At 67.3% G+C, this 57,671-nt stretch carries 48 protein-coding genes, 1 tRNA gene and 1 pseudogene (1 of these 50 running past the window's edge); 37 read left to right on the top strand and 13 right to left on the bottom strand.

Annotated elements, in window-relative coordinates; all coding sequences use genetic code 11:
• The 8 genes from H9634_RS04405 to pyk form a co-directional block, all read left to right on the top strand.
• Positions 1-1,040, top strand: the 3' portion of a protein-coding gene (locus H9634_RS04405) for an anthranilate synthase component I (protein ID WP_191725560.1). The gene continues 493 nt to the left of window position 1, outside the view; 1,040 of the gene's 1,533 nt are visible here — the last part of the coding sequence; its start codon lies beyond the left edge, outside the window; it ends in the stop codon at positions 1,038-1,040.
• The gene (locus tag H9634_RS04400) at positions 1,037-1,540 is read left to right on the top strand and encodes a Trp biosynthesis-associated membrane protein (protein WP_175294803.1); all 504 of its coding nucleotides are present in this window, start codon (positions 1,037-1,039) and stop codon (positions 1,538-1,540) included. The genes H9634_RS04405 and H9634_RS04400 overlap by 4 nt, the downstream gene beginning before the upstream one ends.
• Positions 1,541-1,649: 109 nt before the next feature.
• Complete coding sequence (locus H9634_RS04395) at positions 1,650-1,925, top strand: HGxxPAAW family protein (RefSeq protein ID WP_175294802.1); 276 nt, start codon at positions 1,650-1,652, stop codon at positions 1,923-1,925.
• Complete coding sequence (gene trpC, locus H9634_RS04390) at positions 1,922-2,728, top strand: indole-3-glycerol phosphate synthase TrpC (RefSeq protein ID WP_191725559.1); 807 nt, start codon at positions 1,922-1,924, stop codon at positions 2,726-2,728. The genes H9634_RS04395 and trpC overlap by 4 nt, the downstream gene beginning before the upstream one ends.
• A gap of 38 nt (positions 2,729-2,766) precedes the next feature.
• Positions 2,767-4,089 carry a tryptophan synthase subunit beta gene (gene trpB / locus H9634_RS04385; protein ID WP_175294800.1) on the top strand — a complete coding sequence of 441 codons (1,323 nt, stop codon included), beginning with the start codon at positions 2,767-2,769 and terminating at the stop codon, positions 4,087-4,089.
• On the top strand, positions 4,086-4,868 hold the full coding sequence (gene trpA / locus H9634_RS04380) for a tryptophan synthase subunit alpha (protein ID WP_175294799.1): 783 nt from the start codon (positions 4,086-4,088) through the stop codon (positions 4,866-4,868). The genes trpB and trpA overlap by 4 nt, the downstream gene beginning before the upstream one ends.
• A complete protein-coding gene (gene lgt, locus H9634_RS04375; protein ID WP_191725558.1) occupies positions 4,861-6,048 on the top strand; it encodes a prolipoprotein diacylglyceryl transferase in 1,188 nt (395 codons plus the stop codon). The genes trpA and lgt overlap by 8 nt, the downstream gene beginning before the upstream one ends.
• Positions 6,049-6,135: 87 nt before the next feature.
• Positions 6,136-7,656 carry a pyruvate kinase gene (pyk, locus tag H9634_RS04370; protein WP_191725557.1) on the top strand — a complete coding sequence of 507 codons (1,521 nt, stop codon included), beginning with the start codon at positions 6,136-6,138 and terminating at the stop codon, positions 7,654-7,656.
• Between the two features lie 108 nt (positions 7,657-7,764).
• Here pyk and H9634_RS04365 read toward each other — a convergent pair whose 3' ends face one another.
• Positions 7,765-8,181 carry a phage holin family protein gene (locus H9634_RS04365; RefSeq protein ID WP_191725556.1) on the bottom strand — a complete coding sequence of 139 codons (417 nt, stop codon included), beginning with the start codon at positions 8,179-8,181 and terminating at the stop codon, positions 7,765-7,767.
• Positions 8,182-8,363: 182 nt separating this feature from the next.
• A tRNA-Leu gene (locus H9634_RS04360) sits at positions 8,364-8,445 on the bottom strand.
• Positions 8,446-8,545: 100 nt separating this feature from the next.
• On the opposite strand from H9634_RS04360, the gene H9634_RS04355 reads away from it, so the two are divergent.
• Positions 8,546-9,163, top strand: a complete 618-nt coding sequence (locus tag H9634_RS04355; RefSeq protein WP_175294795.1) for an ANTAR domain-containing response regulator — start codon at positions 8,546-8,548, stop codon at positions 9,161-9,163.
• 79 nt (positions 9,164-9,242) lie between these two features.
• Here the strand turns inward: H9634_RS04355 and H9634_RS04350 are convergent, their stop codons facing one another.
• Positions 9,243-9,695 (bottom strand): PaaI family thioesterase, encoded by a 453-nt coding sequence (locus H9634_RS04350; protein ID WP_175294794.1) that lies wholly within the window; start codon positions 9,693-9,695, stop codon positions 9,243-9,245.
• Between the two features lie 52 nt (positions 9,696-9,747).
• On the opposite strand from H9634_RS04350, the gene polA reads away from it, so the two are divergent.
• The gene (polA, locus tag H9634_RS04345) at positions 9,748-12,426 is read left to right on the top strand and encodes a DNA polymerase I (RefSeq protein ID WP_191725555.1); all 2,679 of its coding nucleotides are present in this window, start codon (positions 9,748-9,750) and stop codon (positions 12,424-12,426) included.
• Positions 12,427-12,462: 36 nt separating this feature from the next.
• On the opposite strand, the gene H9634_RS04340 is transcribed toward polA, so the two are convergent.
• The gene (locus H9634_RS04340; RefSeq protein WP_165882882.1) at positions 12,463-13,299 is read right to left on the bottom strand and encodes a class I SAM-dependent methyltransferase; all 837 of its coding nucleotides are present in this window, start codon (positions 13,297-13,299) and stop codon (positions 12,463-12,465) included.
• Between the two features lie 267 nt (positions 13,300-13,566).
• Here H9634_RS04340 and rpsA point away from each other — a divergent pair, with 267 nt between their 5' ends.
• The 3 genes from rpsA to coaE all read left to right on the top strand — a co-directional run bounded on the left by rpsA (position 13,567) and on the right by coaE (position 18,179).
• The gene (rpsA, locus tag H9634_RS04335) at positions 13,567-15,039 is read left to right on the top strand and encodes a 30S ribosomal protein S1 (protein ID WP_191725554.1); all 1,473 of its coding nucleotides are present in this window, start codon (positions 13,567-13,569) and stop codon (positions 15,037-15,039) included.
• Between the two features lie 194 nt (positions 15,040-15,233).
• Positions 15,234-16,922 (top strand): hypothetical protein, encoded by a 1,689-nt coding sequence (locus H9634_RS04330; RefSeq protein WP_191725553.1) that lies wholly within the window; start codon positions 15,234-15,236, stop codon positions 16,920-16,922.
• Positions 16,923-17,003: 81 nt separating this feature from the next.
• Entirely contained in the window at positions 17,004-18,179 is a 1,176-nt protein-coding gene (coaE, locus tag H9634_RS04325) for a dephospho-CoA kinase (protein WP_191725552.1), read from the top strand.
• 15 nt (positions 18,180-18,194) lie between these two features.
• On the opposite strand, the gene H9634_RS04320 is transcribed toward coaE, so the two are convergent.
• Positions 18,195-18,626 (bottom strand): OsmC family peroxiredoxin, encoded by a 432-nt coding sequence (locus tag H9634_RS04320; RefSeq protein ID WP_191725551.1) that lies wholly within the window; start codon positions 18,624-18,626, stop codon positions 18,195-18,197.
• Between the two features lie 138 nt (positions 18,627-18,764).
• Between H9634_RS04320 and uvrB the strand changes: the two genes are divergently transcribed.
• Together uvrB and H9634_RS04310 are read left to right on the top strand one after the other, a co-directional pair.
• Positions 18,765-20,963, top strand: coding sequence for an excinuclease ABC subunit UvrB (uvrB, locus tag H9634_RS04315; protein ID WP_191725550.1), 2,199 nt, complete (start codon positions 18,765-18,767; stop codon positions 20,961-20,963).
• A 146-nt stretch (positions 20,964-21,109) separates the two neighbouring features.
• Positions 21,110-22,045 (top strand): annotated as a pseudogene (locus tag H9634_RS04310) (TerC family protein); the annotation flags it as partial.
• Positions 22,046-22,470: 425 nt separating this feature from the next.
• On the opposite strand, the gene H9634_RS04305 reads toward H9634_RS04310, so the two are convergent.
• Entirely contained in the window at positions 22,471-22,758 is a 288-nt protein-coding gene (locus H9634_RS04305; protein ID WP_175294786.1) for a YciI family protein, read from the bottom strand.
• A gap of 104 nt (positions 22,759-22,862) precedes the next feature.
• On the opposite strand from H9634_RS04305, the gene H9634_RS04300 reads away from it, so the two are divergent.
• From H9634_RS04300 to secG, 10 genes are all read left to right on the top strand, one after another.
• Positions 22,863-25,391 carry a DEAD/DEAH box helicase gene (locus tag H9634_RS04300; protein ID WP_191725548.1) on the top strand — a complete coding sequence of 843 codons (2,529 nt, stop codon included), beginning with the start codon at positions 22,863-22,865 and terminating at the stop codon, positions 25,389-25,391.
• Between the two features lie 8 nt (positions 25,392-25,399).
• Positions 25,400-28,312 (top strand): excinuclease ABC subunit UvrA, encoded by a 2,913-nt coding sequence (gene uvrA / locus H9634_RS04295; RefSeq protein ID WP_191725547.1) that lies wholly within the window; start codon positions 25,400-25,402, stop codon positions 28,310-28,312.
• A gap of 2 nt (positions 28,313-28,314) precedes the next feature.
• Positions 28,315-30,231 (top strand): excinuclease ABC subunit UvrC, encoded by a 1,917-nt coding sequence (gene uvrC, locus H9634_RS04290; protein ID WP_191725546.1) that lies wholly within the window; start codon positions 28,315-28,317, stop codon positions 30,229-30,231.
• Positions 30,224-31,129, top strand: a complete 906-nt coding sequence (rapZ, locus tag H9634_RS04285; protein ID WP_191725545.1) for an RNase adapter RapZ — start codon at positions 30,224-30,226, stop codon at positions 31,127-31,129. The genes uvrC and rapZ overlap by 8 nt, the downstream gene beginning before the upstream one ends.
• Before the next feature lie 90 nt (positions 31,130-31,219).
• A complete protein-coding gene (locus H9634_RS04280) occupies positions 31,220-32,203 on the top strand; it encodes a gluconeogenesis factor YvcK family protein (RefSeq protein ID WP_175295053.1) in 984 nt (327 codons plus the stop codon).
• 32 nt (positions 32,204-32,235) lie between these two features.
• Complete coding sequence (gene whiA, locus H9634_RS04275; protein ID WP_175294781.1) at positions 32,236-33,219, top strand: DNA-binding protein WhiA; 984 nt, start codon at positions 32,236-32,238, stop codon at positions 33,217-33,219.
• Positions 33,220-33,327: 108 nt separating this feature from the next.
• Complete coding sequence (gap, locus tag H9634_RS04270) at positions 33,328-34,332, top strand: type I glyceraldehyde-3-phosphate dehydrogenase (RefSeq protein ID WP_191725544.1); 1,005 nt, start codon at positions 33,328-33,330, stop codon at positions 34,330-34,332.
• 75 nt (positions 34,333-34,407) lie between these two features.
• Entirely contained in the window at positions 34,408-35,631 is a 1,224-nt protein-coding gene (locus tag H9634_RS04265) for a phosphoglycerate kinase (protein ID WP_191725543.1), read from the top strand.
• Between the two features lie 10 nt (positions 35,632-35,641).
• The gene (tpiA, locus tag H9634_RS04260; protein WP_191725542.1) at positions 35,642-36,430 is read left to right on the top strand and encodes a triose-phosphate isomerase; all 789 of its coding nucleotides are present in this window, start codon (positions 35,642-35,644) and stop codon (positions 36,428-36,430) included.
• 47 nt (positions 36,431-36,477) lie between these two features.
• The gene (secG, locus tag H9634_RS04255) at positions 36,478-36,726 is read left to right on the top strand and encodes a preprotein translocase subunit SecG (RefSeq protein WP_318244994.1); all 249 of its coding nucleotides are present in this window, start codon (positions 36,478-36,480) and stop codon (positions 36,724-36,726) included.
• 97 nt (positions 36,727-36,823) lie between these two features.
• On the opposite strand, the gene H9634_RS04250 is transcribed toward secG, so the two are convergent.
• The 3 genes from H9634_RS04250 to tkt are packed head-to-tail and all read right to left on the bottom strand — an operon-like array spanning position 36,824 to position 41,627.
• A complete protein-coding gene (locus H9634_RS04250; protein WP_191725541.1) occupies positions 36,824-38,443 on the bottom strand; it encodes a glucose-6-phosphate isomerase in 1,620 nt (539 codons plus the stop codon).
• Positions 38,440-39,549, bottom strand: coding sequence for a transaldolase (gene tal / locus H9634_RS04245; RefSeq protein WP_191725540.1), 1,110 nt, complete (start codon positions 39,547-39,549; stop codon positions 38,440-38,442). The genes H9634_RS04250 and tal overlap by 4 nt, the downstream gene beginning before the upstream one ends.
• Positions 39,549-41,627, bottom strand: coding sequence for a transketolase (gene tkt, locus H9634_RS04240; RefSeq protein WP_191725539.1), 2,079 nt, complete (start codon positions 41,625-41,627; stop codon positions 39,549-39,551). Before tkt ends, tal begins: the two co-directional genes overlap by 1 nt.
• Before the next feature lie 342 nt (positions 41,628-41,969).
• Here tkt and H9634_RS04235 point away from each other — a divergent pair, with 342 nt between their 5' ends.
• A complete protein-coding gene (locus tag H9634_RS04235) occupies positions 41,970-42,902 on the top strand; it encodes a heme o synthase (protein WP_263598792.1) in 933 nt (310 codons plus the stop codon).
• A gap of 131 nt (positions 42,903-43,033) precedes the next feature.
• Positions 43,034-44,653: a CYTH and CHAD domain-containing protein gene (locus tag H9634_RS04230; protein WP_191725538.1), complete on the top strand. Its 1,620-nt coding sequence runs from the start codon at positions 43,034-43,036 to the stop codon at positions 44,651-44,653.
• Here the strand turns inward: H9634_RS04230 and H9634_RS04225 are convergent.
• The 3 genes from H9634_RS04225 to H9634_RS04215 are packed head-to-tail and all read right to left on the bottom strand — an operon-like array spanning position 44,625 to position 47,422.
• Positions 44,625-45,635, bottom strand: a complete 1,011-nt coding sequence (locus H9634_RS04225) for a COX15/CtaA family protein (RefSeq protein WP_225210589.1) — start codon at positions 45,633-45,635, stop codon at positions 44,625-44,627. The two genes, H9634_RS04230 and H9634_RS04225, sit on opposite strands and share 29 nt — an antisense overlap.
• Before the next feature lie 12 nt (positions 45,636-45,647).
• Complete coding sequence (locus tag H9634_RS04220; RefSeq protein ID WP_318244993.1) at positions 45,648-46,469, bottom strand: ABC-2 transporter permease; 822 nt, start codon at positions 46,467-46,469, stop codon at positions 45,648-45,650.
• Positions 46,466-47,422, bottom strand: coding sequence for an ABC transporter ATP-binding protein (locus H9634_RS04215; RefSeq protein ID WP_318244992.1), 957 nt, complete (start codon positions 47,420-47,422; stop codon positions 46,466-46,468). The genes H9634_RS04220 and H9634_RS04215 overlap by 4 nt, the downstream gene beginning before the upstream one ends.
• Positions 47,423-47,554: 132 nt before the next feature.
• Here H9634_RS04215 and H9634_RS04210 point away from each other — a divergent pair, with 132 nt between their 5' ends.
• The 8 genes from H9634_RS04210 to H9634_RS04175 are packed head-to-tail and all read left to right on the top strand — an operon-like array spanning position 47,555 to position 54,200.
• On the top strand, positions 47,555-48,295 hold the full coding sequence (locus H9634_RS04210) for a helix-turn-helix transcriptional regulator (protein ID WP_191725536.1): 741 nt from the start codon (positions 47,555-47,557) through the stop codon (positions 48,293-48,295).
• Positions 48,292-49,728 carry a Fe-S cluster assembly protein SufB gene (gene sufB / locus H9634_RS04205; protein ID WP_318244991.1) on the top strand — a complete coding sequence of 479 codons (1,437 nt, stop codon included), beginning with the start codon at positions 48,292-48,294 and terminating at the stop codon, positions 49,726-49,728. Before H9634_RS04210 ends, sufB begins: the two co-directional genes overlap by 4 nt.
• Positions 49,729-49,782: 54 nt before the next feature.
• Positions 49,783-50,934: a Fe-S cluster assembly protein SufD gene (gene sufD, locus H9634_RS04200; protein ID WP_191725535.1), complete on the top strand. Its 1,152-nt coding sequence runs from the start codon at positions 49,783-49,785 to the stop codon at positions 50,932-50,934.
• Positions 50,931-51,257, top strand: coding sequence for a non-heme iron oxygenase ferredoxin subunit (locus H9634_RS04195; protein WP_191725534.1), 327 nt, complete (start codon positions 50,931-50,933; stop codon positions 51,255-51,257). The genes sufD and H9634_RS04195 overlap by 4 nt, the downstream gene beginning before the upstream one ends.
• Before the next feature lie 36 nt (positions 51,258-51,293).
• Positions 51,294-52,052: a Fe-S cluster assembly ATPase SufC gene (gene sufC / locus H9634_RS04190; protein ID WP_102160200.1), complete on the top strand. Its 759-nt coding sequence runs from the start codon at positions 51,294-51,296 to the stop codon at positions 52,050-52,052.
• Between the two features lie 17 nt (positions 52,053-52,069).
• Positions 52,070-53,341 carry a SufS family cysteine desulfurase gene (locus H9634_RS04185; protein ID WP_191725533.1) on the top strand — a complete coding sequence of 424 codons (1,272 nt, stop codon included), beginning with the start codon at positions 52,070-52,072 and terminating at the stop codon, positions 53,339-53,341.
• 16 nt (positions 53,342-53,357) lie between these two features.
• Positions 53,358-53,834, top strand: a complete 477-nt coding sequence (gene sufU / locus H9634_RS04180; RefSeq protein WP_191725532.1) for a Fe-S cluster assembly sulfur transfer protein SufU — start codon at positions 53,358-53,360, stop codon at positions 53,832-53,834.
• Positions 53,835-53,864: 30 nt separating this feature from the next.
• Positions 53,865-54,200, top strand: a complete 336-nt coding sequence (locus H9634_RS04175; RefSeq protein WP_102160193.1) for a metal-sulfur cluster assembly factor — start codon at positions 53,865-53,867, stop codon at positions 54,198-54,200.
• Positions 54,201-54,287: 87 nt separating this feature from the next.
• Here the strand turns inward: H9634_RS04175 and ypfJ are convergent, their stop codons facing one another.
• Positions 54,288-55,199: a KPN_02809 family neutral zinc metallopeptidase gene (gene ypfJ / locus H9634_RS04170; protein ID WP_191725531.1), complete on the bottom strand. Its 912-nt coding sequence runs from the start codon at positions 55,197-55,199 to the stop codon at positions 54,288-54,290.
• 79 nt (positions 55,200-55,278) lie between these two features.
• Between ypfJ and H9634_RS04165 the strand changes: the two genes are divergently transcribed.
• Positions 55,279-55,989 carry a ribonuclease H family protein gene (locus H9634_RS04165; RefSeq protein ID WP_191725530.1) on the top strand — a complete coding sequence of 237 codons (711 nt, stop codon included), beginning with the start codon at positions 55,279-55,281 and terminating at the stop codon, positions 55,987-55,989.
• Positions 55,986-57,584, top strand: a complete 1,599-nt coding sequence (locus H9634_RS04160; RefSeq protein ID WP_191725529.1) for an ABC-F family ATP-binding cassette domain-containing protein — start codon at positions 55,986-55,988, stop codon at positions 57,582-57,584. The genes H9634_RS04165 and H9634_RS04160 overlap by 4 nt, the downstream gene beginning before the upstream one ends.
• Positions 57,585-57,671: the final 87 nt, after the last annotated feature.

Here is a 57,671-nt window from a genome sequence, read left to right as displayed (position 1 = left end):
CCTCCGAGGTGACCCTGGTCGCCAACGTCGTCAACGTCAACGGCCTCGACAGCGGCGTCGACGACGCCTATGACGCCGGCTGCCGGCGCATCGAGGCGATGCTCGCAGAGCTCGCCGCACCGCTGCCGTCCGACGTCGCCTGGTACGACCGCGCCGATCCGCAGGTCTCCTCACGCACCGAGCGCGACGACTACCTGCAGATGATCGAACGCGCCAAGGGCAACATCGTCGACGGCGACGTCTTCCAAGTCGTGCTCTCCCAGCGCTTCGAAGCCGAGTGCACAGCCGACCCGCTCGATGTCTACCGGCTGCTGCGCACGTTCAACCCGAGCCCGTACATGTACCTCCTCGACGTGCCGACCCCAGACGGGAGCCCGATGACGATCGTCGGTTCCTCACCCGAGGCGCTCGTCACCGTCACCGACGGGAAGGTCGAGACGCATCCGATCGCCGGGTCCCGGCCCCGTGGCGCCACCCCCGAGGAGGACCGCCAGCTGGCAGCCGAGCTGCTGGCCGACGAGAAGGAGCGGGCTGAGCACCTCATGCTCGTCGATCTGGCCCGCAACGACCTCGCAAAGGTCTGCCGGCCCGGCAGCGTCGACGTCGTGGACTTCATGGAGATCGAGCGCTACAGCCACATCATGCACATCGGCTCGACGGTCGTCGGCACCTGCGATGACGACGTCGACGGCATCGATGTGCTGTGTGCGGTGTTTCCGGCCGGGACGCTGTCCGGGGCGCCGAAGCCGCGCGCCCTCCAGCTCATCGACGCATACGAGACCGTGGCCCGCGGAGTCTACGGTGGGGCGGTCGGGTACCTGTCCTTCACCGGCGACCTCAGTGTCGCCATCGCGATCCGCACCGGAGTCATCCGCAACGGGCGCATCTCCGTCAGTGCCGGCGCCGGTGTCGTCGCCGACTCCGTGCCCGCATCGGAGGATCAGGAATCGCGCAACAAGGCCGCCGCTGTGCTGCGTGCCGCGGCTGCTGCGCAGACGCTCACGCGCCCGAGCGGGAGCGAATCAGAGGTCCTGCGATGACCCGATCCCGTGCCGTCATCGTGCTGCTCGCCGCAGCCGCCGTGCTGTGGATCGTCGGCTCCCAGCCGTGGTTCCAGGCCGCAGAGACCGCCGAACTCGCAGGCGTGAGCGCAGGATCGGTCGAAGCTCCAGAGAACTCGCCGGTGCTGCTCGCCTGCGCCGGCATCGTCGCCGTCAGCGGACTGCTGCTCACCATGCTCAAGCGCATCGGCCGCTGGATCGTCACCGCCTGTGCGGCACTGGCCGGGCTCGGCTTCGCCGGCGTGGCTCTGAGCGCGACACTCAGCAGCGCGCAGACGACGAACCTGCCGCCCATCGGCATCGTCGCCGGACTGCTCGCCGCAGCAGTCGCCGTGTGGGTGCTGCTGCGTTCGGGCAGCTGGCAGACGAGCGCGCGCTTCGAAGCCGACGCCTCTGAAACCGAAGCCGAAGACGATCACGGCGACCTCGACCCGACCCGTACCTGGGATGCGATCTCCCGAGGCGAGGACCCGAGCTGAGACCTGCGCCACATCGATGACGATCAGATGTCGGTTCGCGGGTCGGTTTCTGGCCCGCCGCATCGACGTGAGAGAATGACCGCATACCGCGTGAGAACGAAGGAGAACCATGCCGAAGACCATTTCCCGCAATGGGGCATACGACCTCGACCGCTCGAGCATTGACTACGACTCAGTCAAAGATCCGGGCCACGGGAACACCGTTGCCGCCTGGACCGGAGTCTTCATCATCCTCGTCGGCTTCATCGTCGGATGCATCGGTGTCGTCGCCGAAACCCCGATGCTGCTCTGGGCCGGCCTCATTATCTGCATCCTCGGTCCGATCGTCGGGCTTGTGATGCGCGCGGCCGGCAAGGGCGGGAAGAAGACCAAGGCGAAGGCGTGAGCGTTCTCGCCGACATCGTCAGCGGGGTGAAGGCAGACCTGGCAGAACGCCGGGCTGCCTGCCCTCTGGCAGACATCGCCTCACGCGCCGCGGATGCACCCGCGGCGCTTCCGTTCCTGCCGCGCGCGGCGGACGACTTCGGCATCATCGCCGAGGTCAAGCGCTCGTCACCGTCTGCCGGAGCCCTGGCCGCTATCGCCGACCCCGCCGGGCTCGCGAGCGCCTATGCCGCAGGCGGCGCGGCCGCGATCAGCGTGCTGACCGAGCAGCGCCGCTTCAATGGCTGCCTGGACGACCTCGACGCCGTCCGTGCTGCGGTGGACATTCCCGTGCTGCGCAAGGACTTCATGGTCGATGAGTACCAGTTCCACGAAGCCCGCGCCCACGGCGCCGATATCGTGCTGCTCATCGTGGCCGCGCTCAGCCCCGCACAGCTGCAGGAGTTCAGCGAACTGTCCGCCAGCCTCGGGATGACAGCGCTCGTCGAGACCCACACTGCTGAGGAGATCGAGATCGCCGTCGGCATCAAGCCCACCCTCCTCGGCATCAACACCCGCAATCTCAAAGACCTCAGCGTCGACCTCAACCGCTTCGCACCATTGGCCGACCTCTGCCCGCCCGATACTGTGCTCGTCGGCGAATCCGGTGTCAGCCAGGTCGGCGATGTCGCCGCCTATGCTGCCCAGGGCGCCGATCTCGCACTTGTCGGCCAGGCGCTCGTCACCGGCGGCAAGCCGCGCGAGAACGTCGCCGATTTCATCGAGGCCGGACGGAAGGCGAAAGCCGAGCGCCGGGCCTCCTGACGCCGTCTCGTCTTTGCGTCTCGTTGGGAAAGGACCACATGGACTACGAACTCTTCTCCCCGCAGCACAGCGAACTGCCGCAGGGTCCCTACTTCGGCGACTTCGGCGGCCGGTTCGTGCCCGAGGCGCTCATCGGCGCGCTCGAAGAGATCGGCGAAGCCTTCGCCAAGGCGATCGTCGACCCGGAGTTCGTCGCCGAGCTCCAGCGTCTCCACGCCGAATACACCGGCCGGCCGAGCCTGCTGACCGAGGCGCCGCGGTTCTCCGAACACGCCGGCGGGGCGCGCATCTTCCTCAAGCGCGAGGACCTCAACCACACCGGCAGCCACAAGATCAACAACGTCCTCGGACAGGCGCTGCTGACCAAGCGGATGGGCAAGACCCGCGTCATCGCCGAGACCGGTGCCGGCCAGCACGGGGTTGCCTCCGCCACCGCCGCAGCACTGCTCGGGCTCGACTGCACCATCTACATGGGAGCCGAGGACTGCGCCCGCCAGGCCCTCAACGTCGCCCGGATGCGGCTGCTCGGCGCCGAGGTGGTTCCCGTCGAAGCCGGCACCCGCACACTCAAGGACGCGATCAACGAGACCTTCCGCGACTGGGTCGCCTCCGTGGAGACCACCCACTACCTCTTCGGCACCGTCGCCGGCCCTCACCCGTTCCCGTTCCTCGTGCGCGAACTCCAGCGCATCATCGGCGTCGAGGCCCGCGCCCAGATCCAGGAGCAGACCGGCAGGCTGCCCGATGCCATCACCGCCTGCGTCGGCGGCGGCTCGAACGCCATCGGCATCTTCCACGCCTTCATCGGCGATGAGGATGTCCGGCTCATCGGCTGCGAGGCAGCCGGCTCGGGCATCGCTTCCGGCCAGCACGCAGCCCCGCTCAACGACGGCCGGGTCGGCGTGCTGCACGGATCGAAGTCGGTCATCATGCAGGACGAGGACGGCCAGACCCTGCCGTCGCATTCCATCTCAGCTGGGCTCGACTACCCCGGTGTCGGCCCCGAGCACGCGTGGCTGCAGTCGATCGGCCGCGGCGAGTACCACCCGGTCACTGACGACGAAGCCATGGCAGCCTTCCGGCTGCTGTGCCGCACTGAGGGCATCATCCCGGCGATCGAGAGTTCGCATGCCCTGGCCGCTGCGCTGAAGATCGGCCGCGAACTCGGGGAGGGTGCGATCATCATCGCCAACCTCTCCGGACGCGGGGACAAGGACGTCGACACGGCAGGGAAGTACTTCGGGTACCTCGATGCTCAGGCCGAGGAGGCTGAGACCGCTGAACCCGTCGGTGCGCAGGACCCGGCTGAAGCCGACGACGCCGCCGATGCCGGCGACACCGCAGAGAGGAGCCGTTCGTGAGCACTGCTGAGGTGCTGCGCGACTGCGCAGCAGACAACCGTGCCGCCTTCATCGCCTACCTGCCGGTCGGCTACCCAGACGTGCCCGGCTCGCTCGACGCGATGCGCGCCGTCGTCGCCGGCGGCGCTGACATCGTCGAAGTCGGCATCCCGTACTCCGACCCCGGGATGGACGGACCGACCATCCAGGCCGCCTCGGTCCAGGCGCTGCGCGGCGGCGTGCGCACCCGCGACGCCCTCACCGCTGTCGAGGCCGTCGCCGCAGCCGGGGCCACCCCGGTCGTGATGTCGTACTGGAACCTCGTCTACCAGTACGGCGTCGAGGCATTCGCCCGCGACCTCGCCAACGCCGGGGGAGCAGGCATCATCACCGCAGACCTCACCCCCGATGAGGCCGGCGACTGGATGACGGCAAGCGAAGCGCATGGTCTCGACCGGATCTTCCTCGTCGCCCCGTCCTCCAGCCCCGAACGCCTCGCCTACGTCACCGCCCACGCCTCGGGCTTCGTCTACGCCGCCTCGACGATGGGCGTCACCGGCACGCGTGCGCAGGTCGGCGCCTCAGCCGAGAAACTCGTCGCCGACACGCGCGCCGCCGGCGCCGAGCGCGTCTGCGTGGGACTCGGCGTCTCCAACCGGCAGCAGGCGGCAGAGGTCGCCGCCTACGCTGACGGCGTGATCGTCGGTTCTGCGCTTGTCACCGCCCTGACCGACGGCGGGCCAGCCGCCGTCGAAGCCCGTGCCGCCGAGTTCGCCCAGGGAGTGCGCGACCATGCCTGAACCGCTCACCGGTGCCGCTGCGCTCACCCCGCTGAGCACGGCGATCCCCTCACCGAGCTGGTCGGGATTCGAGATCGGGCCCTTCACCATCCACGCCTACGCGCTGTGCATCCTCGTCGGCATCGTCGCCGCACTCATGCTCGCCCAGTACCGCTGGAAGCGCCGCGGCGGCAGCGAAGACGATCTGTGGAACATCGCCGTCTGGGCGATCCCGGCCGGCATCATCGGCGGTCGGCTGTACTACGTGCTCACTGTGCCCGGCCCGTACTTCGGGCCCAACGGCAACCCACTCGACGCATTCAAGATCTGGCAGGGCGGTCTCGGCATCGGCGGGGCGGTCGCCCTCGGTGCGCTGACCGTGTTCCTCGTGTGCCGTCACTACGGCATCCGATTCACCTCATTCATCGATGCCGCTGCGCCAGGGCTCATCCTGGCGCAGGCCTTCGGCCGCTGGGGCAACTGGTTCAACCAGGAGCTCTTCGGCCGGCCGACGACCCTGCCCTGGGGCCTGCAGATCGACAGAGTCCTCAACGGCGCACCGAACCCCAACTGGCCTGACGCCGCGCTGCCCACCGACACCCTGTTCCACCCGACCTTCCTGTACGAATCGCTGTGGAACTTCGCCGGCTGCCTGCTGCTCATCTGGGCGGCCAAACGCTTCCGGCTCGGCCACGGCCAGATCTTCTACGCCTACATCTGCTACTACACGATCGGGCGTCTGTGGATCGAGTCGCTGCGCATCGACCACTCCGAGTACTTCCTCGGCGTGCGCATCAACATGTGGTTCTACATCGTCGTCCTCTTCATCGGCCTGGCACTGTTCACGTTCTCCCGGATGCGCCATCGCGAACCGGCACCGCAGGTCTACACCGAACGCGGCCTGGCCTGCATGGCAGCCGCCCGCGCAGACAGCACGGACTCCGGCGCTGGCGAGCACCACCGCGGCGACGACCACCGGGGCGGCGGCAACGGCACCGGCGGATCCACCGCCTCGGGAACGGCAGGCGGCACCCGCGCGGCGGGCACCGACGGCCACAGCGACCACCGGCGCGATGACGACGGCGGCAATGCGCTGACCAACCGCAGCTTCGGGTTCTTCGGTGCCGTCACCTCGGCGATCTCGATCGTCCCGCAGGTGCGCCGCCGCCCGCACGAGGACGGGTCCGCCAGCCGCGACTGACCGGCAATTGTGTCCACCTGCTGGTCACAGCGCAGAAATTCGGACAGGATTGAAGGCAGGCCCGCAGACCCGACTAGGCTGGTGGCTATGAGGCATGCAAAGATCGTCGCCACTCTTGGCCCCGCCCAGCAGAGCTACGAAGACATCCGCTCACTCATCGAGGAAGGCGTCAACGTCTTCCGCTTCAACCTCAGCCACGGCACCCACGCACAGCACGAAGAGAAGTACCGGTGGGTCCGCAAGGCCGGCCGTGACACCGGCGAGCCGGTCAGCGTGCTCATCGACCTGCAGGGCCCCAAGATCCGGGTCGGCACCTTCGCCGGCGGGCTCAAGCCCGAACTGCGCAAGGGCGATACATTCACGATCACCACCCGTGACATCGAAGGCACCGCGACCGCGGTGGGCACCACCTATGCTGGTCTCGCCCGCGACGTCGAGGTCGGGGATCCGCTGCTCATCGACGACGGCAGGATCCGCCTGCGCGCCACCGACGTCACTGACACGGACGTCACCTGCGAAGTCGAAGTGCCCGGCCGGATCTCCGACCACAAGGGCATCAATCTGCCCGGTGTGCCGGTGTCCGTTCCGGCGATGAGCGACAAGGATGTCGAGGACCTGCGCTGGGGTCTGCGCCTGGGTGCTGACTGGGTGGCGCTGTCATTCGTGCGCACGCCCGAGGACGCGGAGACCGTGCGCGAGATCATGCGCGAAGAGCGCATCCTCGTCCCGCTCATCGCCAAGCTGGAGAAACCGCAGGCTGTCGATGCGCTCGGGAGCATCGTCGACGCCTTCGACGGCATGATGGTCGCCCGCGGCGACCTCGGTGTCGAACTGCCCCTGGAGCAGGTGCCGATCGTGCAGAAGCGCACCGTCGAACTCTGCCGACGCAACGCCAAACCGGTCATCGTCGCCACTCAGATGCTCGAATCGATGATCGAGGAGCCGCGGCCGACGCGCGCCGAGGCCAGCGACTGCGCCAACGCTGTGCTTGACGGGGCCGATGCGCTCATGCTCTCAGGCGAGACCTCGGTCGGTGCGCACTGGCTGGAGGCCGTGCGCACCATGGCCCGGATCATCCAGTCGACTGAAGAGCACGGGCTCGCCCGCATCGCCCCGCTCGGCACCGAGCCCCACACACAGGGCGGTGCTGTCACTGCAGCCGCGGTGCGCATCGCCGAACAGCTCGACATCGGCACGCTGTGCACCTTCAGCCAGTCAGGCGACTCGGTGCGCCGGATGTCGCGGCTGCGGGTCAAGCAGACGATCCTCGCATTCACCCCGGATGTGCGCGTCTACCACCAGCTGGCGCTGACATGGGGCGTGCGAGCATTCCTCGTCAATCAGGTCCGCCACACCGACCAGATGGCCCGCCAGGTCGATCACGTGCTGCGCTCCCGCGGGCTGGCCGAGGACGGCGAGAAGTGCATCATCGTCGCCGGTTCACCCCCGGGGATCGTCGGGTCGACGAATGCGCTGCGGATCCACACCGTCGGCAACGCGATCACCGGCAAGGCCGCCGCCTACCGTGATGACTCCGACACCGGCCCGGTCAACGAGGTCTACGGCGAGATCACCGAACCGCAGGAATACGAGCAGAACACCGACTGACCTCGGCTGCCCGTCGGCCCGGACCGCCGCTCCCTCTCCGGGGCGGCAGTCAGCGTTTCCCGGGGTCGGTAAGCGTCTGCCGGGCCGGTCAGCGTCTACCGGAGGCAGTCAGCGTTCGGTCTCGCGTTCGCGCGGGCGGACGAAGAAGTTCAGCACGAGTGACACGACTGCGATGATGATCGAGGCGAGCACGGCCGTCCAGAGGAAGCTGTCGATCTCCAGGCGGATCGGCGTGAACTGCGAGACCCACGACGTCAGGGAGACCATCGCGGCATTGATGACGATGGTGAACAGGCCCAGGGACAAGCAGGTGATCGGCAGGGCGATGACCTCGATGAGCGGTCTGATGATCGCGTTGACGAGTCCGAAGATCAGCCCGATGACGAGGTAGGAGATCACCGCCGAGGCGGTGGGGCCGAGGCCGGTGAAAACGGTGTCGCCGCTGGTGATGGCCATGCCGGGCAGAAGTGCGGCTGCCGCCCAGATGGCGACGGCGTTGACGATGACGCGGAGCAGGAAAGTCATGGTCCCAGTCTCTCAGGTGCCGATGGGAAACTGGTGAACAGGCGCACGGGCGTCTGCTGAGACAGGAGGCGATCGCGAACTCGCCCAGCACTGCGGACATGCCGAGATCCTCAGGGACCAGATCCTCGCGGCCCGGACAGCGGAGCCGAGCGAGCAGGCGCCAGGCGCGACAGGCAGTTGAGTGCCGGATGTGGGACTCGAACCCACACACCTCTCGATACCGCATTTTGAGTGCGGCGCGTCTACCAATTCCGCCAATCCGGCAACGAAGAACATCCTAGACCAGCCGGGCGCCCACCCGCACCTCCGCATGAACATCGGCTCGCGCTGTCAAAACGCGCAGCGGCGTGACTAAGATGAAACCGTGGCTACCAACGAAGAAGCACCCAAGACAGAGAACGGCGTCGTCCGGCGCGTCGTCGTGGCCGAGGACGAAGCCGTCATCCGCCTCGACATCGTCGAGATGCTGCGCGAGGTCGGATACGACGTCGTCGGCGAGGCAGCCGACGGCGAATCGGCGATCCGGCTGGCCGAGGAGCTGCGCCCAGACCTCGTCGTCATGGATATCAAGATGCCGGTCCTCGACGGCATCTCCGCCGCTGAGCGGATCGCCAAGGCCCGCATCGCCCCGGTCGTGCTGCTGACGGCGTTCAGCCAGAAGGAGCTAGTCGAACGAGCCCGTGACGCCGGCGCAATGGCCTATGTCGTCAAGCCCTTCACGTCCAACGATCTCGTGCCGGCCCTGGAGATCGCCCTGTCCCGCCACGCGGAGATCGCCGCACTCGAATCCGAGATCGCCGACATGACCGACCGGTTCGAGACCCGCAAACTCGTCGAACGCGCCAAGAGCCTGCTAATCTCCAGCATGGGCCTGAGCGAGCCCGAGGCGTTCCGCTGGATCCAGAAGACCTCGATGGACCGCCGCCTGACGATGCGCGAAGTCGCCGAGACTGTCCTCGAGCAGATCGGCAGCAAGAAGTAACCCACGCACCCTCATCGGCCCCTGACCGCCACGCTGCGGCAGGGGCCGAGTCATGCCCGGACTCAGTGCTCGGCGCCTCTCAGCGCTTGGCGCCGAGCACCATGTTCGTGATCCGCACGATGGAGAGCAGCCGGCCCTCATCATCGGTCATTCGCACCTCATGGTTGATCATCGTGCGGCCGTGATGATTCAGCGTCGCCGTCGCATGCACATGCCCGTCCTTGGCCGCACGGACATGGGTCGCATTGAGGTCGACGCCGACGACCGGCCGCCCGGAGATGAAGTACGCGTGCAGGGAAGCCAGCGATTCGGCGATGACGACATGCGCCCCGCCGTGGAACAGCCCGAAGGGCTGCGTGTTGCCCGCCACCGGAATCGACGCGGTCGCACGCTCGTAGGCGACATCGTCGACGACGATGCCGACCCGCTCCAGCAGGGTTCCGGCGCTGCGCTCAGCGTTTCCGGCCACCAGCTGGGCCCGCACCTCGTCCGGGGTGTCCGTCGTCAGGGGGAGAAGTTCGTTTTCGGTCATGTCCGCACTCTACGGGATGCCGGGGCCGTGCCGGGCGCGCTAGGCTTGCAGGGTGAGCGAACACAGCCAGAAACTCCTTCTCATCGACGGACACTCCCTTGCCTACCGGGCGTTCTTCGCCCTGCCGGTGGAGAACTTCTCGACGACGACCGGGCAGTCGACGAACGCCGTGTTCGGCTTCGTGTCGATGCTGCTCAACGTCTGCCGCGACGAGGCGCCGACTCATATCGCGGTGGCCTTCGACCTCGGCCGCGAGACCTTCCGGCTGGCCGAGTACAGCGAGTACAAGGCCGGGCGGGCGAAGACACCGGAGGAGTTCCACGGCCAGGTCGAGATCATCAAGGACGTGCTCGCCGCGATGAACATCGCGGTGGTGACGAAGGAGAACTACGAAGCCGACGATGTGCTCGCCACGCTTGCCCAGCAGGGGGAGCAGAAAGGCATCGACACCTACGTCATCACCGGTGACAAGGACTCCTTCCAGCTCGCCCGCGACGGTGTGACGATCCTCTACCCCAAACGCGGGGTCTCCGACCTCAGCCGCATGACACCTGCGGCGATCGAGGAGAAGTACGGCGTCAGCCCGGCCAACTACCGCGGGCTGGCCGCCCTCGTCGGCGAGAAGGCCGACAACCTGCCCGGCGTGCCCGGGGTGGGGGAGAAGACCGCAGCGAAATGGCTCGTCAAATACGGCGACCTGCCCGGTGTCATCGACAGCGCCGAGGACATCGGCGGCAAGGTCGGCGGCAATCTGCGCGAGCACCTCGACGACGTCGAGCGCAACTACCGGCTGAACAAGCTCATCGACGACCTCGAGCTGCCCGTCGGCGTCGAGGACGTCACCTGGACCGGCGTCGACCGGCCGGCGGTGAGCGAACTGTTCGACCAGCTGGAGTTCCGGCAGCTCGGCGCCCGCCTCGACGCCCTCGTCGGCCCAGAAGAGACCCCCGCCGAGGCGTCGGCAAGCTCCCTGCCCGAGGTGACGGTCTCCGACAGTGCCGCGCTCGTGACATGGCTGGAGGGCACCGACGCCGAGGCGCTCGTCGCCGTGGCGACGAACGGCACCTATGAGCTCGGCTCCGGCAGCGTCGACGTCATCGGCCTGGCCACCGAGGACAGCGCGATCTCAGTCGACCTCACGACCCTCGACCCCGCTGCCGTCGAAGCGCTTGCCGGTTTCCTCACCTCCCATCTGCGTCTCGCCTTCCACGGCGCGAAGACCCAGCTCAAAGCACTGGCCGATGCCGGCTACCGCGATGTGCGCCTGGCCATCGACACCGAGATCGCCGGCTACCTCCTCGAGCCCGGCGCCCGCTCCTACGACCTCGCCGAGCTTGCCGGCACGCACTGCGGGATCTCGCTGACAGAACCCGCCGATGACGGGCAGCTCGCCCTCGACCTCGACGACGGGAATGAACGGCTCACCGCCTTCGGCCAGGCCGCTGCCGCCATCGCTCGGCTCGCCCCGGTGCTCACCGGAGAGGTCGACGCCGCCGGCATGGCCGCGGTGCTGCGCGAGATCGAAGTGCCGCTGGTACAGGTGCTCGCCGATATGGAGCACACCGGCATCGCCATCGACCGCAGCGAGCTCTCCGCCCTCATCGACGAATTCACCCGGCAGGCCGAGACGTGCGCGCAGCAGGCGTATGAGGCGATCGGCCACGAGGTGAATCTCAACTCACCCAAGCAGCTGCAGGTGGTGCTGTTCGAGGAACTCGACCTGCCCAAGACCCGCAAGACCCGCACCGGCTACACCACGAACGCCGAAGCGCTGGCCGACCTCTACATCAAGAGCGAACACCCCTTCCTCGAACATCTGCTCGCCCACCGCGATGTCATCAAGCTCAAGCAGACCGTCGCCGGGCTTGAGCGGATGGTCGCCGACGACGGACGCATCCACACCGTCTACCAGCAGACCATCGCCGCGACCGGCAGGCTGTCCTCGACCGATCCGAACCTGCAGAACATCCCGGTGCGCACCGGAGCCGGCCGGCGGATCCGGCATGTCTTCGTCTCCGAGGCCGATGCCGGGTACACCGACCTCATTTCCGCGGACTATTCGCAGATCGAGATGCGGATCATGGCCCATCTGTCCGGGGATGAGAGCCTCATCGCCGCGTTCAATGCCGGTGAGGACCTGCACTCCTACGTCGGCTCGAAGGTGTTCGGCGTCGGTGTCGACGAGGTCAGTGCGCAGATGCGTGCGAAGGTCAAGGCGATGTCCTACGGACTCGTCTACGGGCTGTCGGCCTTCGGGCTCTCGCGTCAGCTGCGGATCTCCGTCGAGGAGGCCCGGGCGCTCATGGAGGGATACTTCGAGCGCTTCGGCGCGGTCAAGGACTACCTCGACGAGATCGTCGCCGAGGCCCGCGGGCGCGGCTACACCGAGACGATGTACGGCCGGCGCCGCTACCTGCCCGAGCTCGGCAGCTCGAACCGGCAGATCCGGGAGATGGCCGAACGGGCCGCCCTCAACGCCCCGATCCAGGGTTCGGCTGCCGACATCATGAAGATCGCGATGCTCAACCTGCGCGATGCCTTCGCCGCCTCGGACCTCAAAAGCCGGATGCTGCTCCAGGTCCACGACGAGATCATCGTCGAACTCGCCGATGGTGAGCGCGAAGCCGTCAGCGAGGTGCTGCGCACGACGATGGGGCAGGCAGCTGAGCTGTCAGTCCCGCTCGACGTCAACCTCGGTGTCGGCCGGTCCTGGCAGGACGCCGCCCACTGAGCCACCGCCTCGGCGGCGGGCCAGCAGCCAGCGGGATCAGCCGCCCAGGCGGGTCGAGAAGATCGCAGTGCCGGGCATGAGCGCGCCGCGCAGCGGCGACCAACCGCCCCAGGCGGTGTCATTGTGCTCGGGCCATTCGGGCTCGGTCACGCCGGTGAGCTGGAAGCCGGCATCGACGAGAAGGGTGACCCAGTCACCGAAGGTGCGATGGTGCTCGGCGTAGACCGGCTCGCCGGAACCGTCGACCTCGACATAGGGGGTGCGGTCGAAATACGAGTACTCGACCGTCAGCCCGGTCTCACCGGGCACGTCAGGGAACATCCAGCGCACCGGATGGGTGACGGAGAAGACCCAGCGGCCGCCGGGACGCAGCACGCGGGCGACCTCGGCGAGGACCACCTCTGCGTCCTTGACGAAGGGCAGTGCGCCATAGGAGGAGAAGGCGATGTCGAAGCTGTTCGAGGCGAAGGGCAGCTGCCGGGCATCAGCCTGCAGGAATGTCGGGGGCACGGCGGCCTCTGAGAGCGGATGCTCCTTCTGCAGCCGTGACGCCTGCTCGAGCATGCCCGAGGACAGGTCGACGCCGGTGGTGATCGCACCCTGCTCAGCCAGCCACCGAGAGCACTGCCCGGCACCGCAGCCGACCTCGAGCACCTGACGGCGGGCGACATCGCCGAGCAGCTGGATGTCGGATTCGTGAATTCCCTCCGGACACCAGACGAACTCAGCGGCACCGAGGAAGCTGCCGTGTTCGGCGAGGTACTCCTCAGCCGAATGGTCCCAATAGCTGCGATTCGCCCGGACTGACGCCTCTTCGTCGATGGCGAGATAGCCGCCGCTGATGGTCTCGGGGGAGTACTCGCTGTCCGTCATGGGAAGGCTCCAGTGGTGTGGGAGGTGAAATCTGCTCGCGCGTGTGCGTCATCCGCATTGATGATGCTAACATTGGCTATCGTATGCGCTGCGCGCGTGTGGGTGCGGTTCTCGTGGCGAGAACAGCCGCTGTCGGAAATCTTCCGTATTCCCGATCTCACTCATCGTGACACATTCACTGCAGCCGTGCACTCCACAAAGTCCATCAGTCCATCTAGACACTGGCGCCCGCGCCGGTGAAAAGTCCATTACGGAGTCTCAACCTTTATGACCACCACCACGCCGGGAACGGCGACCAACGAGCAGATCGCCGTCAACGACATCGGATCTGCAGACGATTTCCTCGCGGCAGTCGACGAGACCATCAAGTACTTCAACGACGGAGACATCGTTGAAGGCACCGTCGTCAAGGTCGACCGCGACGAAGTTCTGGTCGACATCGGATACAAGACGGAAGGCGTCATCCTTTCGCGCGAACTGTCGATCAAGCATGATGTCGACCCGGCTGAGGTCGTCGAGGTCGGAGACGAGATCGAAGCCCTGGTCCTCACCAAGGAGGACAAGGACGGACGCCTGATGCTGTCGAAGAAGCGTGCGCAGTACGAGCGTGCGTGGGGCGACATCGAGAAGATCAAGGAAGACGAAGGCGTCGTCACCGGCACCGTCATCGAGGTTGTCAAGGGCGGTCTCATCGTCGACATCGGGCTGCGCGGCTTCCTGCCGGCGTCGCTTGTCGAGATGCGCCGCGTCCGCGACCTGTCGCCGTACATCGGCCAGCAGGTCGAGGCCAAGATCATCGAACTGGACAAGAACCGCAACAACGTCGTCCTGTCGCGCCGCGCCTGGCTCGAAGAGACCCAGTCCGCTGTCCGCCACGACTTCCTGCAGACCCTGCAGAAGGGCCAGGTCCGTCCGGGCGTCGTGTCCTCGATCGTCAACTTCGGCGCCTTCGTCGATCTCGGCGGTGTCGACGGACTCGTCCACGTCTCCGAGCTGTCCTGGAAGCACATCGACCACCCGAGCGAGGTCGTCGCCGTCGGTGACGAGGTCACCGTCGAGGTGCTCGACGTCGACATGGACCGCGAGCGCGTGTCCCTGTCGCTCAAGGCCACCCAGGAAGACCCGTGGCAGCACTTCGCCCGCACCCACGTCATCGGACAGATCGTGCCGGGCAAGGTCACCAAGCTCGTCCCGTTCGGTGCATTCGTGCGCGTCGAAGACGGCATCGAGGGCCTCGTCCACATCTCCGAGCTGGCCGTGCGCCACATCGACCTGCCCGAGCAGGTCGTCTCGGTCGACGGGACCATCTACGTCAAGGTCATCGACATCGACCTGGAGCGCCGCCGCATCTCGCTGTCGCTCAAGCAGGCCAATGAGGGCGTCGACCCGGATGCCACCGAGTTCCACGATCCGGCTCTGTACGGCATGCTCCAGGAGTACGACGAGGACGGCAACTACAAGTACCCCGAGGGCTTCGATCCCGAGACCCAGGAATGGCTCGAGGGCTACGAGGCTCAGCGCGAAGAGTGGGAGCAGCAGTACGCCGCCGCCCAGGCTCGCTGGGAAGAGCACAAGAAGCAGGTCGCCAAGGCGATCGCTGCCGACGCCGAGGCCGGTGGCTCCGAAGCCGCCGACGTGCCGTCGCAGGCTTCGTACAGCTCCGACGAGCCGGCCGACGCCGGTACGCTGGCCAGCGATGAGGCTCTCGCCGCACTGCGCGAGAAGCTCGCAGGCAACTGACCGGCACACAGCCTGACACGAGGGCGTCCGAACCACGGTTCGGACGCCCTCGTTGGCGTTGGCAGCGCAGGACGGGATGCGGGCAGCGCACACGGCTCACCCGCCCGGCCAGGGACTGGGGGCTCTACACTCTGTTCCTGCTCGCCTGGTCGTGCCTCATCTACTGGCAGCTGCTGACCGACCTCGGCGGGTCGGTGTTCGCGCACAACGACGACCCTTCGCTGTTCATCTGGTGGTTCGCCCACGCTGCCGACGTCGTCGCCAGTTGGTTCGGGCAGGGTTCAGGCAAGACGAAGCTGCTGTTCACGCAGCTGATGAATCACCCAGCGGGCGTCAACGGCGCGTGGAACACCTCGGTTGTCGGCATCGCCCTGCCGATGGTGCCGATCACGTGGCTGCTCGGTCCGGTCGTCGCCTACAACATCGCCATCATGCTCGCCGCGCCTGCCTCCGCGCTGACCGCGGCGCTGCTCATCCGTCAGTTCACCACGCGCGGTCCGGCGTTCCTCGGCGGTTTCGCCTACGGGTTCTCCACGTATGTCGTGGCCCAATCGGCGGGCCATCTCAACCTCGCCGTCGCGATCACTCCGCCGCTGGTGGTCTACGGCCTCATCCGGCTCGCCCGCGCCCGCAGCCGGCGCCGTGCACTCGCCATCGGCCTCGGCCTCGGGTGCCTGCTGGGCTGGCAGCTCTACGTCAGCTCCGAACTGGCAGCCGGCCTCTCCATCGCCGGCAGCGTCTTCTGCGCCGTCGCCGCCGTCGTGCTCGCCCAGCGCTCCGATGCCGTGCAGCGGCGCGCAGGACTCAAACGCCTCCTCACAGGTGGCGCGGCTGCTGCAGCGACCGCCCTGCTCATCGGCCTGCCGCTCTTCCGCACGATGCTCACCGCGCCTGGCGCCCCGCAGCAGACGATCCGCCCGCACGGCGTGTGGAACAACGACGTGCTCGACGTCGTCTTCCCCAGCCGGTTCACACTGCTCGGCGGGCCTGATGCCGACCCGCTGCCGCGCGTCCAGGCGATCGATCCGGCAGAAGTCGGAGCCTACCTCGGCTTCTTCTGGGTGGTCTTCGCCATCCTGACGACTGTGCTGCTCTGGAGGCACCGGCGTCTCGGCCCGCTCGTGCAGATCACCGCGCTCACCGGGCTCGTCATGTGGATGCTCTCCCTCGGCTCGCCGTGGTTCTTCGCCGGTCGCGAGATCCTGGCTGTCGGTCCTTATCGGCTCATCGAAGTGCTGCCGGTGCTCGGCAATGTGCTGCCGATGCGCCTGGCCGTCTATCCGACCCTTGCGGCCGCGGTGCTGCTTGCTGTCGGGGTGCACGAGGCGCAGCGCAAGCGCGGCCGGCAGAGCCGGCTGCTGGCCCTGACCCAGGTGACAGCGGCGGTCATCGTCATCGCCATCAGCACCGGTCCGGTGTCGGCGCGCCAGGTGCCCATCCCGGAGTTCTACGACTCCGGATATGCCGAGCATCTGCCGGCTGGCAGCGTGGTCAAGACGATGCCGCGCCCCATCGCGCTGGCCGCGCCCGATGCCGACGTGGCTCTGGTGTGGCAGGCCGTGACCGGCATGCACTACCGCGAGACCGGCGGCTATTTCATCGGCTCGACCGACACCAGCCCGATCGTCTTCGGCGCCCAGCGTGACACGCTCGACGAACGGCTGCGGGCGCCGATCCCCAGCGCTCCCGAAGAACGGGCCCGGGCTGCCTCGGAAACGGTGGCGGCGCTGCGCGCCCAGGGCATCGACTTCGTCGTCATCGGCCAGGACGTCGCCTACCTGCCGTTTCCCGCCGACCAGATCGCGGCCTTCGTCGCTGAAGGCGCCGGCAGCCCGGTGCAGAACCTCGACGGCGTGTTCCTCATCGATCTGCGCAGCGGCTGACCTCGGACAGCCCCACCTGACAGCCCGGTCGCGGTACAGACGGTACAGGAGGCGCAGGCGGTGCAGAGTAGAGTGGAGTGCATGCTGAGAATCGGACTGACAGGCGGCATCGGCGCCGGCAAGTCGACCATCGCCGAGCAGTTCCGCGAACGCGGCGTCCCGGTCATCGACGCTGATGAGATCGCCCGCGAGATCGTCGAGCCCGGTGAGCCGGCCCTGGCATCACTCGTGTCGGAGTTCGGCGAGCAGATCCTCCATCCCGATGGCACGCTCAATCGCGGCGGGCTGGCCGTCGTCGCCTTCTCCGACCCGCAGTCGACGGCCAGACTCAATGCGATCATGCACCCGGCGATCGCCGAACGCACCCGCGCACACTACGACCGGCACGCTGATGCTTCCATCGTCGTCCACGACGTGCCGCTGCTCGTCGAGAACAGCATGACCCGGCTGTACCACCTCGCAGTGCTCGTCGACACTCCCGCTGACGTCCGGCTCACACGGCTGGTCGACTCCCGTGGGATGGACCCAGCCGATGCGCAGAAGCGGATCGGCGCGCAGGCCAGCGATGCCGAGCGTCTCGCCGCCTGCGATGTCGTCATCGACAACTCCGGCACACCGGAAGCGGCACGGGCTGCGTTCACCACAATGTTCGAGAAGCGGATCCAGCCCTTTGCCGACAATCTGGCCGCCGGCCGGACAGCTGAGCGCTCCGGCGTCGAGCTGGTCCCGGCAGGGGAGCGGCATGGGCAGACGGCGCGGCGGCTGAGCAGCCGCATCTCGCACGCGCTGACCGAGGCGGGCCTGCCCGATGCCGAGGTTGAGCACATCGGCTCGACGAGTGTGCCGGGCCTGCTGGCCAAGGACATCATCGACCTCCAGGTCCTCACCCGCTCAGATGCCGACTGGGATGCCGCAGCTCAGGCGCTGACAGCCGCCGCCTACCCGCAGCATCATATGGAGGCTTTCGACGATTGGGACGACGCCGGGCACGTGCCCAAGCGCTTCCACCGCAACGCCGATCCCGGCCAGCCGGTGAATGTGCACGTGCGCACGCGCGGCAGTCTGTCGGCGCGGTTCGCTGCGCACTTCGCCCAGCGGCTGCGCACCGACGCCGCCCTGCGTGCCGATTATGAGGGCACGAAGAAGCGGCTGGCCGAACAGCATCTCGATGACCGTTCGGCCAGCCGCTGCGCCGAGGCGAAGGAACCGTTCTTCACGCCGCTGCGTGATGAGTTCCGCCGCTCGGAATCGAGCTGACGGAGCGACTCCGGCTCAGCCGAGCGAGGCGTTGAGGTGGATGTCGACGCCCTTGAGCGCCTTCGACACCGGGCAGTCCTTCTTCGCCTTCTGTGCGATGCGCTCGAAGTCCGAGTGCGACAGGCCCGGGATCCGGCCGACGACCACGAGGTGGATGTCGGTGATGCCCTTCTCTGGGGAGAAGGTGACATCAGCGCCGGTGTTGAGCTCTTCGGGCGGCGTGCCGTTGTCCGTCAGCGCATTGGCCAGTGCCATCGAGTAGCAGGCCGAGTGGGCGGCGCCGATGAGCTCTTCCGGGTTGGTGACGCCGTTGGTGTGCTGCTCTGCGCGGGATGCCCAGCGCATGTCGAGAGTGGCAGCCTGGGAGGAGTCGAGGCTGACGGTGCCGGTGCCGCCGGCGAGGTCTCCGCGCCAGGTGGTGTGTGCTTTCGAAACGATCTCGGCCATGGGTAGGTCCTTTCAGTTCGCGCTGTTCTGTCGCAACTGCCAGCTGTGCTGATCAGCCGGTGCCGGGGCTCATCAGCGCTGACGTGTTCCAGCCTACAGTCTGTTGGCCGCGTCAGTGCCCCGGCGTACAGTGGTTGCATGGCATCGAGTGAGGTCCTCAACCCGGCAGACACGACTCCCCAGGAGGTTCCACAGCGGCCTGTGCCCAAGATCGGTCACCGGCCCGAGGTGGTACGGTCCGTGGCACCGTTCGAGGTCGTGAGCGAGTACTCGCCTTCGGGAGATCAGCCGACGGCGATCCGGGAGATCTCCGAACGGCTTGCTGACGGCGAGCGCGATGTGGTCCTGCTCGGCGCCACCGGCACCGGCAAGTCGGCGACGACCGCCTGGCTCATCGAGAAAGTGCAGCGGCCCACCCTCGTGATGGCGCCGAACAAGACCCTCGCCGCCCAGCTGGCCAACGAGTTCAGGCAGCTGCTGCCGCACAACGCAGTCGAGTACTTCGTCTCGTACTACGACTACTACCAGCCCGAGGCCTACGTTCCGCAGACGGACACCTTCATCGAGAAGGACTCCTCGATCAACGATGAGGTCGAGCGGCTGCGCCATTCGGCGACGAACGCGCTGCTGACCCGCCGCGACGTCGTCGTCGTCTCCACCGTCTCCTGCATCTACGGCCTCGGCACGCCCGAGGAGTATGTCGAGGGCATGGTGTCGGTGGCCGTCGGCGAGGAGTACGACCGCGATGCGCTGCTCAAACGATTCGTCGAGATGCAGTACACCCGCAACGACCTCGCCTTCACCCGCGGCACCTTCCGGGTGCGCGGGGACACCGTGGAGATCATCCCGCAGTACGAAGAGCTCGCGCTGCGCATCGAGTTCTTCGGCGATGAGATCGAGTCGCTGTACACCCTGCACCCGCTCACCGGTGAGATCGTGCGCGAAGAGGAAGTCCTCCACATCTTCCCCGCCAGCCACTACGTCGCCGGTGAGGACCGGATGGGCCGCGCAATCGCCGACATCGAAGACGAGCTGGCGAACCGGCTGCAGGAGCTGGAGAGCCAGAACAAGCTGCTCGAAGCCCAGCGGCTGAAGATGCGCACCACCTACGACCTCGAGATGATGCAGTCGATGGGCTTCACCTCCGGCATCGAGAACTACTCCCGGCACATCGATGGGCGCGCCCCCGGTTCGGCACCGAACTGCCTGCTTGACTACTTCCCCGAGGACTACCTCCTCGTCATCGACGAAAGCCACGTCACCGTCCCGCAGATCGGCGGCATGTACGAAGGCGATATGTCGCGCAAGCGCACCCTCGTCGAGCACGGATTCCGGCTGCCGAGCGCCCTGGACAACCGGCCGCTGAAGTTCGATGAGTTCCTCGACCGGATCGGCCAGACCGTCTACCTCTCCGCAACCCCTGGGCCCTTCGAGCTGGAGCGCGCCAACGGGGTCGTCGAGCAGATCATCCGCCCGACCGGACTCGTCGACCCGAAGGTCGAGGTCAAGCCGACGAAGGGCCAGATCGACGACCTCCTCGGTGAGATCCGCGACCGCGTCGACCGCAACGAGCGCACCCTCGTCACGACGCTGACGAAGAAGATGGCCGAGGACCTCACCGACTACCTCCTCGAGCACGAGGTGCGCGTGCAGTACCTGCACTCCGACGTCGACACCCTGCGCCGCGTCGAGCTGCTCAGCGAGCTGCGCAGCGGTGAGTTCGATGTGCTCGTCGGCATCAACCTGCTGCGCGAGGGACTCGACCTGCCCGAGGTGTCGCTGGTGGCGATCCTCGACGCCGACAAGGAGGGCTTCCTGCGCTCGGGAACCTCCCTCATCCAGACGATCGGCCGTGCCGCCCGCAACGTCAACGGCGAAGTGCACATGTACGCCGACACGATCACCCCGTCGATGCGGTACGCAATCGACGAGACGAACCGCCGTCGCGACATCCAGATCGCCTACAACGAAGAGCACGGCATCGACCCGACCCCGCTGGTCAAGAAGATCGCCGACATCACCGAGCGCCTGCAGCGCGAGGACGAGGACACCCGTGAGCTGCTCACCCAGTTCGACTACGGCAAGGGCCGGCGCGGCTACAACGCCACCCTGACCGACGAGCAGCGCGCGACTGCCGCCAGCAGCGGTGACGCAGCTTCCGGCGGCGGCAGCCTGCGCCCGCCGGCAGCCGATCTCACTGAGCTCATCGCCACCATGACCGAGCAGATGCACACCGCAGCAGCCGAGCTGCAGTTCGAGCTCGCCGCCCGTCTGCGCGACGAACTCGGAGACCTCAAACAGGAGCTGCGCACAATGCAGAAGGAAGGTCACGCCTAAAGGGATGTACACTTGAGTGCTTGGAAGGGGAGTATCCCAGTCATCTCGTGTTCGTCATCACGTTCGCCCATGCGATCCGGGCACGAGAGCAGGTACACGCACGCAGCCTGCGGGAGAGACTTTCGACACTCTGAAGAAAGGCTGCTATGAACTCTGCGCTGCCCTTGTGGTTCGAGATCACATCACTGTCAGTGCTCTGCCTCATCCTGCTGGTGGATCTCCTCCTCGTCGTCAAACGCCCCCACGTGCCCTCCATGAAGGAGGCCAGCCTGTGGGTCGGCTTCTACGTCACCCTGGCTCTCATCTTCGCCGGCCTCATGTTCCTCATGGGCGACTCAGAACACGGCGCCCAGTTCCTCGCCGGCTGGCTGACCGAGTACAGCCTCAGCATCGACAACCTGTTCGTCTTCGTCATCATCATGACCCGGTTCAAGGTGCCGGCGAAGTACCAGCAGGAAGTCCTGATGGTCGGCATCATCCTCGCCCTCATCTTCCGCGGCGCGTTCATCCTCGCCGGCGCGATCATCATCGAGATGTTCATCGGCGTGTTCTTCATCTTCGGTGCCTTCCTCCTGTGGACCGCCTGGAACCAGGCCTTCGGCGGCGACGACGAGGACAACGAGGACAACAAGCTCATCAAGATGCTGCGCAAGCGCATCAACATCACCGACGACTACAACGGCAACAAGCTGACGACCCGCATCGACGGGAAGAAGTTCTACACCCCGATGCTGCTCGTGTTCCTCGCCATCGGCACCACCGACGTGATGTTCGCCCTCGACTCGATCCCGGCGATCTTCGGCATCACCCGCAGCCCATTCATCGTCTTCACCGCGAACCTCTTCGCGCTCATGGGCCTGCGCCAGCTGTACTTCCTGCTCGGTGGCCTCATGGACCGGCTCATCTACCTCAAGTACGGCATCGCCGCAATCCTCGCGTTCATCGGCGTCAAGCTCATCATGCACGCCGCACACGAGACGTTCCTGCCGATGGTCCCGGACGTCAACACCTGGGTGTCGCTCGGCGTCATCTGCGCGGCGATGCTGACGGCGACGATCGCCTCGCTCATCCACATGCGCCGCTACCCGTCGCGCATCCCGCTCGGCCCCGTCGAGCACACCGTGCGCCACAAGGACGGCACCATCGAGCACGTCGACGCCGCCCGCGTCTACGAGGAGGTCCGCTCGGCTCGCGAGGACAACGGCACCTCCGGCGAATCCGTGCTGTCCGACGCGGTCTCAGCCGACCCGACCATGCCGCACACCCCAGCCACGACCGAGGCGGGCATCGGCGAGAGCCTCACCGGCAACGGTGAACCGATCTCGCTCTCACCGGCAGCCGACGATGACCAGACCGCCGCCTCGGGCGGATCCCATGCGGCCGGCAGCGAGCCGACGGGCGACGACACCCGCACGCAGCGGTGACACCGTCCTGACCGCAGACGCAGACGCCGCAGGGCCAGCCGGATCAACCGGCTGGCCCTGCGGCATCCAGGTGACGGGACGCCTCAGTCCTGCACCCACGGTCCGAAGACCGGTGTCCACTGGCGGATCTCCACACCCTCGATGACGCCGGCCTCGGCGTAGGGATCCTGGGTGAGGACGTCCTCGACGGCAGCCTGCGACTCAGCATGCACGAGCAGCAGCCCACCAGGACGATCCTCTTCGAAGGGGCCTGCCGCCAGGATCACCTTCTCGTCGAACAGGCGGGAGAGCCACGTCCGGTGCTGCGGACGGGCCCGCAGCCGGGTTTCGGAATCAGGGCTGTAGGTGTACTGGACTGCGAAGACGGCCATCAGGTCTCCTTGCTCGACGGGCCCACCACGCGGGAATAAGGCGGCGGTGATCTCTGGTTAGAGTGTACGGTAGACCATCCCCCACATTCCCAGAGGAGACATGCGTGCCGACGCTGCCTGAGATACCGAGTGACCACGCCGACCCGGACACTCTGTTCTCAGCCTTCTCCGATTACGCCTTTGAACAAGGAATCGAACTCTATGAGGCACAGGAAGAAGCCATCCTCTCCGTCCTCACCGGCGACCACACGATCGTGGCGACACCGACCGGATCGGGCAAGTCGATGGTCGCCCTCGCAGCGCTCTTCGCCGCCCTCAGCACCGGTCGCCGCGCCTACTACACCGCCCCGATCAAAGCGCTGGTGAGCGAGAAGTTCTTCGACCTCACCGCCGCGCTCGGCGCCGACAACGTCGGCATGATCACTGGTGACTCCTCGGTCAACTCCGACGCCCCGATCATCTGCGCGACCGCAGAGATCCTCGCCAACCAGGCGCTGCGCGCAGGCGCCGAACTCGACGTCGAACTCGTCGTCATGGACGAATTCCACTACTTCGGCGACCCGCAGCGCGGCTGGGCCTGGCAGGTGCCGCTGCTGGAGATGCCCCAGACGCAGTTCGTGTTCATGTCCGCCACACTCGGCGACATGTCGCACATCAGCCGGGACCTCAGCGACCTCACCGGCCGCGACGTCACTCTCGTGACCTCAGCGACCCGGCCGGTGCCGCTGGAGTACAGCTACTCGGAGGAGCCGCTGCACGAAACGCTGCGTCAGCTCATCTCCAAGGACCGGGCACCGGTCTACATCGTCTCCTTCGCCCAGGCCCAGGCGGTAACCTTGGCCGGCAACATCGTCAGCGCCAACCTGTGCTCACGTGAGGAGCGCGAGGCGATCGCCGCCGAGATCAGGGGCTTCCGCTTCTCCAAGGGCTTCGGGCAGATCCTCAGACGACTGCTCAGCCACGGCATCGGCGTCCACCACGCCGGCATGCTGCCGCGCTACCGCCGGCTGGTCGAACAGCTCGCCGGCGCCGGGCTGCTGCGCATCATCTCCGGCACCGACACCCTCGGCGTCGGCATCAACGTGCCGATCCGCACCGTGCTGCTCACCGGGCTGGCGAAATTCGACGGACGCCGGATGCGCCGCCTGACGGTGCGCGAATTCCAGCAGATCGCCGGACGCGCCGGCCGGGCCGGCTATGACTCCGTCGGCTACGTCGTCGCACAGGCCCCCGAACACGTCATCGAGAACCAGAAGGCCCTCGCCAAGGCCGGCGACGATCCGAAGAAGCGGCGGAAGGTGCGCAAACAGCAGCCGCCGACCGGATTCGTCGGCTGGTCGAAGGAGACCTTCGACCAGCTCACCACCGGCCAGCCCGAACAGCTGCGCTCCCACATGCAGCTCAACCACGCCACCATCCTCAACCTGCTCTCACGGCCCGGCAGCGGCGTGCACACGATCCGCCGCTTCATCGACTCCACCCATGAGACAGCAGCTGCGAAGATCGAGCTGTACCTCAAAGCCCTGGCGATCGGACGCGCGCTGCTGCGCTCGGACGTCATCCGCCGGGAGGTCACCGACGCCTCGGGACCGGACGGGCAGCCGGCGGTGCGCTACGTGCTGCAGCGCGACCTCGGGCCCCACTTCGCGCTCAACCAGCCGCTCTCACCGTTCGCCCTGGCCGCCCTCGACCTGTTCGACCGCGACGGCGACGACTGGGCGCTCAACGTGCTCTCGATCATCGAGGCGACCACCCCAGTGCACTTCACGATCCTCAAGGGCCAGCTCGACCGGATCAAGCAGGAGGAGCTCGCCGCGCTCAAGGCCGACGGCGTCGACTACACCGAGCGGATGGCGATCCTCGACGAGCTGACCTACCCGCAGCCGAACGCCGAGATCCTCGAAACGGCCTTCGACGCCTACGCTGAGGCCTCGCCGTGGGTGCGCGAAGTCGGGCTCGAACCCAAGGCAGTCGTCGCCGATATGATCGACCAGTCGATGAACTTCTCCCAGTTCGTCGCCTACTACCGGCTCGCCCGGGTCGAAGGCGGGCTTCTGCGCTACCTGATGGACGTCTACCGGGCGCTCGTGCAGAATGTGCCCGCCGACGCCGTCGACGAGCGCCTGCAGGAGATCATTGACTGGCTCGGCGAGCTCATCGCCCGGGTCGACTCCAGCCTCGTCGAGGAATGGGAAGCGCTGCGCACCGCCGGTGGGGGAGACGAGGACGAACCGGCGCTGCTGCCGGCCGCCGCACAGAAGCTCAGCTCCGACCGCCGGCGATTCACCGCCCTGATCCGCAATACGATGTTCCACCGCGTGCTGCTGGCCGAACGCGCCGCCTACGACCACCTCGGCGAACTCGACGCCGACTCCGGCTGGGATGCCAAGGCGTGGGAGAACGCGATCGAGGACTTCTACGAAGAGTACGGCGAGCTGCGCATCGACGGCGACGCCCGCAGCGCTGCCTATGTGCAGATCACCGAAGGCGACGAGGAGTGGAGAGTCCGGCAGATCCTCGCCGACCCCGACGGCGACCGCGACTGGGCGATCACCGCCCGCGTCGACGTGGCCGCCAGCGACAGCGCCGGCGAAGTCGTCGTCGAGATCCTCGACGTCGGCCCGATGCGCTGAAACCACCGATGTCAGTGAAGGGAACTAAAGTACACACTGTGACTACTCAGACCGCGAATGCAGAGGCCGACCGCGGCGTATCGCACCTCGACACGCTGTGGGTCAAAGGGGCCCGGGCACACAACCTGAAGAACGTCGAGATCGCCATCCCGCGCGACTCGATGGTCGTCTTCACCGGACTGTCCGGCTCCGGAAAGTCGTCCCTCGCCTTCGACACGATCTTCGCCGAGGGCCAGCGCCGCTACGTCGAATCGCTGTCGTCGTACGCGCGGATGTTCCTCGGGCAGATGGACAAGCCCGACGTCGACTTCATCGAAGGACTCTCACCGGCGGTGTCGATCGACCAGAAGTCGACCTCGAAGAACCCGCGGTCGACCGTCGGCACCATCACCGAGGTGTATGACTTCCTGCGCCTGCTGTGGGCGCGCATCGGCACCCCGTACTGCCCGGAATGCGGTGAGCCGATCACCCGCCAGACCCCGCAGAACATCGTCGACCAGCTGCTGACGCTGCCCGAGCGCACGAAGTTCATCGTGCTCGCCCCGCTGGTGCGCGGACGCAAGGGCGAATTCGCCGATCTGTTCGCCGACCTGCAGACCAAGGGCTTCTCCCGCGCCGTCGTCGACGGCGAGCAGGTTCAGCTGACCGATCCGCCCAAGCTGGAGAAGCAGTACAAGCACGACATCTCCGTCGTCGTCGACCGGCTGGTCGCCAAGGACGGGATCCGCCAGCGCGTCACCGACTCCGTCGAAACCGCGCTGGCAACCGCCGGCGGCCGTCTCGACGTCGAGCTCGTCGACGAGGGCACCACCCGGACGTTCTCGGAGCACATGTCGTGCCCGAACGACCATCCGCTCACCGTCGATGAGATCGAACCGCGCACCTTCTCCTTCAACTCGCCCTTCGGCGCCTGCCCCGTCTGCGACGGCATCGGCACCAAGCTGCAGGTCGATGAGACGCTCGTCGTGCCCGATGAGGACCTCACTCTCGGGGAAGGAGCGATCGCGCCGTGGTCGAAGGGCAAGACGACGGCGAAGTACTTCAACCGGCTGCTCAAGGGCCTCGGCGACGAACTCGGCTTCGACCTCTTCACCCCGTGGAAGGATCTGAAGAAGTCCCACCGCAAGGCGATCCTCGAGGGCAAGGACTACCAGGTCCACGTCCGCTACCGGAACCGGTTCGGTCGCGAGCGCACCTACTCGACCGGTTTCGAGGGCGTCTTCCAGTACATCCTACGCAAACACGGTGAGACCGAATCCGACCATGCCCGGGAGCGCTACGAGTCCTACATGCGGCAGGTGCCGTGTGCCGCCTGCGGTGGAACCCGCCTCAAGCCCGAGGCGCTGCACGTCAAGATCGCCGGCAAATCGATCGCAGATGTCTCCACCATGGCCCTCGACCAAGCTGCCGAGTTCCTCACCGGGCTTGAGCTCAGCGGCCGCGACGCGGCGATCGCCGCGCAGGTGATGAAGGAGATCCGGGCCCGGCTCGGGTTCCTCCTCGACGTCGGACTCGAATACCTCAGCCTCGACCGCACCGCCGGCACGCTTTCAGGCGGAGAAGCACAGCGCATCCGGCTGGCCACTCAGATCGGCTCCGGACTCGTCGGCGTCCTCTACGTGCTTGACGAGCCGTCCATCGGCCTGCACCAGCGCGACAACCGGCGGCTCATCGAAACGCTGCTGAAGCTGCGCGACCTGGGCAACACCCTCATCGTCGTCGAACACGACGAGGAGACGATCGAAGCCGCCAACTGGATCGTCGACATCGGACCCGGTGCAGGCGAGCACGGGGGAGAGGTCGTCTACTCCGGCCCGGTCGCCGAGCTCACGCAGGCCGAACGCTCGATCACCGGTGCCTACCTCGGCGGCCAGCGCCGGATCGAGATCCCGTCCCAGCGCCGCCCGATCGACCGCAAGAAAATGGTGACCGTCCATCACGCCCGTGAGAACAATCTCAAGGACGTCACCGTTTCGCTGCCGCTCGGCGTCTTCACCGCCGTGACCGGTGTGTCCGGTTCAGGCAAGTCGACACTCGTCAACGACATCTTCTACACGCAGCTGGCCAATGACCTCAACGGCGCCAACCGGGTGCCCGGCCGCCATAAGCGGATCACCGGTCACGAAGACCTCGACAAGATCATCCACGTCGACCAGTCGCCCATCGGCCGCACCCCGCGGTCGAACCCGGCCACCTACACCGGCGTGTTCGACCACGTGCGCAAGCTCTTCGCCGAAACCGAAGTCGCGCGCATCCGCGGCTACCAGCCCGGCCGGTTCTCCTTCAACGTCAAGGGCGGACGCTGCGAGAACTGCCACGGCGACGGCACCATCAAGATCGAGATGAACTTCCTGCCCGACGTCTACGTCCCCTGCGAGGTCTGCCACGGCGCCCGCTACAACCGTGAGACCCTCGAAGCGAAGTTCAAGGGCAAGACGATCGCCGATGTGCTTGACATGCCGATCGAGGAGGCCGCTGACTTCTTCTCCGCGGTTCCTGCCATCGCCCGGCACCTGCACACCCTGGTCGAGGTCGGTCTGGGCTACGTGCGCCTCGGACAGCCGGCCACCACGCTCTCCGGCGGTGAGGCCCAGCGCGTCAAGCTCGCAGCCGAACTGCAGAAGCGCTCGCGCGGCCGCACCGTCTATGTGCTCGACGAGCCGACCACCGGTCTGCACTTCGAGGACATCCGCAAGCTCCTCGGCGTGCTGCAGGGCCTCGTCGACAAGGGCAACAGCGTCATCGTCATCGAGCACAACCTCGACGTCATCGCCTCAGCCGACCACATCGTCGACATGGGACCTGAAGGCGGCCGCGGCGGCGGCACCGTCATCGCCGAGGGGACCCCGGAAGAGGTGGCGGCCATCGAGTCGTCCTACACCGGGCAGTTCCTCGCCGAGATGCTCGCCAGCCGGACATAGCCGTGGACCCGAGCACCTACCGCCCGGCGACCGGTGAGATTCCCACCCAGCCCGGGGTCTACCGCTTCCGTGACGCCGACCGGCGGGTCATCTACGTCGGCAAGGCGAAGAACCTGCGCGCCAGGCTCAACTCGTACTTCGGCAACCCAGCCGCTCTCATGCAGCGGACCTTCACCATGGTCCACACTGCGGCGTCGGTCGACTGGACTGTCGTCAACAACGAGGTCGAGGCTCTGCAGCTGGAATGGACGTGGATCCGGGAGTTCCGCCCGCGATTCAACGTCATGTTCCGTGACGACAAGTCCTACCCGTATCTGGCGATCACGATGCAGGACGAATACCCGCGCGCCTTCGTCACCCGCGGCAGCCGCAAGAAGGGCGTCACCTACTTCGGGCCCTTCACCCAGGTGTGGGCGATCAAGGAGACCCTCGACCTGCTGCTCAAGGCGTGGCCGGTGCGCACCTGCACCGCCGGTGTGTTCCGCCGTGCCCGGCAGACCGACCGGCCCTGCCTGCTGGGCTACATCGACAAGTGCGCTGCTCCCTGTGTCGGGCGGGTGACACCGGAGGAGCACAAACAGCTGGCCCGCAACATCGCCGACTTCATGCGCGGGAACACCGGCCAGTTCATCTCCAGCCGGCAGCGCGAGATGGCCGAAGCCGCACAGAACCTCGACTACGAGCGCGCCGCCGAGCTGCGTGATGAGATCCAGGCACTGGAGAAGGTCCTCGACAAGAGCGCTGTGGTGCTGTCGCAGAATGTCGACGTTGATGTCTTCTCCATGGTCGTCGAGGAGCTGGAAGCCTCCGTGCAGGTGTTCCATGTGCGCGGCGGCCGCATCCGCGGCCAGCGCGGCTGGATCATCGAACGCCTGCAGGACCTCACCCCCGAGGAGCTGACACTCGACTACCTGCGCCAGGCCTACAGCGGCATCGACGCCGAGGCGATCCCGCGGGAGATCCTCCTCGACACGCTGCCCAGCGACGTCGAGCTGGCCACGACCTGGCTGAGCGAACAGCGCGGTTCGAAGGTCGAACTGCGGGTCCCGCAGCGCGGGGAGAAGAAAGCCGTGCTCGATACCGTGCACAAGAACGCTGAACAGGCGCTCATGCGGCACAAGATGCAGCGCGCCTCCGACCTCACCACCCGCAGCGAAGCGCTGACAGAGATCCAGCAGGCACTCGACCTGCCCGAGCCGCCGCTGCGCATCGAGTGCATCGACAACTCCCACATGTCGGGTCAGCACGTCGTCGGCTCCCTCGTCGTATTCGAAGACGGCCTGGCCAAGAAGCGCGACTACCGGCGGTTCTCCATCACCGGCGATGCCGCCCGGGACGACACCTCGGCGATGTACGACGTCGTATCCCGGCGTTTCTCCCGCTACCTGGAGAGCCTCGTCGAGGACGAGCCGGACGAGCGATTCGGCTACCGGCCCAGTCTGCTCGTCGTCGACGGTGCGCTGCCGCAGGTCAACGCCGCCGTGCAGGCACTCCACGACCTCGGCATCACCGACATCTCCGTTGTCGGCCTGGCGAAGCGACTCGAAGAAGTGTGGGTGCCCGGCGATGAGTTCCCGGTCATCCTCCCGCGCGGCTCCGAGGGCCTCTTCATGCTCCAGCGGATCCGTGATGAAGCCCACCGCTTCGCCATCCGCTACCACCAGCAGAAGCGCACTAAAGCCCAGCGTTCATCGGCCCTTGACGGCATCCCCGGGCTCGGGGCGGCCAAGCAGAAGGCGCTGCTCAAGCACTTCGGCTCTGTCAAACGGATCCGGGCCGCCGCTGTCGACGATCTCACCGCTGCCCCAGGCATCGGTCCTGCCCTGGCGGAGAAGATCCACCAGGCACTGAGCCCGGCAGCAGAATCCGATACTGTTGAGGCAGATGAGACCACTGCGGAAGGGACTGCCGATGACTGACGCCTCATCACCGGCTGCCATCGAAGGCACCGGCGACGACGTCGAGGTGCTGCTGCTGACCGGAATGTCCGGCGCCGGCCGTTCGACGGCGGCCAACGCCCTCGAGGACATGGACTGGTACGTCGTCGACAACCTGCCGCTGCAGATGATCCCGCCGCTGGTCGAACTCGTCGCCCGCGCCGACGGCTCTCTGCCGAAGGTCGCAGTCGTCACCGATGTGCGCACCCGGCAGATGTTCTCCGAACTCAAGCAGACGCTGAGCGCCTACCGCTCCCAGGGCCTCAACATCAAGGTGCTGTTCCTCGACGCCTCCGATGACGCCCTCGTGCGGCGCTTCGAGTCCGTGCGCCGCCCCCATCCTCTGCAGGGCGAGGGAACCCTCATCGACGGCATCTCCGAAGAGCGCACGGCGCTCGCTCCGCTGCGCGACCAGTCAGACATCCTCATCGACACTAGCGATCTCAACGTCCACCAGCTGCGGGCGCAGGTGCACTCCTTGCTGAGCGGCACCGACGATCACCGACTGCACATCACTGTGCAGAGCTTCGGCTTCAAATACGGCGTGCCCGTCGATGCCGACCATATGGCCGATGTGCGCTTCCTTCCCAACCCGTACTGGATCCCGCAGCTGCGCGGTCAGAACGGAACCGAGGCACCGGTGCGCGACTACGTGCTGGCGCAGAACGGGGCGCTGGCGTTCGTCGACCGCTATCTTGGGGCCCTCGATGTCGTCATCGAAGGCTATGAGCACGAGAATCGTTCGCATATGACGATTGCGCTCGGCTGCACCGGCGGCAAGCACCGCTCGGTTGCGATGAGCGAGGAGCTCGGCCGCCGGCTGGCAGAGCGCACGTCTGCCTCGGTCACCGTGCGCCACCGCGATCTGGGACGCGAATAGATGAACCAGCAAGCCGGATCCGTGCCCCCTGACCCGCGCAGCTACAGTCCCGGCGCGCACCGCGTGCACACCGAGGAGCTGCCGCTCATCATGGCTGCGCGCAGACGACGCAGCACCGGAGGGCCGCAGGTCGTGTCCTTCGGCGGCGGTCACGGGCTGTACGCCGCGCTGCGCGCCTTCCGGCTGCTGACGGAGAATCTCACCGCCGTCGTCACCGTCGCAGACGACGGAGGCTCCTCCGGCCGGCTGCGCGAGGAGCTCGGCGGACTGCCGCCGGGCGACCTGCGGATGGCCCTGGCGGCGCTGTGCGATGACGGCGAATGGGGTCGGGTGTGGCGCGATGTCATTCAGAGTCGGTTCTCATCTGAGGGTCCGCTGCATGACCACTCCGTGGGCAATCTGCTCATCTCCGCCCTGTGGCAGCTGCTCGGCGACCACGTCGAGGGACTCGACTGGATGGCGCGGCTGCTGCGCGCACACGGCCGCGTCCTGCCGATGTCGTCGCTGCCGCTGCGCATCGAGGGCGACGTCCAGTTCGATCCCGGCTGCCCACCCGAGGTGGTGCAGGGGCAGTCGGCCCTGGCCGCCACCGACGGCCACCTGCGCGAAGTCCGTCTCGTGCCGCACAACCCTCCGGCCCGCGCGGAGACGATCGAGGCGGTGTGCGCAGCCGAAGTCCTCAACCTCGGGCCCGGATCCTGGTACACCTCGGTCATGCCGCACCTGCTCGTGCCCGATCTCGCAGAGGCGATCTTCGACTCCGGGGCGCTGCGCACCCTGACGCTCAACCTGCCCGGCTCCAAAGCTGAGACTCGCGATCTGAGCCTGTGCGACCACCTCGAATCGCTGCACTCGCACGCTCCGCGCCTGCGCTTCGACTATGTGCTCGTCGACGAGGACGCGGCCGCAGCTGAGCCGGAGCTGGAGGCCAAAGCGCGACGGCTCTTCGGCGCCCGGATGTGGACCAGACCGCTGCGCGGACGCAAGCACAGTCAGCACGACAGCCTCAAACTCGCCGCCTGCTACCGTGACGTGCTGCTCGATGCCGGCATCACCGTCGACGAACAGTGGTGAGCGCCGGTGGACAATCGAAAGGAAGCGATGCAATGGCACTGACAGCTCAGGTCAAGGACGAGCTCGCTCGGGTGAGCGTCACCCGCATTTCGGCTCGCAAGGCCGAAGTGTCGGCACTGCTGCGCTTCACCAACGCCCTGCACCTGGTGGCCGGCTCGATCGTCATCGAAGCCGAACTCGACACCAATATCGTCGCCCGCCGCCTGCGTGCTGAGATCAAATCGCTGTTCGGCCACACCGCCGATGTCGTCGTCATCGGCGCCTCCGGGATCCGCCGCGGCAGCCGGTTCCTCGTGCGCGTCGCCAACGACGGGGCGGCGCTGGCACGGCAGACCGGGCTCATCGACGGCCGGCTGCGCCCGGTGCGCGGCCTGCCCTCAGCGATCGTCAACGGCTCACTTGCAGACGCACAGGCCGCCTGGCGCGGCGCGTTCCTCGCGCATGGGTCGCTGACCGAACCGGGTCGTTCAGCGGCTCTGGAGATCACCTGTCCCGGGCCCGAGGCGGCGCTCGCGCTCGTCGGCTCCGCCCGCCGGCTCGGAATCTCAGCGAAGGCCCGCGAGGTGCGCGGGGTCGACCGCGTCGTCATCCGCGACGGAGAGGCGATCGGCGATCTGCTGACGAATATGGGAGCCGAGGAGACCCGCCTGGTGTGGGAGGAGCGGCGGATGCGCCGCGAGGTGCGGGCCACGGCCAACCGACTGGCGAACTTCGACGATGCGAACCTGCGCCGCTCAGCCCGCGCGGCCGTCGCCTCGGGCGCGCGCGTCGAACGGGCCTTCCAGATCCTCGGCGATGAGATCCCCGAGCACCTCAAATATGCCGGCGAGCTGCGGCTCAAGCACAAGCAGGCCTCCCTGGAGGAACTCGGCCAGCAGGCCGACCCGCCGATGACCAAAGACGCGATCGCCGGCCGGATCCGCCGACTGCTGGCGACCGCCGACAAGAGGGCCGATGAACTCGGCGTGCCCAACACCGAATCGAGCCTGACACCGGACATGCTTGAGGATGCCTGACACAGTTCATGTGAACTTCACATCCACGCCCCGCAGCGCCTGCAGAGGCGCGTGAAGCGTGACTAGGATGAATACCGGAACACTCGCCGAACCCCAGGAGGAATCGGAATGTCCATTCGTGTAGGCATCAACGGCTTCGGCCGAATCGGCCGCTCGTTCCTGCGCCAAGCATACGAAGTCGACACCGATGTCGAGATCGTCGCGATCAACGATCTGACCGACAACAAGCACCTCGCGCACATGCTGCGCTACGACTCTGTGTGGCGGAAGTTCCCCGGCACTGTCGAATACGACGACGAATCCCTCACCGTCGACGGAGACCGGATCCACGCCTCGGCGGAGAAGGACCCGCACGACATCGACTGGGGCGAGCTCGGCGTCGATGTCGTCGTGGAGGCCACCGGCAAGTTCCGCACTCGCGACGCCGCCGCAGCCCACCTCGAATCCGGGGCCAAGAAGGTCATCCTGTCGGCACCCGGCAAGGGCATCGACGGCTCGTTCGTCATGGGCGTCAACGACAGTACCTACGACCCGCAGAGCCAGCACATCATCTCCAACGCCTCGTGCACGACGAACTGCCTGGCACCGCTGGCGATGGTCCTCGACGATGCCTTCGGCATCGAAGCCGGCCTCATGACCACGGTGCACGCCTACACCGGCGACCAGAACCTCGTCGACGCCAACCACAAGGACCTGAGGCGGGCCCGTGCGGCAGCGATCAACATCGTGCCGACCACCACCGGCGCAGCCAAGGCCGTCGCCGAAGTCCTGCCGCAGCTCAAGGGCCGCCTCGACGGATTCGCCGTGCGCGTGCCGGTGCCCACCGGCTCGCTGGTCGACCTGACGTTCAGCCCGCAGACGCAGGCCACCGCCGAGGAGATCAACGCCGCTGTCAAGCAGGCCTCCGAAGGCGACCTCAAGGGCATCCTCGGCTACACCGAAGACCCGATCGTGTCCTCGGACATCGTCATGAGCGAGTACTCCTCGATCTTCGACGCCGAGCTCACCCGCGTCGTCGGCAACCAGGTCAAGGTCGTGGCCTGGTACGACAATGAGTGGGGCTACTCCCAGCGTCTGTTCGAGATGGTCGAGTTCGTCGGTAAGTCCCTCTGAGCCACACCAGCACCGCGCCTCGCCCGGCCGCTCAGCAACCGCCGGGCGGGGCACAGCCATAGGAAAGGTACGACAGTGAAGAAACTGGAGCAGCCGGCAGAGCTGGCCGGCAAGCGGGTGCTCGTCCGCAGCGACCTCAATGTCCCGATGGACGGCACGACGATCACCGACACCGGCCGCATCGTCGCCTCAGCACCGACGCTGCGCAGCCTCGCCGAAGCCGGCGCCAAGGTCATTGTCATGGCCCACCTCGGCCGCCCGAAGGGCACTCCTGAGGAGAAGTACTCGCTCAAACCTGTCGTCGCCGCCCTGTCCGGGGCCGTCGGCCGCGAGGTGCAGTTCGCCTCCGACACCGTCGGTGAGGACGCCAAGACCAAGGCTGCGGCTCTGGAGGACGGTCAGATCCTGCTGCTGGAGAACCTGCGGTTCAACGCCGGCGAGACCTCCAAGGACGACGCCGAGCGCGGCGCGTTCGCCGATGAGCTCGCAGCTCTCGCCGACGTCTACGTCTCCGACGGATTCGGCGTCGTGCACCGCAAGCAGGCCAGCGTCTACGACATCGCGCAGCGGCTGCCGCACATGGCCGGCGGGCTCGTCGCCGCCGAAGTCGAGGTGTGCGATCGGCTCCTGCACGATCCGGCCCGCCCCTATGTCGTCGTGCTCGGCGGCTCGAAGGTCTCCGACAAGCTGGGCGTCATCGCCAGCCTGCTCGAGCGCGCCGATACCCTCATCATCGGCGGCGGGATGCTCTTCACCTTCCTCAAGGCCCAGGGACATGCCATCGGCTCCAGCCTGCTGGAAGAGGACCAGCTCGACACCGTCAAGGGCTACCTCGCCACCGCTCAGGAGCGCGGCGTCGAGATCCTGCTGCCCACCGATATCGTCATGGCCTCGTCGTTCGCCGCCGATGCCGAACACTGGACCGTCAGCAGCGATGCCCTCGAATCCACTCCGGCGGGTGCCGGCGGCATCGGTCTCGACATCGGCCCGGAGACCGCCCGGACCTACGCTGAGCGGATCGCGGCGGCCAAGACGGTGTTCTGGAACGGCCCGATGGGCGTCTTCGAGTTCCCGGCCTTCGCCGCCGGCACGCGGGCGGTCGCCGAAGCCCTGACCGACGAGCACGGCGGACAGGCCGATGGCCGGCTCACCGTCGTCGGAGGCGGCGACTCCGCCGCAGCCGTGCGCAGCCTCGGATTCGCCGACGACCAGTTCGGCCACATCTCCACCGGCGGCGGTGCCAGCCTCGAGTACCTCGAAGGCAAGACGCTGCCGGGCCTTGACGTACTCGCCGATTGAAAGAGGAACGATGAGCACGACTCGCACCCTGCTGCTGGCCGGGAACTGGAAGATGAATCTCGACCACCTGCAGGCGATCTCCACGGTGCAGAAGCTCGCCTGGTCGCTCAAGGACCACCGCGTCGATGTCGAGAAGACCGAGGTGGCGGTGCTGCCGCCGTTCACCGACATCCGGTCGGTGCAGACCCTCATCCAAGGCGACAAACTGCCGATCGCCTACGGCGGGCAGGATCTCTCAGCCCACGATGAGGGCGCCTACACCGGCGAGGTCTCCGGTGCCTTCCTCAACCGGCTGCGCTGCACTTATGTCATCGTCGGGCACAGCGAACGCCGAGCCTACCACAGTGAAACCGACGAGGTCGTCGCCGCGAAGCTGCGTGCAGCGCTGCGGCACGAGCTCATCCCGATCCTGTGCGTCGGCGAGTCCTTGGAGACCCGGCAGGCCGGCGAGCACGTCGCCTTCACCCTCAGCCAGGTTGAGCGCGCAGTCGACGGGCTGAGCGCAGAAGAGCTTGCCGGCCTCGTCATCGCCTATGAGCCCGTGTGGGCGATCGGCACCGGGGAAACCGCGACCGCCGGTGACGCCGCCGAGATGTGCACGGCGATCCGCACGCGGCTGCAAGAGCTCTACGATGCCGGATTCGCCGGCACCATCAGGCTGCTCTACGGCGGCAGCGTCAAGACCGACAACGTCGCCGAGATCGTCGCCCACGACGATGTCGACGGCGCGCTCGTCGGCGGCGCGAGCCTCGACCCGGAGAGCTTCGCCTCTTTGTGCCACGCGGCTTCCTCGCAGTAGACTCTCTGACAGCATCTTTTCCTCAACGTACGCAAAGGCAGACAACTGTGGACTCCATCCTCACCTGGACATTGACGAGCGTTCTTGTGCTCACCAGCGTGTTCCTCACCCTGCTCATCCTCCTGCACAAGGGCAAGGGCGGCGGCATGTCGGATATGTTCGGCGGCGGTATGAGCTCGAACCTCGGATCGTCAGGAGTCGCTGAGCGCAACCTCAACCGCTTCACCACGCTCGTGGCCATCGTGTGGGTGTCCTCGATCGTGCTGCTCGGACTCATGGTCCGCTTCCAGGGCTGAGGACCGGGACAGACAGACGGTGTGGGGCCGGCGGTATTCCGCCGGCCCCACACCGTTTTCGTGTCCGTCAGATGACGGCCGTCTCAGCAGCCTGTGCTCACACGTCCTCGAAGCCGAAAGCCGCGAGGATGTCCGCGATGCCCTGCGCACGGTCGCGCAGGTGCAAGCGCAGCACAGGGCGGCCGCGATCGGTGAGCACATCGGCATCGCCGGCCGCCTGCGCGGCCTGCAGCTGGCCGAAGCTGTACGCTTCGCCCGGAATCAGCACATCGGCCCGTGGGCTGCCGGTGATCTGCAGGAACACGCCGTTGGGGCGCCCGCCCTTGTGATACTGGCCCGTCGAGTGCAGGTAGCGCGGCCCGTAGCCGAACGTCGTCTGCAATCCGGTGCGCAGTGCCGCAGCCTGCCGGATCAGCTCGGCGCGCCGGTCGCTGATCCGGTCGAGGAAGGCCTGCACCGCCAGATAGCCGTACTCGTCAGCTGCGGCGGCCAGAGCCCGCAGCGCCTCCTCCAGGCTGTCGACGCCCTCGAGCAGGTGCGGTGAGCCGTACACCTCCACCGAGCCGACGGTGAACGACGGCTGTTCGCCGTCGACCGGAGAATCGGACTCCAGCAGCGCCCGTGCGCTGGCCTTCGCTGCTTCGACATCAGGCTGGTCGAAGGGATTGATGCCGATGCTGTAGCCGGTGATCGCGGTGGTGTACTCCCACAGCAGGAACTGCGCGCCCAGCGGATAGTCCACCGCACAGGCGAAGCCCGACGGGGGAGTGGCCTGGCCGGCCACCTCACCGACGAACAGCAGCATCGCATCGGCGCGGGCGTCAGCGAAACCCGGCGCATCCGGTCCTTCGACGACGACCGGGAGGATGCCCTCGCCGTCCTTGCCGGTGGATTCGGCCAGCAGCTGCTCCAGCCAGGCTCCGAGGCCCACGATCGATGAGGTGGTGCGGGCGATGACGAGTTTGTCGGTTTCGCGGGCGTGCGCCACACCGAGGAAGGCACCGAGCTGAACGGCAGGGTTGTCCGGTGCGTCATGTTCGAGCAGCGGGGCGATCTCGCGAGCCTCGGCGAGCAGCCCGGCGATGTCGGCGCCGGCGAGGCCGGCCGGGACGAGACCGAAGGCACTGAGCGCGGAGAACCGGCCGCCGACGCGCGGGTCGGCGTAGAAGACCTTGCGATAGCCTTCCTGCTCGGCCAGCTGCGCCAACGGCGATCCGGGATCGGTGACGACGATCATGCGCGAGGCAGCCGGGATGCCGGCGGCCTCGAACGCCTCGGCGAAGGCACGGCGCTGCGCCTCGGTCTCGATCGTCGAGCCTGACTTCGATGCCACGACGACGACGCTGCGCTGCAGGTCGGTGCCGATGGCCTCGGCGATCTGGCCGGGATCGGTGGTGTCGACGACTTCGAGGAACACACCGGCGGTGGCGCAGATGACCTCAGGGGCCAGCGACGAGCCGCCCATGCCGCAGAGGGTGACGTGGTCGATGCCCTCGGCGGTGAGCTCGCTGCGCAGCTGCTCGATCTCGCCGAGCAGTTCGACGGACGACTCCGGCAGGCCCACCCAGCCCAGCCGCTTGGAGGCCTCCGCCTCCGCGGCGTCGCCCCACAGCGTGGCATCACCTGAGGCGATGCGCGACGCGGCGCGGGCAGTGACGAGATCGCGGACCTCGTCCTCGAACTCGGCGGGGGAGGGATAGCCGAATGACAGTGTCATGACTGCGCTCCTTCAAGCTGCTGGGTGACGGTCTCGACGAGTTCTGCCCAGCTGGCGTCGAACTTCTGCAGGCCCTCCCGCTCGAGGACGTCCATCACCTCGGCGTAGTCGATGCCCATGACCGCCAGCGTGTCGAACAGCTCATCGGCCTCGGTGTGCCGGCCGACGACGGTGTCGCCGTGCAGCTCACCATGGTCGGCGAAGGCCTCCAGGGTCTTCTCCGGCATCGTGTTGACGACGCCCTCGGTGACGAGCTCGCTCACGTACAGGGTGTCGGGGTAGGCGGGATCCTTGGTGCCCGTCGATGCCCACAGCGGGCGCTGGCGGTGCGCACCGGCGGCTTCGAGGACGTCCCAGCGCTCACTGTCGAACAGCTGCGTGCAGATCTCATGGGCGAGGCGGCAGTTGGCAATCCCGGCCTTGCCCTTGAGGCTCAGCGCCTTCTCCGAGCCGATGGCATCGAGGCGCTTGTCGATCTCCGAATCGACGCGGGAGACGAAGATCGAGGCGACCGAGTGGATGCGCGAGATGTCGCGGCCGGCCTCACGCGCGCGTTCGAGGCCGCTGATGAAGGCCTCGACGACCTTGCGGTAGCGGTCGAGAGCGAAGATGAGGGTGACGTTGACGCTGATGCCCGCACCGAGGGTGCGGGCGATCGCGAGCATGCCCTCCTCGGTGGCGGGGATCTTGATGAGGATGTTCGGCCGGTCGATCATCTCCCACAGCTTGCGCGCACACTCGACGGTGCCCTCGGTGTCATGCGCCAGGTGCGGTGGCACCTCGATCGACACCCGCCCGTCGACACCGCCGGAGGCCCGGTAGACCGGTGCGAGGATGTCGGCGGCCTGCGCGACGTCATGACAGGTGAGCGCGTCGATCGCCGCATCGACACCGGCACCGGATGCGGCAAGCTCGCGGACCTGTGCATCGTAGGCCTCGCCGTCGGCCAGTGCTGCGGCGAAGATCGTCGGGTTCGTCGTCACACCCACGACGCTCTTATCGACGATGAGCGAGCCGAGCGACCCGGAGGTGATCCGGCCGCGTGACAGGTCATCGAGCCACACCGAGACTCCGGCGCGGCTGAGCTGGGCGAGTCGATCAGTCATCATCGTCCTTCCACTGCTGAGATGCTCTCTTCTGCTGCCGCGACGACGGCCTCGGCGGTGATGCCGAACTCCGCATACAGGCGCTTGTAGTCAGCCGAGGCACCGAAGTGCTCCAGCGAGACCGCGGTGCCGTAGGTGCCGAGGAACTGATGCCAGCTCTGGGCGGTGCCGGCCTCGACGCTGACACGAGCCTGGACCTCAGGCGGCAGCACGGAGGCGCGGTAGTCCTCATCCTGGCCGGCGAACCATTCGAAACACGGCATCGAGACGACGCGCACCGCACGGCCCTGTCCGGTCAGCGTCGCGGCGGCAGCCAGGGCGATCTCGACCTCCGAACCGGAGGCGAGCAGGATGACATCCGGGGTGCCGGAGCAGTCCTTGAGGATGTAGCCGCCCTTGGCCGTCTCCGAGGCGGGAGCCAGGTCGGTGCGGTCGAGCACCGGGACGGCCTGACGGGTGAGGACGAGGCCGGAGGGCCCGTCAGCGCGCTTGAGGATCTGCTTCCACGCCTCGGCTGTCTCGTTGGCATCGGCCGGGCGGACGACGTCGAGGCCGGGGATCGCGCGCAGCGAGGACAGATGCTCGACCGGCTGGTGGGTCGGGCCGTCCTCGCCGAGGCCGATCGAGTCGTGGGTCCACACGAAGATGTTGGGCACCTGCTGCAGCGCAGCCAGGCGGACGGCCGGGCGCTGGTAGTCGGAGAACACGAGGAAGGTGCCGTTGTACGGACGGGTCGGCCCGTGCAGGGCGATGCCGTTGCAGATGAGGCCTGCGGCGAACTCGCGGATGCCGAAGTGCAGGTTGCGGCCGTAGAGCTCACCGGAGAACATCTCCGAACTGCGCTCGGGCGGCAGGAACGAGGCGGCGTCCTTGATGAGGGTGTTGTTGGAACCGGCGAGGTCGGCCGATCCGCCCCACAGCTCGGGCAGCGCCTCGGCGATCGCGTTGAGAACTTTGCCGGAGGCAGCACGGGTGGCCACTCCCTTGGCATCGGCGTCGAAGACGGGGAACAGCTCATCGAAGCCCTCAGGCAGCGAACCTGCGAGCAGCCGATCGAGCAGCGCGGCCCGCTCGGGCTGCTCGCTGCGCCACTGCTCGAAGCGCTGCGACCAGGCGCTGTGTGCCTCGGCCCCGCGGTCGCGGACCTGGCGGGCGTGGGCGAGGACATCGTCGGCGACGGCGAAGTCGGCCTCCGGATCGAAGCCGAGGATCTTCTTCGTCGCTGCGATCTCCTCCGCGCCGAGGGCCGCGCCGTGGGAGGCGCCGGTGCCCTGAGCGGTCGGGCTCGGCCAGGCGATGATCGTCGACAGGCGGATGAAGGACGGGCGCGGGTCGGTCTTGGCGGCCTCGACGGCGGCGTGCAGGGCGTCGATGTCCTCGGTGTAGTCGCCGTCGTTGAGGAAGTCGACATGCTGGACGTGCCAGCCGTAGGCCTCGTAGCGGGCGGAGACGTCTTCGGTGAACGCGATCGAGGTGTCGTCCTCGATCGAGATGCGGTTGTCGTCCCAGATGACGATGAGGTTGCCGAGATTCTGGGTGCCGGCCAGCGAGGAGGCCTCAGAGGACACACCTTCCTGCAGGTCGCCGTCACCGGCGATGACGAAGATGCGGTGGTCGAAGACCGACTCGCCGGCAGCGGTGTCAGGGTCGAAGAGACCGCGTTCGCGGCGGGCGGCCATCGCCATGCCGACCGCGGAGGCCAGACCGGAGCCCAGCGGGCCGGTGGTGATCTCCACGCCGTCGGTGTGGCCGACCTCCGGGTGGCCCGGGGTCAGCGAGCCCCACTGGCGCAGCGCCTTGAGGTCGTCGAGTTCGAGACCATAGCCGCTGAGGTAGAGCTGAACGTACTGGGTGAGGCTGGAGTGACCGGCGGAGAGGACGAAGCGGTCACGGCCGATCCACTGCGGATCCGCCGGGTCGTGGACCATCGCATGCTGATAGAGGTAGTAGGCGACCGGGGCCAGGCTCATCGCCGTGCCGGGATGACCGTTGCCGGCCTTCTGCACGGCGTCGGCAGCGAGCAGGCGGGCAGTGTCGACTGCAGTGCGGTCCGCAGCGGACCAGGTCAGGGAGCTCATGTGAGTGAATCAATCCTTCTCATCAACGGTAATCCACCACCGACTCTACCCGCCGGGATGAGCTGTGCGGAACCGCGCAGCCGCCCTTTCGGCACCGGCTGCCCGATACCGCGCACACGGTGTGCGCGGACACCGGCTGAGCACGGGCGACGTCCGGCATCCAGCGGACACGGCGGCAGCAGGCGGAACTGGAATTTAACTCGACGACGAGTAGAATAATGTCCGTTGGCTGACAGCCGCCCACAGTGCAGCTGAACAGCCTCACCCCTGTTCGAATGAGGAAGTGACTTGAGCGACGTGACTGCCGACAAGAACCGTGCCGCCCTCTCTGAGGAGAAGCCGCTGCAGCGGATCGCCGATGAGACGACGCGCGGGTCGAAGCCCCGCAGCCGGTTCATGGCCTTCGTCGCCCTGACGAAACCGCGCATCATCGAGCTGCTGCTCGTCACCACCGCCCCGGTGATGTTCCTCGCCGCCCAGGGCCTGCCGAGCCTGTGGCTCGTGCTCACCACCCTCATCGGCGGCTCGGCGGCCGCCGCCTCGGCGAACGTCTTCAACTGCTATCTCGATCGCGATATCGACGCGAAGATGCACCGCACCGAGAACCGCCCGCTGGTGACCGGTGAGGTCTCCGCCCGGGAGGCTCTGGTCTTCGCGTTCGCGCTCGGCATCGGCTCGATCTTCTGGATGGGCGGCTTCACCAACTGGGTCGCCGCCGGCCTGACGGCCACTGCGATCCTGCTCTACGTCGTCTTCTACACGATCATGCTCAAGCGCCACACCACCCAGAACATCGTCTGGGGCGGTGCTGCCGGCTGCATGCCGGTGCTCATCGGCTGGTCGGCTGTCACCGGCTCGGTCAGCTGGGAGCCGTTCATCCTGTTCCTCGTCGTGTTCTTCTGGACGCCGCCGCACTACTGGCCGCTGGCCATCAAGTACAAGGCCGACTACGACGCAGCCGGCGTGCCGATGCTGCCCTCGAAGGTCCCGCCGACGAGTGTGGGCCGGCAGATCATCTGGTACGGCTGGGCGATGGTCGCTGCCAGCCTCGCGCTCATCCCGGTCGCCCCGATGGGCCCGATCTACATCATCACCGCCGTGCTGGCCGGCGCCTGGTTCATGTACCAGTGCTACGCCCTCGTCAAGCGTGCGAAGAAGGGCTTCTCCGGCACCCAGCTGCGCGCGATGAAGGTCTTCCACGGTTCGATCACCTACCTGTCGGTGCTGTTCCTCGCCGTGGCAGTCGACCCGTTCTTCAACCCGTTCTTCGGCTGACACACCACTCCAGCTGACCGCTCAGGCCCGGCCGCTGTGCCGGGCCTGAGGCGTTCCCAGCGGCCGATATACTCCAAGTACCGGCCGCACCGAACCCCGACGCTGCGGCGCCACGAGCCACTGGAGAGTCTGTGAGCGAGTACGCTGGTTCCCCTGCTGATTCCGAAGCCGCTGCGTCCGTTGCCGCTGCGTCTGATGCCGCCGCCGAGGCGGTGGTCGCCGCTGCAGGGTCCGAACGGGTCAGCATCGCCACCGAGGAGGAGCTGAAGTTCGCTCCTGGAGCCGATCAGCCGGTTCCCGACCTGTCGGGTCTGGCATATGAGGCCGGCGGAGATTCGATGCAGCTCGATGCCGTGTACTTCGACTCCCCGGACTTCCGGCTCTCACGCGCCAAGCTCACCCTGCGTCGGCGCACCGGCGGCACAGATGCCGGCTGGCATCTCAAGCTGCCGGCCGGCAGCGCCCGCACGGAGATGCACGTCGATCTCTCCGACGGGGACGAAACCCGGGTGCCAGCCGAGCTGCTCGCCGTCGTCCGGGAGGAGGTCGGGCAGGTGCCGCTCATCCCGGTTGCCCTGCTCAGCACTGCCCGGACGACGACGCTGCTGGCCGAACGCGCAGGCGGGCCCGCGGTGGCAGAGCTCAGCGACGACCACGTCACCGCCGTGCGCTTCGCCCGCCCGGGCGTGGCGGCAGCCCGGTCTGAGTGGCGCGAACTCGAAGTCGAGCTCATCGAGGCCGGCACCGGGCAGGTGCTGCTCGACGGAATCGCCGAGATCTTCGCTGCAGCCGGCATCGAACCGGCTGCAGCACCCTCGAAGCTCGCCCGCGCACTCGGCACCGCGCCTGAGCTGGTGGCCCAACGCACCCTGGACCGCAAGTCACCGCTGGTTCAGACGGTGCTCGCTGCGATGGCCGAGCACATCGGCGTGCTGCAGCACCGCGAGCAGGACGTCGCCGTCGACGCCCCGGATGCGGTGCACAAGGCCCGGGTGGCGTCGCGCCGGCTGCGCAGCATCCTCAAGACCTTCGCCCCGCTGTTCGACGCCAACTCCGTCATCCGTCTGCGCGAGGAGCTCAAATGGTTCGCCACCCGCCTCGGCTACGCCCGTGATGCCGAGGTGCAGCTCGAACGCCTCCCGCGCCTGCTCGACGACCTGCCGGCCGAGGCGATCACCGAGGGAGTGGCTGAGCAGATGACGCAGATGCTCACCGCGCATCACCGCACGTCGGTCGCCAACGTCAAGCGGACCCTGTCGACGGTGCGCTACCGCACGCTGCTCGCTTCCCTCCAGCACTGGCTGGAGGATCCGCCGTTCAACCCCGGCTGGGACGCCAGTGCACGCACCGGCAAGGCGTACCGGCCGATGCTCGACGCGGCGATCGCCAAGGTGCGCAGACAGCATCGCAAGGTGCGCGCCACCTCGGGTGCGGAGCAGCTGGTCCACCGTCATGAGGTGCGCAAGAAGGCCAAGGTGGTCCGCTATGTCTGCGAGGCGCTGTCGCTGGCGCTCGGCACGCCGGCCGCTGAGGCAGCCGAGGCATGGGAGGCGGTCACCGAGCACTACGGCGAGCTCAACGATGCTGCTGTCGCCCGCGAATGGATCCTGCAGCTGGCGCGCCGCGCCGAAGCAGACGGCTACCCGTCATTCACCTATGGGGTGCTCTTCGGCACCCAGCTGCACCACACCGAGGCCTCGCTCGCGGACGCCGACCGGGTGCTCAAGAGGGCATTCGAGACGAAGCTGTGAGCGCTGCGTCCCGGTCTCCGGCAGGCCGTGCTGCCGGTTCAGCGGCGCTGAGCGCCGGACGGCGGTAGAGGGAGTCGACGGCAACGGTGGCGCCGGCGACCATGAAGCACACACCGAGCAGGTGAGCGGCGACGAGCAGCTCGGGCAGGCCGGTGAAGTACTGCACGTAGCCGACGACGCCCTGCGCGAGTTCGATGACGAGCAGCACCGTGAAGGCCTTGGCCGGGAAGGCCAGGCCCTGACGGCGGGCCATGAGCACGGCTGCGATCGTGGCCGCGACGAGCACCCACACCGGGATCGCGTGGAGGCGGGAGATGATGACGGTGTCGAAGCCGTTGCGGGCGCTGAGCGCATCGCCGGCGTGCGGGCCGGCACCGGTGACGAGCACGCCGAGGATGACGACGAGGGCGGTGAGCCCGCCGATCACCCAGCCGGTCATCCGCAGACCGGTGGTGCCCAGTGGTGTGACCGGTCGTCCGGCGTCACCGCTGCGGCGCAGCAGGAACGCTGAGATCCCCACCGCGATCGCCGAGGGCACGAAGTGGCTGGCGACGATCCACGGGTTGAGCTGCATGCGCACGCTGATGCCGCCGACGACAGCCTGCGAGACGACGATGAGGGCAAGAGCGATGACCGACCAGAAGATCTCCGGGCGGGTCCGGCGCATCCGCCACACGGCGATGAGCGCGAAGATGCAGTACAGGCCGAGGAAGATCGCCAGCACCCGGTTGCCGAACTCGATGTAGCCGTGGATGCCCATCTCTGGGGTGTTCGTCAGCGATTCCTCGGTGCAGCGCGGCCATGTCGGGCAGCCGAGGCCGGATCCGGTGAGCCTGACCGTGCCGCCGGTCATGATGATCCCGGACTGGGCCAGCAGCATGATCCACGCAACAGCGCGGATGAATCGGTTGGGCTGGCGGGGCATGAACCGGGAGGCGAAGCTGGGGCGCTCAGCCGCCGGCTGTGAGGTCGAGGCGGTCATGTGCCGATTATCTCATTTGGCATCGAAGGAGAAGAACCGGACCCCTGTGACAATACCCACGAGCGTCCACACGGCCATGACTGCCAGTGCTGTGACGTCGAGGCCGCCGGTGAGCACGGCGGTACGCATCGCGTCGCCGAGTGCGCCTGAGGGCAGCCAGGACACGATCGCACCCCATGTGCCGGGGTGGGCGAGCAGCAGCCCGCCGAGCGAGGCCATGAGCACCCACAGCAGATTCGCCAGCGCCAGCGTCGCCTCCGCCCGGATGGTTCCGGCCATGACGAGTCCCCACACGAGGAACATCGCGGTGCCGAGCAGCGCGGTGAGGACGAGGCCTGCGATGTGCACTCCTCCGCTGGCCCCGAGCGCGAGTGCGAGGACGGCGATGAGCGCGAACTGGATGGCGACGACGCAGCACACGGCGATGAGCTTGCCGGCGATGAGCCCGCGCACGCCCAGGGGAGTGGTCGCCAGCTGGCGCAGCACTCCGTAGCGGCGGTCGAAGGCGGTGGCGATCGCCTGCCCGGTGAAGGCGCTCGAGCCGATCGCCAGGCTCAGCACTCCGGCGGTGGCGACGTCGACGGGCCGGCGTGAGCCGAGGTCGACGCCCAGCGCCTCCAGGATCGGGGTGGTGGCCAGGCCGAAGAGGATGATCGCCGGCAGGATGATCGAGACGAGCAGCTGTTCGCCGTTGCGCAGGATCGTGCGGATCTCGAAGGCCGTCTGGGCGAGGATCCGGGAACCGGCCGGGGCCGCGCCCGAGGTGGTGAGTGCCGCGCCCGAGGTGGTGTGCGCCGGGGCCGAGGCGGTGGTGTGAGGTGTCGGGTCGGTCACCGCAGGCTCCTTCCGGTCAGGTCGAGGAAGACGTCGTTGAGGGTGCGGCCGGTGACGGCGAACTCCTCGCAGACGACATCGTGCTCCGCCAGCAGCCGCGTGATGGCTGCAAGGTCGGCCGGCGTGATGTCCCCGCGCAGCAGCGTGGTGGCCGCAGCGTCGGGGGTCTGGTGGCCGGGGGTCTGGTCGACGGAGCCGTGGGCTGCGAGTGCGCGGCTCACCTCGGCAGGCAGCGCAGAGCCGGTGACGATGCGCAGCATCCGGTTGCCGCCGCCGTTCATGAGCTGGCGGGGCGTGCCGGCGGCGATCACCCGGCCGTGGTCGATGATGGTGATCTCATCGGCCAGCTGCTGGGCGTCATCCATGTCGTGGGTGGTGAGCACGACGCTGGCACCGGCCCGGCGCTGCTCGTCGATGACTTCGCGGACGACGAGTGCGGCCTGCGGGTCGAGGCCTGCGGTCGGTTCGTCGAGGAACAGCAGCCGCGGCCGGCCGATGAGGGCTGCGGCCAGGCCGACGCGCTGGCGCTGACCGCCGGACAGGCGGCGGATCGACCGGTCAGCGAACGAGGTGATGCCGAGTCGTTCGGCCAGTTCCGTGACATCGAGCGGGGAGGCGTACAGGCGCGAGAGGTGCGTGAGCACCGCCATCGGGCGCGCGGCCATCGGCAGCCCGCCGTCTTGGAGCATGACGCCGGTGAGCCCGGCGGTGAAGGTGTGAGCAGCGAAGGGATCACGACCGAAGATGCGCACGGTGCCGGCACTCGGGCGGTGCAGACCGACGGCGCAGGCGATGGTCGTCGACTTCCCCGCACCGTTGGGCCCGAGGATCGCGTGGACGGTCCCGGCAGCGGCGCTCAGGGAGACGTCGTCGACGGCGCGCTGGCCGGTGCGGTAGGAGAAGGCCAGGCCGTCGATGAGCAGCGGCGCAGGCGATGCAGGGGTGTCAGACACGCGTACCATCGTAGCCGCGCCTGCACTCCGGCACTTTAGGGTGCCCTTTGTTTACATGGAACAATTTAGAACACAATACTGTTGTCTAAAGCAGAGTCACTGGTATCGTCGGCCGAAAGCGGGGTGAAACTCATGGCTGCCCAGCATGCTCCACAGCGCAAGGCGCGCGCACACGAAGACGTCAAGACCCGGCATCGGGTGCTGGCCGCTGTCCTCGACCAGGGCCCGGTCAGCGCCTCGGCGGTGGCGAAGTCCATGGACCTCACTGCCGCGGCCATCCGCCGGCACCTCGACGCCCTGGCTGATGAGGGCCTCGTCGAGGTCCGCGACCTGGCCGGGACGAAGATCGGCCGCGGCCGGCCGGCTCGCCAGTATGTGGTGACCGCCGAAGGCCACGCCGAGATCAGCCACAGCTACGACGACCTCGCCGTCGACGTGCTCGACTTCCTCGCCCGCAAGGACGGCCGCGAGGCAGTCGCGGAGTACGCCGCCGAATACGTCGACGGGCTGCGGGCGCGGTTGCGCTCGAGGCTGTCGCACAGCGCCGAGACGATTCCCAGCCGCTCCCGCGAACTGGCCCAAGCGCTCTCCGCCGAGGGATTCGCCGCCTCGGCCACCCCGGTGGCCGTCGGCACCCCGCTGGAGGCGATGCAGCTGTGCCAGGGACACTGCCCGATCCAGAACGTCGCCGAGGCCTACCCCGAGTTCTGCGAACAGGAGCTCGAGATGTTCTCCGACTACCTCGGGGTCGACGTCCGCCGCCTGTCGACACTGGCCGGCGGCGGCCACGTCTGCACGACCCACATTCCCACCTCTGTCGTCAACCGCCCGTTGATCGACCAGAACGATCGCACACAAGGAGGCTCAAGGTGACTGACACCACCGAGACCAACCCGATTCTTGAGGCCAATCCTGAGCTTCACGACATCGGCAACTACGCCTACGGCTGGCACGATGAGAACGATGCCGGCGCCACCGCCGAACGCGGCCTGAGCGAAGAGGTCGTCCGCCGGATCTCGGCTCTGAAGGAAGAGCCCGAGTGGATGCTCAACCGCCGCCTCAAGGCCCTGCGCCTGTTCGACAAGAAGCCGATGCCGCACTGGGGCGCGGACCTGACCGACATCAACTTCGACGACATCAAGTACTTCGTCCGCTCCACCGAGGGTCAGGTGCAGTCCTGGGAGGACCTGCCCGAGGACATCAAGAACACCTACGACCGCCTCGGCATCCCGGAGGCCGAGAAGCAGCGCCTCGTCGCAGGCGTGGCCGCCCAGTACGAGTCCGAGGTCGTCTACCACAGGATCAATGAGGAGCTGGAGCGCCAGGGCGTCATCTTCCTCGACACCGACACCGGCCTGCGCGAGCACCCGAAGATCTTCGAAGAGTACTTCGGCTCCGTCATCCCGGCCGGCGACAACAAGTTCTCCGCACTCAACACCGCAGTGTGGTCCGGCGGATCGTTCATCTACGTGCCCAAGGGCGTCCACGTCGAAATCCCGCTGCAGGCCTACTTCCGGATCAACACCGAGAACATGGGCCAGTTCGAGCGCACCCTCATCATCGCCGACGAAGGCTCCTACGTGCACTACGTCGAGGGCTGCACCGCACCGATCTACAAGTCCGATTCGCTGCACTCGGCTGTTGTCGAGATCATCGCGAAGAAGGACGCCCGCGTGCGCTACACGACCATCCAGAACTGGTCGAACAACGTGTACAACCTCGTCACCAAGCGTGCGATCGCCGAAGAGGGCGCGACGATGGAATGGGTCGACGGCAACATTGGCTCGAAGGTCACCATGAAGTACCCGGCGATCTGGCTGACCGGCCAGCACGCCCGCGGTGAGACCCTGTCGGTGGCATTCGCCGGCGGCGGCCAGCACCAGGACACCGGCGCCAAGATGGTGCACGCCGCACCGAACACCCACTCGTCGATCGTGTCGAAGTCCGTGGCCCGCAACGGCGGCCGCGCCGGCTACCGCGGCCTCGTGCACGTCCACCCGAAGGCCAAGGGCTCGTCGAACACCGTGCTGTGCGACGCCCTGCTCGTCGACAACATCTCACGCTCGGACACCTACCCCTACATCGACATCCGCGAAGACGATGTCTCCCTCGGCCACGAGGCCACCGTCTCCAAGGTCAGCGAGGACCAGCTGTTCTACCTCATGAGCCGCGGTCTCGACGAGACCGAGGCGATGGCGATGATCGTGCGCGGCTTCGTCGAGCCGATCGCCCGTGAGCTGCCGATGGAGTACGCCCTCGAGCTCAACCGCCTCATCGAGCTGCAGATGGAGGGCGCGGTCGGCTGATCCAGCCACCGCACCCATCCAGGCACCCACGTCTCACACAGGAGAGAACACTCAATGACACAGACTCTTGAGAACCCGAGCGAGGTCCAGGTTCCGGCGAAATCCCGCAGCGAACGGACCCGCAGCTTCTCAGTCGCCGACTTCCCGCAGATCACCGGTCGGGAAGAGGAATGGCGCTTCACCCCGGTGCGCAAGCTCACCGACCTCCTCGACGACACCGGCACCGGTCAGTCGCTCAACCTCAGCCAGGACCTCCCCGCTGGGGTCACCCAGGAGGTCATCGACCTGGAGGCCGCCCGCACGATGGGCGTGCTCGAGCCTGAGGACCGTCCAGCGGCGATCGCGGCGAACCAGGCCCCCGGTGTGCTCCACTACGATGTGCCCGCCGGCACCGAGCTCGACGAGCCGGTCATCATCCACGCCGACGGTGTGGACGGCCAGACCGTCCACGGCCATGTCGTCGTCACCGTCGGTGCGAACGCCAAGGCCACCATCGTCATCGAACATGAGGGCCAGGCCCGGTACTCCGAGCTCGTCTCGCTGCTCATCGGCGAGGGTGCCGAGGTCACCTTCGCCACGATCCAGCTGTGGGAGGACGGCTCCGTCCACCTCGGCCAGCACGACGCGCTCGTGGGCAAGGACGCACAGTTCAAGCACATCGCCATCTCCCTCGGCGGGGACATCGTGCGGCTGAACTCCAACGTCCGCTACGACGGTCCCGGCGGTGAGGCCGAGCTGCTCGGCCTGTACTTCGCCGACGCAGGCCAGCACCTGGAGCACCGCACCTACATCGACCACAACACTGCGAAGGCCACCTCCAACGTGCTGTACAAGGGCGCGCTGCAGGGCACCGACGCACACAGCGTGTGGATCGGCGATGTGCTCATCCGGCCCGAGGCCCTGGGCATCGACACCTACGAGCTCAACCGCAACCTCATCCTCACCGAGGGAGCGCGAGCCGATTCGGTGCCGAACCTGGAGATCGAGACCGGTGACATCGAAGGCGCCGGACACGCATCGTCGACCGGCCGCTTCGACGAGGAGCACCTGTTCTACCTCATGAGCCGCGGCATCCCGGAGACCGTCGCCCGCCGCCTCGTGGTGCGCGGCTTCTTCAACGAGGTCATCCAGCAGATCCGCGTGCCCGAGATCGAGGAAGTCCTCACCGAGCAGATCGAGGACGAGCTGTCGCGGAGCATGATGTGAGTCTGCACGAAGCCTGCAAGGCCAGTGCTGTTCCGGCCGGCGAGGCACTGCGCGTCGTCATCGACGAACGCGAGATCTGCATCGCCCGCACCGAGGACGGCACCGTCCATGCGATCGACGACCTGTGCACCCACGGCGAGGTCTCACTCGCCGAAGGGGAGATCATGGACTGCTCGATCGAGTGTTGGCTGCACGGCTCCGCCTTCTCACTGACCACCGGACAGCCGCTGACCCCGCCGGCCTTCGAACCGGTCGCCGTCTATCCGTGCGAAGAGCGCGACGGCGCCATCTTCGTCGACCTCAGCCCGGCAGCGGCCACCTGATCCTCACCGAACGAACAACACCAAAGGACTGAAACCATGGCAACTCTTTCCATCCGCGACCTGCACGTCAGCGTCCAGACCGAATCCGGCCCCAAGGAGATCCTCAAGGGCGTCGACCTGGAGCTGAACTCCAACGAAACTCACGCCATCATGGGCCCCAACGGCTCGGGCAAGTCGACCCTGGCCTACGCCCTGGCCGGCCACCCGAAGTACGAGATCACCTCCGGCACCGTCACCCTCGACGGTGAGGACATCACCGAGATGTCCCCGGACGAGCGCGCCCGCGCCGGCCTGTTCCTCGCCATGCAGTACCCCGTCGAGGTGCCCGGCGTGACCGTGACGAACTTCCTGCGCTCGGCCAAGACCGCCATCGACGGCGAGGCACCGAAGCTGCGCACCTGGACCAAGGAGCTCTCCGGTGCGATGAAGGACCTGCGCGTCGACCCGGCGTTCGCCGCCCGCAACGTCAACGAGGGCTTCTCCGGTGGTGAGAAGAAGCGCCACGAGATCCTCCAGATGGAGATGCTCAAGCCGCGCTTCGCGATCCTCGACGAGACCGACTCCGGCCTCGACGTCGACGCTCTTCGCATCGTCTCCGAAGGCGTCAACCGCGCCAAGGAGAAGACCGACGTCGGCATCATGCTCATCACCCACTACACCCGCATCCTGCAGTACATCACCCCGGATCGCGTCCACGTGCTCTACAACGGCCGTGTCGCCGAGTCCGGCGGCCCGGAGCTTGCCGAGCGCCTCGAGAACGAGGGCTACGATCGCCTCGCCCTGCAGGACGCCTGATCACCGCGCTCACCTCAATGCTCAGCCCTGCTGACATCGACCGCATCCGCAACGACTTCCCGATCCTCGATCGGGAAGTCGGCGGAGCGCGGCTGGTGTATCTCGACTCCGGTGCCACCGCGCAGAAGCCGCACCAGGTCATCGACGCGATCGATGAGTTCTACCAGCGGCGCAACGCCGCGGTGCACCGGGGTGCGCATCAGCTGGCCGTCGACGCCACCGATGCGTTCGAAGCCGGGCGCGAGGCGGTGGCCGCCTTCGTCGGGGCTGCCGCCGACGAGGTGTGCTGGACGAAGAACGCCACTGAGGCGCTCAATGTCGTCGCCCTCGGCATGGCACATGCCTCCGCCGGGCTCGGGGGAGCAGAGGCGCAGCGGTTCCGCCTCGGTCCCGGCGATTCGATCGTCGTAACCGAGATGGAGCACCACGCCAACCTCATCCCGTGGCAGCAGGCCGCAGCGCTGACCGGAGCGCAGCTGCGCTGGCTGCCGCTGAGCGACGACGGCCAGCTCGACCTCAGTGAGCTCGACACGATCGTCGATGAGACGACGAAGGTGCTGGCCTTCACCCACGTCTCGAACGTGCTCGGCACCATCAACCCCGTCGACCGGCTCGTCGACCGGGCCCGCGCTGTCGGCGCCTACACGGTGCTCGACGCCTGCCAGTCGGTGCCGCACCTGCCGGTCGACCTGCACGACCTCCGCGTCGACTTCGCAGCATTCTCCGGTCACAAGATGCTCGGGCCCACCGGCATCGGCGCACTCTACGGCCGTTCCGAGCTGCTGGACGCGCTGCCGCCGGTCATCACCGGCGGATCGATGATCACGACCGTCGACATGGAATCGGCAGCATTCATGCCCGCCCCGCAGCGGTTCGAAGCCGGCACCCAGCCGATCGCCGAGATCGTCGGACTGCATGCCGCAGTCGACTACCTCAGCTACTACGGGATGGAGGAACTCGCCGCCCACGAGGCGCAGACCGCATCCCGGCTCATCGACGGCATCGCGCAGATCCCGGCAATCCGGCGCATCGGACCGCCGGCCGACGAGGCCAGCATCGCCGCCGTGTCATTCGATGTCGACGGTGTCCACGCCCACGACGTCGGCCAGGTGCTCGACAGCCGCGGCATCGCGGTGCGCGTCGGCCACCACTGCGCCCAGCCGCTGCACCGCCGGTACGGCCTGACCGCCACCACCCGGGCCAGCGCCTCGGTCTTCACCACGGAGGCCGACTGCGATGCCTTCCTGGCAGCGCTGGCAGAGGTGCGGCCCTTCTTCGGGCTGTCGTGAGACGGAAGGGGACACGATGAGCGATCTGCAGCAGCTGTACCAAGAGGTCATCCTCGATCATGCCAAACGCCGCTGCGGCAACCTGCCGCTGACCGGTGCGCCGGAAAGCGGTGATGCGCTGTTCGGCTCCTCCCACCAGGTCAACCCGACCTGCGGAGATGAGATCACCGTCGAGGCGCTCTACACTCCTGCCGCCGGACGCCTGCACATGCGCTGGGACGGTGCAGGCTGCTCGATCTCGATGGCCTCGGCCTCGGTGCTGGCCGAGATGCTCGACGAACTGACACCTGACCGGTTCGCCGAGGTGGAAGCCGGCTTCCACGAGCTCATGCACTCCCGCGGCCGCGGGCACGCCGACGAGGAGCTCCTCGGCGATGCCGCCGCGTTCGAGGGAGTCTCGAAGTTTCCTGCGCGCATCAAGTGCGCGCTGCTGGCCTGGATGGCATTCAAGGATGCCTTCGTGCAGGCGCAGGCGGCCGCCGAAGGCCGCTGACCCGTATGCTGACAGTACGAGGAGGACACCATGCCTGAAGTGATCGACCAACCGACCAACGCCACACCCGAGGAGGTCATCGACGCGCTCATGGACGTCGTCGACCCCGAACTCGGCGTCAACATCGTCGACCTGGGACTCGTCTACGGCGCGTCCGTCGAGGACGACGGCACGGCAGTCGTCGAGATGACCCTGACCTCAGCGGCCTGCCCGCTGACCGACGTCATCGAAGACCAGTGCGCCCAGCAGCTTGAGGGCATCGTGCCGGCCTACCGCATCAACTGGGTCTGGATGCCGCCATGGGGTCCCGAGCGCATCACCGAGGACGGCAAGGAGCAGATGCGCGCTCTCGGCTTCAACATCTGAGCTTCCGCATCTGAGCCCATCATGCACGGGGGCCGGTGAGCAGTCCGACCGCTCACCGGCCCCCGCGTGCGTGCCGTGTCGCTGCGTTCAGATCCTGCCGGCGGAGAAGGTATCGCACGCGGCGGGATCGCCGTACTCATAACCGCGCATGAACCAGGTTTCGCGCTGTTCGGAGGACCCGTGTGTGAAGTTCTCCGGAGTGACCCGGCCCTGCGCCTTCTCCTGGATCCGGTCATCGCCGACCGCCTCGGCAGCCGAGACCGCCGAGCGGATGTCGGAGGCCGTCAGCGGCTGCAGGTACGGCTCACCGGTCCCGGCGTCCTTCGTCTTCGAGGCATTCGACGCCCACACTCCCGCATAGCAGTCGGCCTGCAGCTCCAGGCGCACCGCCGAGGACTGCGGGCCGGTGTCACCGTGCTGGGCGCGGTTGATGTCGCCGGTCAGACGCTGGATGTGGTGGCCGAACTCATGGGCGATGACATACTCCTCAGCCAGCGGACCCTGGCCGGCGCCGTACTGACTGCGCAGCTGGTCGAAGAACCCGACGTCGAAGTAGGCCGTCTCGTCGGCCGGGCAGTAGAAGGGCCCCATCGCCGAGCTGGCTGCCCCACAGCCGGTGTGCCACGAACCGGATGTCAACACCACCTCGGGCCGGTGATACCGCACCCCGAGCCGGGAGGCCCCGCCGCCCCAGTAGGCGTTGAGCGAGTTCACGGTGCCCACGACCCGGCACTCGATGTTGCGGTTGGCGTCCTCACCGGTCTGGCACTGTTCGGCCAGCGACGGGCCGCTGTCCTGCTCACCGACCTGGGAGTAGTCGTAGTTTGTTCCCTCGCCGAGGCCCTGGTTGATGAACCCGGGGCCGAAGAGGATGACGCCGAGGATGAGCACGGCGATCGAGCCGATGCCCCCGCCGACCTTGATGGGACCGCCCATGCCGCCGCCGGACCGGCGGGAGACCTGGGAGGTGTCGAGCTGACTGCCGGGATTGAAGGTCATGGCAGTAGCATAGTGTGGGCATCGCGCGCCGGGAATAGGCGCTTTCGGGCCTGACCAGCAATTTCGGAAGGACACATACGTGACGATCACTGTCGCCGTCGACGGTTCCGCCCTCGGCAACCCTGGGCCCGCTGGCTGGGCCTGGTACATCGACGACGACTGCTGGGACGCCGGCGGCTGGAAGAAGGCGACGAACAATCGCGGCGAGCTGCAGGCCGTCATCGAGATCCTCAACGCAACTGCGGAAGCCGACACGCCGCTGCACATCCTGTGCGACAGCCAGTACGTCATCAACTCGGTGACGAAGTGGATGCCGAACTGGAAGCGCCGCGGCTGGAAGAAGGCCGACGGCAAGGACGTGCAGAACCGCGACCTCATGGAGGCCCTCGACGCCGCCCTGACCGGCCGGAGTGTCGAGTTCGAATGGGTCAAGGGCCACAGCAACCACACCCTCAACGACGCCGCCGACGAGCGCGCCCGCGCGGCCGCCGGCGCCTATAAGGACGGCACGGAGGTGCCCACCGGGCCCGGCTTCACCGGTGCCGAACAGACGACACCGGCTGAGCCTGCTGCCGCACAGATGTCACCGGCTGAGCCCGCGGCCGCACCAGCCGCTCCCGAGGCGGGGGCCGCCGCGCCGGCAACCGTCCAGGTCTCGTGTGAGCTGGAGCGCGAGCTCGCCGACCGCATCGTCGATGTCGCCCGGGCCGCCGGCCGCAGCCCGCAGGAGGAGCTCGCCCGGCTCATCCGCTCCGGCGCCCAGGCTGCCTACGGAGAGGAGACGCGATGATCTCCGTGCGCGATCTCGAGGTGATGGTCGGTGCCCGCACGCTCATGACCGGGGTGAGCTTCCGGGTCGACAAGGGCGACCGGGTGGGCCTCGTCGGCCGCAACGGTGCTGGCAAGACGACCCTGACGAAGGTGCTGATGGACGAGGTGCAGCCCAGTGCCGGCACCGTCTCACGCACCGGCACCGTCGGATACCTGCCGCAGGACCCGCGTACCGGCAATCCGAAGGCCACTGCCATCGAGCGGATCCTCGCTGCCCGCGAACTCGATGTCATCGCCCGCCGGATGCGCAAGGCAGAAGCGCAGATGTCGGACCCGGATCCCGATGTCATGTCCAAGGCGATCGAGAAGTACCCGCGGATCGAAGCCGAATTCATCGCCGCCGGTGGGTACGCTGCCGAATCCGAGGCGCTGAGCATCGCCGCGAACCTCGGGCTTGAGGAGGCGACGATCCGCCAGGAGCTGCAGACGCTCTCGGGCGGCCAGCGCCGCCGCGTCGAACTGGCCCGGATCCTCTTCGAAGCACCGGACACGATGATCCTCGATGAGCCGACCAACCACCTCGATGCCGAATCGGTCGCCTGGCTGCGCGGTTACCTCAAGACGTACTCCGGTGGGCTCATCATCATCTCCCACGACCTCGACCTCATCGACGAAGTCGTCAACACCGTCTTCTTCCTCGACGCCACCCGGCAGTGCATCGACATCTACTCGATGAGCTACCAGCTGTACCTCAAGCAGCGCGAGGCCGATGAGCGGCGCCGGCGCCGCGAGCGGGCCAATGTCGAGAAGAAGGCCGCGGCGCTGTCCGCGCAGGCCGACAAGATGCGGGCCAAGGCCACGAAGGCCGTCGCCGCCCAGCAGATGGCCAAGCGCGCCGAGCGGATGCTCTCGGGGCTGGAGTCCGAACGCCAGTCAGAGAAGGTCGCGCATCTGCGCTTCCCGGCACCGACTGCCTGTGGCAGGGTGCCGCTGACGGCTGAGGGCCTGTCAAAGAGCTACGGGTCGACCGAGGTGTTCACCGGCGTCGATCTGGCCATCGACCGCGGCTCACGGGTTGTCGTGCTCGGCTTCAACGGTGCCGGCAAGACGACCCTGCTGACGCTGCTCGCCGGACTCGAAAAACCGGATTCCGGTGAGGTCATCGCCGGCCACGGGCTCAAACTCGGCTACTACGCCCAGGAGCACGAGACCCTCGATGTCAACAAGACCGTGCTGGAGAACATGGTCGCCCACGCCGATCACCTCGATGACACGGCGGTGCGCAATGTGCTCGGTTCGTTCCTGTTCTCCGGCGATGACGTCTACAAGCCCGCCGGGGTGCTCTCCGGTGGTGAGAAGACCCGCCTGGCGCTGGCCACCCTCGTCGTCTCGAGTGCGAACGTGCTGCTGCTCGATGAGCCGACGAACAACCTCGATCCGGCCAGCCGCGAGGAGATCCTCTCAGCGATCCGCCGCTATGAGGGTGCGATCGTGCTCGTCACCCACGATGTCGGCGCGGTCGAGGCGCTGAATCCCGACCGGGTACTCCTGCTGCCGGATGGCGATGAGGACCACTGGAGTGCCGACTACCTCGACCTCGTCACCCTCGCCTAGATGTAGTTCTTCGGGAGGTTGTGAACGGGATTTGAGGTCAGAGAAGACCCCCGGTATCGAGGTGGGTAACGACACGCACCCTGACCC

Source organism: Brevibacterium gallinarum, assembly GCF_014836885.1.
Classification (GTDB): domain Bacteria; phylum Actinomycetota; class Actinomycetes; order Actinomycetales; family Brevibacteriaceae; genus Brevibacterium; species Brevibacterium gallinarum.
The sequence above is the reverse complement of the archived record's forward strand: the minus strand, read 5'-3'. Positions and strand labels throughout refer to the sequence as shown.

Coding starts and splice junctions, on each gene's coding strand:
- uvrB (WP_191725550.1), top strand. CDS start 18,765: ATGGCATCGAGTGAGGTCCTCAACCCGGCAGACACGACTCCCCAGGAG.
- H9634_RS04395 (WP_175294802.1), top strand. CDS start 1,650: ATGCCGAAGACCATTTCCCGCAATGGGGCATACGACCTCGACCGCTCG.
- H9634_RS04250 (WP_191725541.1), bottom strand. CDS start 38,443: ATGACACTGTCATTCGGCTATCCCTCCCCCGCCGAGTTCGAGGACGAG.
- gap (WP_191725544.1), top strand. CDS start 33,328: ATGTCCATTCGTGTAGGCATCAACGGCTTCGGCCGAATCGGCCGCTCG.
- H9634_RS04175 (WP_102160193.1), top strand. CDS start 53,865: ATGCCTGAAGTGATCGACCAACCGACCAACGCCACACCCGAGGAGGTC.
- H9634_RS04160 (WP_191725529.1), top strand. CDS start 55,986: ATGATCTCCGTGCGCGATCTCGAGGTGATGGTCGGTGCCCGCACGCTC.
- ypfJ (WP_191725531.1), bottom strand. CDS start 55,199: ATGACCTTCAATCCCGGCAGTCAGCTCGACACCTCCCAGGTCTCCCGC.
- pyk (WP_191725557.1), top strand. CDS start 6,136: ATGAGGCATGCAAAGATCGTCGCCACTCTTGGCCCCGCCCAGCAGAGC.
- H9634_RS04305 (WP_175294786.1), bottom strand. CDS start 22,758: ATGGCCGTCTTCGCAGTCCAGTACACCTACAGCCCTGATTCCGAAACC.
- H9634_RS04340 (WP_165882882.1), bottom strand. CDS start 13,299: ATGACGGACAGCGAGTACTCCCCCGAGACCATCAGCGGCGGCTATCTC.
- H9634_RS04320 (WP_191725551.1), bottom strand. CDS start 18,626: ATGGCCGAGATCGTTTCGAAAGCACACACCACCTGGCGCGGAGACCTC.
- sufC (WP_102160200.1), top strand. CDS start 51,294: ATGGCAACTCTTTCCATCCGCGACCTGCACGTCAGCGTCCAGACCGAA.
- H9634_RS04210 (WP_191725536.1), top strand. CDS start 47,555: ATGGCTGCCCAGCATGCTCCACAGCGCAAGGCGCGCGCACACGAAGAC.
- uvrA (WP_191725547.1), top strand. CDS start 25,400: ATGTCAGTGAAGGGAACTAAAGTACACACTGTGACTACTCAGACCGCG.
- rpsA (WP_191725554.1), top strand. CDS start 13,567: ATGACCACCACCACGCCGGGAACGGCGACCAACGAGCAGATCGCCGTC.
- sufD (WP_191725535.1), top strand. CDS start 49,783: ATGACACAGACTCTTGAGAACCCGAGCGAGGTCCAGGTTCCGGCGAAA.
- lgt (WP_191725558.1), top strand. CDS start 4,861: ATGCCTGAACCGCTCACCGGTGCCGCTGCGCTCACCCCGCTGAGCACG.
- H9634_RS04225 (WP_225210589.1), bottom strand. CDS start 45,635: ATGACCGCCTCGACCTCACAGCCGGCGGCTGAGCGCCCCAGCTTCGCC.
- sufU (WP_191725532.1), top strand. CDS start 53,358: ATGAGCGATCTGCAGCAGCTGTACCAAGAGGTCATCCTCGATCATGCC.
- whiA (WP_175294781.1), top strand. CDS start 32,236: ATGGCACTGACAGCTCAGGTCAAGGACGAGCTCGCTCGGGTGAGCGTC.
- tpiA (WP_191725542.1), top strand. CDS start 35,642: ATGAGCACGACTCGCACCCTGCTGCTGGCCGGGAACTGGAAGATGAAT.
- rapZ (WP_191725545.1), top strand. CDS start 30,224: ATGACTGACGCCTCATCACCGGCTGCCATCGAAGGCACCGGCGACGAC.
- H9634_RS04280 (WP_175295053.1), top strand. CDS start 31,220: ATGGCTGCGCGCAGACGACGCAGCACCGGAGGGCCGCAGGTCGTGTCC.
- H9634_RS04350 (WP_175294794.1), bottom strand. CDS start 9,695: ATGACCGAAAACGAACTTCTCCCCCTGACGACGGACACCCCGGACGAG.
- H9634_RS04185 (WP_191725533.1), top strand. CDS start 52,070: ATGCTCAGCCCTGCTGACATCGACCGCATCCGCAACGACTTCCCGATC.
- H9634_RS04400 (WP_175294803.1), top strand. CDS start 1,037: ATGACCCGATCCCGTGCCGTCATCGTGCTGCTCGCCGCAGCCGCCGTG.
- trpB (WP_175294800.1), top strand. CDS start 2,767: ATGGACTACGAACTCTTCTCCCCGCAGCACAGCGAACTGCCGCAGGGT.
- H9634_RS04365 (WP_191725556.1), bottom strand. CDS start 8,181: ATGACTTTCCTGCTCCGCGTCATCGTCAACGCCGTCGCCATCTGGGCG.
- coaE (WP_191725552.1), top strand. CDS start 17,004: ATGCTGAGAATCGGACTGACAGGCGGCATCGGCGCCGGCAAGTCGACC.
- tkt (WP_191725539.1), bottom strand. CDS start 41,627: ATGAGCTCCCTGACCTGGTCCGCTGCGGACCGCACTGCAGTCGACACT.
- tal (WP_191725540.1), bottom strand. CDS start 39,549: ATGACTGATCGACTCGCCCAGCTCAGCCGCGCCGGAGTCTCGGTGTGG.